Source organism: Bradyrhizobium sp. SZCCHNR1098 (assembly GCF_032489375.1).
Lineage (GTDB): Bacteria > Pseudomonadota > Alphaproteobacteria > Rhizobiales > Xanthobacteraceae > Bradyrhizobium.
Genome location: NZ_JAUEXY010000016.1, coordinates 114,247 through 170,191, shown reverse-complemented (window position 1 = coordinate 170,191; position 55,945 = coordinate 114,247). Strand labels below are relative to the sequence as shown.

Below are 55,945 nucleotides of genomic sequence, written 5' to 3'. Positions count from 1 at the left end.
CGCATCGAGCTGAAGCTGACGGAGCGGTGAGTTGAGACGACACGCCTCTCACCACGTCATGGCCAGGCTTGTCCCGGCCATCCAAGCCGTCGGAGGTCTCCAGGCTGGAAAGGCGTGGATGCCCGGCACGAGGCCGGGCATGACGACCTCATCTTGACCGTGCCCTTCACTCTTCGCCCCTATCGCGCCGCCGACGAGGACGCTGCGATCGCGCTGTGGCAGGAGACGTGGCAGCTCGCTTATCCCGCCATCGACTTTGCCGCGCGGGTGCCGTGGTGGCGCGAGCGCTGGCGCAGCGAGCTGGTACCGAAGGCTGAGGTGATCGTGGCCGAGACGGAGGGCACCCTCGCCGGCTTCGTCACCATCGATGCTACCGGCTATCTCGATCAGCTCGTGGTGTCGCCCCAGCATTGGGGCTCGCCGCTGGCGACGCAGCTCGTCGACGTGGCCAAGCAGCGTTCGCCCGGCGGCATCACGCTGTTGGTCAACAAGGACAACGCCCGCGCCATTCGCTTCTACAAGCGCTGCGGCTTCGCGGAGGCCGGCGAGGACGTCAACCCGACGTCGGGCCGTCCGGTGCTGCGAATGGCGTGGACGCCTTAGAAGCGATTGGATTGCACTGCGGCGACACACACCACTGTCGTCCCGGACGACCGAGCGCAGCGAGGGCAGATCCGGGACCCATACGCCGCGGCAGAGGTTTTGCGACGAGTGGGTGTCCCTGGCATTCGGGCGCCAAACATCGGTCTGTGGTTATGGGCCCCTGCGTTCGCAGGGGCGACACCGAGGGTGCAGCGATCAGCAACTACACGCCGCGAAACAGCACACCGATCGTCAACACCACGAACGCAATCGCCAGCGCATCGAAGGCGTGCGCGGCCGACAGCAGCGGCACCGAAGCGTGCATGTAGTGCGCGAGCATCGCGACGAGGGCGAGCACCAGCGCGATTGCGAAGATCACGAACGAGGGCGGCGTGAGGGCAAAACTGCCACGACGATAAGGCATGTCCGTTGCTCCTGTTAGGACCAGGCACGCCTGCTACGAGCGGCGCGCCATCTGTTCCGGCAGGGAACGTACAAGGCGGGAGAAAGGTTGCAGGGTCGGGAACGAGAATTCGAGGGTGTTGCCGGCCGTCCACGGTGTTGCAGGAACTACACGCCCTCGAACTGCAGCCGGGCCAGCCGCGCATAGAGACCGTTGGCCGCAACCAGCGACGTGTGGGTGCCCTGCTCGACGATGCGGCCGCGGTCCATGACCAGGATGCGGTCGCAGGACAGCACCGTGGCGAGTCGATGCGCGATCACCAGGGTGGTGCGGTCCTTCATCAGCCCCTCGAGCGCAGTCTGTACCAGCGTCTCGCTCTCGGCGTCGAGCGCCGAGGTCGCCTCGTCGAGCAGCAGCAGCGGCGCATCGCGCAGGATGGCGCGCGCGATGGCGATGCGCTGGCGCTGGCCGCCCGAGAGCGTGACGCCGCGCTCGCCGAGCGAGGTGTCGAAGCCGTTCGGCAAGCGGCGGATGAATTCGCTGGCATGAGCGAGATCGGCGGCGCGCTCGACCTCGGCGTCGGTCGCCTCGGGCCGGCCGAAGCGGATGTTCTCGCGCGCACTGGCGGCGAACACCACGGATTCCTGCGGCACCAGCGCGATGCGCTCGCGCATCTTGCGCGGGTCAGCCGCGCGCACCGGCACACCGTCGAATGAGATCGAGCCGGACGCGGGATCGTAGAAGCGCAGAAGCAGATGGAACAGCGTGCTCTTGCCGGCGCCGGAGGGGCCGACGATTGCGACCTTCTCACCGGCGCGGATCACAAACGAGACATCGTCGAGAACGCAGACGTCTGGGCGACCCGGATAGGCGAAGCTGACCCGCTCGAAGCCGAGGTCGCCACGCGCCGGCTCCGGCATCGGGCGCGGTTGCGCGGGCGCCGTGATTTCCGGCTGCACGTGCAACAGCTCGAACAGCCGCTCGGCCGCGCCGGACGCCGCCGACACTTCGCCCCAGACCTCCGAGAGCTGGCCGAGCCCGGCGGCCGCGAAGGCCGCGTAGAGCACGAACTGACCGAGCCGTCCGGCGCTGATCGCACCGGTCAGCACGTCGTGCGAGCCGACCCAGAGGATCGCGACGACGCTGGAGAACACGATGAAGATGATGATCGCGGTGAGCACGCCGCGCGCCTGGGTCGAGACCCGCGCCGCCTCATAGGCCTGCTCGACCTCTCCGCCGAAGCGCGCCGCCGCGAGCCTCTCGCTGGTATAGGCCTGCACCGTCCTGATCGAACCGATCAGCTCGGACGCATAGGCCGAGGCGTCGGCGAGCGTGTCCTGGGCGTTGCGCGACAGCCGCCGGACCCAGCGCCCGAACGCCACCAGCGGCAGCACGATCAGCGGGATCGCCAGCAGCACGAAGCCGGACAGCTTCGGGCTCGTGATCACCATCATTGCGGTGGCCCCGATGAACAGCAGCAGATTGCGCAGCGCGATGGACACGGAGGCGCCCGCCGCCGATTTGATCTGGGTGGTGTCGGCGGTGAGCCGCGACACCAGCTCGCCGGAGCGCGCGGAATCGAAGAACGACGGCGACAGCGACATCAGATGCGCGAACACGTCGCGCCGGAGATCGGCGACGATGCGCTCGCCGATCGTCATGACGAGGTAGTAGCGGGCCGCGCTTGCCAGCGCGAGCACCGCCACCACGGCGATCATGACGCTGAAATAGCTGTTGATCAGTTCGATGCCTTTCGGCGTGAAGCCGAAATCGATCATGCGGCGGACCGCGATCGGGACCAGCAGCGTGGTCAGCGCCGCGACCGTGAGCGCGATCAGCGCCAGGAGGGCACGGCCGCGATAGCGCAGGACATAGGGAGACAGCGCCAGCAGCGGGCGCAGCTTCGAGCGCCGCACAGGGCTTGCCGGCTCGGCCAATGCCTCGACGGCCGCAACGGCATCTCCGACCGGATCCTGCCCTGGGGCAGCGCCCTGCCGCTCGTCAAGCCGTTCCACTACGCTCATGGGCCACCTGAGAATTGTTCCAAATACCGATCTGCCGTCCTGATAGGCCTGCCGGGCCGGGCTTGGCAAATCCGGAAACGTACCAAGGTGTTCATCCGCGACCTTGGCTTGTTTTGGGCAGAACCTTGGGCTATAGAGCCCGGCAATTGTCCCCCTTCAGTGACGACAGGATCAGGCGCGGCCGCGCCGCATCATGTCTTCGCATCGTGCCGTAGGATCAGCCATGAAAGCCGACATTCACCCGAATTATCATACGATTACGGTCGTGATGACCGATGGCACCGAGTACCAGACCCGCTCGACCTGGGGCAAAGAGGGCGACAAGCTCAACCTCGACATCGACCCCAAGTCGCACCCGGCGTGGACCGGCGGCACCCAGCAGCTGATGGATCGCGGCGGCCGCGTCTCCCGCTTCCAGAAGAAGTTCCAGGGCTTCCTCAAGAAGGATTGATGCCTTCTTGCCCCCGGTACCGGCCTTCCAGGCCTGCGCCTGATGGACAGCTCACAGCAAAACGCCCCCGGAGACGGGGGCGTTTTTGTTTCTGGGCTGGTCGCAACGAGACCTTCGGCTGGGGGAGCGGCCCGGCGGGGCCGCCCGATGCCGGGGCCTACTGCTCGAACGCGGCCTTCAGCCGGTTGAGATGCGGCACCAGAGGATTGCCGATCGCGCTCTGGTCCGGCGGCGGGGAATGAATGGTCGAGTCGAGCCGGCGGACCCGCACCTGCAGGCTCATCGAGCGGGAGATCAGGCTCTGCAGCTGCTGCGGCAGCTTCTCCAGCAGATCATCCGGCCCGGGGTCTGCAGCGGTCAGCTTGACCTTGGTCTTCTCGCGGTTGGCCTGGCTCAGGGTCATCTCGCCCTCCTTCACCGCGCGGTGCAGGAGCAGCCAGGACGCCAGTTGCATCAGGCGGGTGGTGAGACGCATGCTCTCGGTCGCGTAGGTCAGGCTGACGGCGCGGTCGAGCGCCTTGGCCTCGTTGCGGCCGTCGCCATCGAGATAGGCGGCGGTCTCCTCGACCAGATCCATGCCTTCCCGGAACAGCGCGCCGAATGCAGCAGAATTGGTGAGCCGCTCGTTGAACTGAACCAGAGCGCCATCGCCCAGCAAACGGTCCGACATGGTTAACGCCTCTTAAACGCGACTGTTTACGCAACCCGGCAACGACGCCGGTATGATGAACAAATCATTGCGCGGCCGGTTTCGAGAGTCCAGCAGCAACGCCTTTTATGGTTTCCACGGCGTGGGCCATGCCGTGCCCTCGTACCATTTGCGACTGCAACACGGCCGATCGCGGCCGAGTCGCACGATCAGCTCAACTAGCAACCATGATCACGGCAATAGTTTGCAGTCGTCGAACGAGGATCGTCACGCCTGCCGCGGCACACAGGATTTTCGCGCGCGACCTGCTGGCGACCGAAGACCGGCGCGGGCGCAATGAGCAGGCACGACGTTCGTTCCACGATCGCCGCCTGCGCATGGGGGGCACGCCAAGGACGACCGCCCGGCTCGGCGCGGGCGCAAAAAAAGAGCCGCCGTTTCCGGCGGCTTTGAAGTTGATAACAGGGAGGCGTCAAACAGAGTGGACAGGAGCCACTCGGTGTCCAAACGAGGACGGTTTCGGTTGTAAACGCGAAAGCTTAATCAACCGTAAATGGCGAAAATTTTTCAATCTTCGTTAGCCATGTCGGCCACTGGCCGACCGTGTTTCTACGGCCGCGAGGTTCACGACTTGAAGATGCTGGCGGCGGCATCACGCGAGGCGCGCTTTTTCGCCACCGCCTGCTCGATGCGCTCGATCTCGGCGCGGAGCAGCGCCACTCGGCTGGTCAGCTCCTCGACCGACAGCATCGACAGATCCTGCCCGATCTCGTGCGAAACGGCCTTGCGCGGCCGGTCGTCGTCCTCGTTTGCCATCTCACCCTCCTCCCGGTTGCCAGCCATGCCCCGGCTGGCTTAAGCACGCGGCAGCACCCGCTTTCAGCCCTCGCCGAAGGATTTCTCATGGAACAGCTGCCCGCGCAAATGACCGTGGTCGCCATCAGCCAGCCGGGCGGACCCGAGGTGCTCAAGCCGGAAACCCGGCCCGTCCCCAAGCCCGGCCCCGGCGAGATCCTGATCAAGGTGAAGGCCGCCGGCGTTAACCGTCCCGACGTCGCCCAGCGCTCCGGGAGCTATCCGCCGCCGCCCGGCGCCAGCGACCTGCCGGGGCTGGAAGTGGCCGGGGAGGTCGTGGCGCTCGGCGAGGGCGCCGTCCGGCACAAGCTCGGCGACACCGTGATGTCCCTGGTCGCCGGCGGCGGCTATGCGCAATATTGCATCGCACAAGATGCGCAGGCGATGGCGGTCCCCTCCGCGCTCTCAATTCTGGAAGCCGGCGCCCTGCCCGAGACCCTGATGACGGTCTGGCACAACGTGTTCGAGCGCGGCGGCCTCAAGCAGGGCGAGACCCTGCTGGTGCATGGCGGCTCTTCCGGCATCGGCACCATGGCGATCCAGCTCGCCAAGGCGTTCGGCGCCAAGGTGCTGGTCACCGTCGGCTCGCAGGACAAGGCCGACGCCTGCGTTAAGCTCGGCGCCATCAGAGCCATCAACTACAAGACCGAGGATTTCGTCGCCGTGGTCAAGGAGGCGACCGGCGGCAAGGGCGCCAACGTCATCCTCGACATGGTCGGCGGCGACTACATCGAGCGCAACTACGACGCCGCGGCCACCGATGGCCGCATCGTCCAGATCGCCTTCCTGGGTAGCCCGAAGGCGACCGTCAATTTCGTCAAGCTGATGGTCAAGCGCCTGACCCATACCGGATCCACGCTGCGCCCGCGCAGCAACGCCGACAAGGCGGCGATGGTGGCGGCGATCGAGGCCAGGGTGATGCCGTTCCTGCGCGAGGGCCGCATCAAGCCGCTGATGGACTCGACCTTTCCCCTCGTGGATGCAGCGAAAGCGCATGCACGCATGGAGACGAGCCAACATATTGGCAAAATTGTGTTGGAAATCTAGGTGCAGTCTAAACAGAGCGTGTTTGGAAACTCTTTGATTCTCCTCGCTTTCGTGCCAATGATCGCGCACATCTGAACCGTGCCTGGAACGGCTCCAATTAGCCCGGCGACGACCTCTTTCGATTTGGCTTGTTTCGCTTTGGATTGGTGTCGAACGCGGAGATTTGACATTGCGTCTGATCAGGTGCCTCGCGTCGTTGGCGGCGCTGGGCCTCGTGATGTGTGGTGCCGCTGCCCCCGCTCAGGCCGTTGACGCCGTCAGCGTTCGCAGCGACGCGCCTGCGATCGACCTCACGGGCATCCTCGATCATCAGCGCAGCGAGAACGACCGCATCCAGGTCTCGACCGCGCCCGGCACCGACGGCATCGTCCGCCGCATCGAGGTGCGGGCCCGCGAGGGCGGCCAGAACTGGATCGTGTTCGCACTGGCCAACAACACCGACGACCAGCTCGACCGCCTGATCGTGGCACCGCACTACCGCGTGGTCGGCTCCGGCGTGCTCTGGCCCGATCTCGGCCTGTCGCGCATCGCCACCATCACGCCCTCGGTCGGCGACCTGCCGGAGCGGCAGGAGAGCCCGACCGCCGACGTCTTCCGCGTCACCCTCGATCCGGGCTCGGTCGTTACCTTCGTGGCCGAGCTGCGCACCGACAAGCTGCCGCAGCTCTATCTGTGGGAGCCCGAGGCCTACAAGGACAAGGTCAACTCGTTCACGCTGTACCAGGGCATCGTGATCGGCATCTCCGGGCTTCTCGCCCTCGTGCTCACGATCCTGTTCGTGGTCAAGGGCAGCATCATGTTCCCGGCGGCCGCGGCGCTGGCCTGGGCGGTGCTGGTCTATATCGGCGTCGACTTCGGCTTCTGGGGCAAGGTCCTGGACATGTCGAACAATGCCGAGCGCGTCTGGCGCGCGGCGGGCGAGGCGATCCTGGCGGCGACCCTGCTGGTGTTCCTGTTCGCCTATCTCAATCTGTCGCGCTGGCACGTCCGCTATTCGCACATCACGCTGGGCTGGCTGTTCTTCCTGGGCTCGCTGGTCGCGGTGGCGCTGTTCGATCCGGCGGTGGCCTCAGGCATCGCACGCATGTCGCTGCTGCTGATCGCGGTCCTTGGCTTCGCACTGATCGTCTATCTCTCCAGCCACGGCTTCGACCGCGCGGTGCTGCTGATCCCGACCTGGTTCCTGCTCACGGTGTGGGTCGCCGCCGCCGGCATGACGGTCGCGGGCCAAGTCACCAACGACATCGTCGGCCCGGCCCTGCTCGGCGGCCTCGTGCTGATCGTGATGCTGATCGGCTTCACGGTGATGCAGCACGCCTTCGCCGGCGGCGGCGCCACCACCGGCATCGTCTCCGACGTCGAGCGCCGCGCGCTGGCCCTGGCCGGCTCCGGCGACCTGATCTGGGACTGGGACGTCTCCGCCGACAAGGTGTTCACCAGCCCGGAGACCGAGAGCCTGCTCGGCCTGAAGCGCGGCACGCTGGAAGGCCCGGCCGCGAAATGGCTCGAGGTGCTGCATCCGCTCGATCAGGACCGCTTCCGCGCCGCGCTCGACAGTGTCCTCGACCAACGCCGCGGCCGCCTGGTGCAGGACTTCCGGCTGCGCACGCCCGACGGCCATTTCATGTGGTTCGCGCTCAAGGCGCGCCCCGTGGTCGGCTCGGACGGCGAGGTCTCGCGCGTGGTCGGCACGCTCACCGACGTGACCGAGTTCAAGAATGCCGAGGAGCGCCTGCTCCACGATTCCGTGCACGACAATCTGACCGGCCTGCCCAACCGCAAGCTGTTCATCGACCGTCTCGCCGCCGTCGCCAATTTCGCCAAGTCGATGCCGGCCATGCGGCCCACCCTGATGGTGATCGATCTCGACCGCTTCAAGCAGGTCAACGATTCCGTCGGTATCGCGGTCGGCGATTCCATCCTGCTGACCCTGGCGCGGCGGCTGTCGCGCATCCTGAAACCCCAGGACACGCTGGCGCGGCTCGCCGGCGATCAGTTCGGCCTGATCCTGCTGTCCGAGCAGGACCCCGCCCGCATCACCGCGTTTGCCGAGACCATCCGCAAGACCATCCGCGCGCCGATCGCCTTCAACGAGCGCGAGATCTTCCTGACCGCCTCGATCGGCCTTGCTCTGTCCGACCCGCAGACGCAGCTGTCGGAGGACATCATCAAGGATGCGGAGCTTGCGATGTATCACTCCAAGCGCATCGGCGGCGACCGCATCGACGTCTACAAGCCGGCGATGCGGGCGCGCAAGAACGACCGCCTGACCTTGGAGAGCGAGCTGCGCCGCTCGATCGAGCGCCAGGAGATCACGATCCTGTACCAGCCGATCGTGCGGCTGGAGGATCGCTCGATCGCCGGCTTCGAGGCCTTGGCGCGCTGGGATCATCCGAAGCTCGGGCGGATGTCACCGATCGAGTTCATCACCATCGCCGAGGAGATCGGCCTGATCGTCGATCTCGGCACCTTCGTACTCGACCAGACCGCGCGCCAGCTCGCGGTGTGGCAGCGCGCGACGCGGCTGCGCGAGCCGATCTTCGCCAGCGTCAACGTCTCCTCGCGCCAGCTCCTGCGCCACGACCTGATCCACGACATCCGCTCGGTGCTGGCCCGCTCCTCGGTCGCGCGCGGCTCGCTCAAGATCGAGCTGACGGAATCGCTGGTGATGGAGAACCCGGAGCACGCCGCGCAGATGCTGACGCGCATCCGCGAGCTCGGCGTCGGCCTGTCGATCGACGATTTCGGCACCGGCCATTCCTCGCTCGCCTATCTTCAGCGCTTCCCGTTCGACACCTTGAAGATCGACCAGTCGTTCGTGCGCACCACCGCGCGCGGCACGCGGCCGGTGATCCTCAAATCGATCATCGCGCTGGCGCACGACCTCGGCATGGACGTGGTGGCGGAAGGCGCGGAGACCGACTCCGATGCCGTCGAGCTCTATCAGCTCGGCTGCGAATACGCCCAGGGCTACGCCTTCGGCGAGCCGATGGACGCCGACGCCGCGATGCGGCTTCTCACGGAAGAGCGGCTGGAAGCGGCGAGCTGAGGACTGCAATGCATCCAGCATGGCAACAGCCTCAGGATGCATCTTTCATTTTGCTTCGTTTGAGGTAGAGTTACCGCGGTACCGCGTAGAGGGTGCCGTGTGAGTGATGACCAATGCGTGCTTGCGGGGCAGAAGGCTCGCGACATGGCCCGTTCGCGACGAGCCTAGTCCGTCTCGAACTGCGACAGCGCCGTGAGCGCGCGGCGATAATTGTCGCCCCCGAGCCGGCGTGCCACCCGCTTCTCGTGCGCGGCGACCAGTGCATTGGCCTTCTTGAGAATCAGGCGACCACGCGGCGTCAGGCCGAGCGCATGGGCCCTGCGGTCGTGCTCGGAGCGTTCGCGCACGATCAGCCCGGCCTGCTGCAGGTCGTCGAGCAGCGCGACCATGCGCGCGCGCTCGATGCCCAGCGCGCCCGCGATCGCGATCTGCGCGGCGCCGGGATTGGCCGCGATCGTCTCCAGGATCGAATAGAGGATGACGTCGAGGTCGACGGCCGCGAGCGCGGCGTTGACGTCGCGGAAGATCCAGTGCTGCAGGCGGCGGACGAAATAGCCGAGATGGCTCTCGAGCTCACCGAGACCGATCCCGGAAACCCGGCTGGCTGCGTCTCGCTGCGCTCCGGCGCTCGCGCTCTTGGGCATGCTGGCTCGCTGACATGAAGCATCCCTGCCTAGACCGATGCCGTCGCAAGGGCAAGCCGCCGCAATTGGTCACATCCACAATAATTGCAAAATACAACCATTCTGTTAGTCTCGCGATCAACGACTACAATATGGGAGGGAGACGCATGCCGTCATTCATGGCGACGGCTGCCTGCATTGCGACCGCAATGCGGCGGCACATTGCACCCGATCGCAGCGCCTGTTGCGCAGCATTCTCCTTCCCCACTCCCTCCCGCATTGCATCGTCCGCGATCACCTCCCGCAGCGCGGAGACGCGCCATGGTTGATGCAGAACGCCGCCCATCCGGGCCTGCGATGTTCGCCGAGCCGTCGATCGAGGCCGTCAGGCGTGACGACGGCGCGATCATCCTGCGCTCGCGCATGCCGTTGCAGCCGGCCGCGCGATGCACCGGCGAATGGCTGGAGCATTGGGGCCACCATTTCCCGGATCGCACGTTCCTGGCCGAACGCCGTGGCGACAACTGGACCTGGCTGACCTACGGCGAAACATTGATGCAGGTCCGCGCCGCCGCGGCCTGGATGCTCGCGCAGGGCCTTGGTCCGGAGCGTCCGCTCGCGATCCTGTCCGACAACAGCATCGCCCATGCCGTGCTGGCGCTCGCAGCGCAGCATGTCGGCATCCCCGTCTGCGCGATCTCGCCGGCCTATTCGCTGATGTCGACGGATCACGAGAAGCTGCGCGCGATGATCCGTCTGCTCGATCCAGGCGCCATCTTCGTCGCGCAGCGCGAGCCGTTCGCGCGCGCGCTCGCGGCCGTCGACGGCCTGCATCGGGCAACGATCATTGCCGGCGACGGCGATGGAACGAGCGCGGTGCCGCTGCAGACCCTGCTCGCGACGAAGCCCGGCGCCGAGGTCGACCGCGCCTTCGCCGCGGTCACGCCGGACACGGTGGCCAAGCTGCTGTTCACCTCCGGCTCGACCGGGCAGCCGAAAGCGGTGATCAACACGCACCGGATGCTGACCATGAGCCAGCAGGCCAAGGCGCAGCTCTGGACCTTCCTGCGCGAGGTCGAGGGCGGCCCCGTCATCGTCGACTGGCTGCCATGGAGTCACACCTTCGGCGCCAACCACAATTTCAACCTGGTGCTGAGCCACGGCGGGTCGATCTACATCGACGGCGGCAAGCCGGCGCCCGGCCTGTTCGAGACCTCGCTCGCCAATTTGCGCAGCCTGGTGCCGACGATCTATTTCAACGTGCCGCGCGGCTTCGACATGCTGGTCGCGGCACTCAGGGCCGATGACGATCTGCGCCGCAGATTTTTCTCCGGCGTCAGGTGCATCCTCTATGCGGCCGCGGCCCTGCCGCAAAATCTGTGGGATGCGCTCAACGAGATGAGCCGGGCCACGATCGGCCGTCCTGCACCGCTGGTGTCGGCGTGGGGCGCCACCGAGACATCGCCGCTCGCGACCGACTGCCACTTCTTCGCCGAGCGCGCCGGCAACATCGGCGTGCCGATCCCCGGCACCGAGCTCAAGCTGGTGCCGACCGGCGAGAAGCTCGAGGTCCGCGTGCGCGGGCCGAACGTGATGCCGGGCTATTGGAAGGCGCCCGAGCTCACGGCCGCGGCTTTCGACGAGGAGGGCTTCTACAAGATCGGCGACGCCGTGAAGCTCGCAGATCCCGAGCATCCGGAGCGCGGCCTGTTCTTCGACGGCCGCATCACCGAGGATTTCAAGCTCAGCTCCGGGACATGGGTGAACGTCGGCGCGCTGCGCATTGCCGGCATCGCGGCGCTGGCGCCGTTGGCGCAGGATATCGTGATCGCAGGCCACGGCACCGACGAGGTGCACTTTCTCATCGTGCCCAACATCGCAGCGTGCCGCGGCGCCGCTGGGCTGACCGAGACGGCCGCGGCCAGCGACGTTCTGGCGCATCCATCGGTGCGCACTGCCATCGCGCGAGGATTGGCCAAGCTTCGCACTGAGGCGGTCGGCTCGTCGCGCTATGCGACCCGTGCGCTATTGATGGCCGAGCCGCCCTTGCTCGATGCCGGCGAGATCACTGACAAGGGCTATGTCAACCAACGCGCGGTGCTCACCCGCCGCGCCGATCTGGTCGCACGACTGAAGGATGAAACCGCGACCGAGCTGATCAGGCCTGACATGTCCTGACCCAGAACTACGCAACTACTCAACACTCACAAAATGGCGTCCGTACAACTACGGAAGCGCCCCCCGCGCGTGCGGCAACTAGTTTCCATCCGCACTTGACCGGGCATCAACTGCGAATCCTTAAAATGGCTCGCATCTAGATTCCTCCCGGCATGGTGTCCGATCTGCCGGGGACCGTGACCCACGTCGGCGATCGCACCGCGTTGGTCCAGTTCGCACTGAACCCGGAGCAATCGGTGCGACTGACGGCGCTGGTCTCGGACCGTCAGGCGGCGTGACGCGCCGACCTCCGCCCTCAACGGAAATGGCAGGCGACGAGATGCCCCTCGGCGCTTGCCTTCAACGGCGGCACTTCCTTGCTGCAGACGTCCTTGGCGATCGGGCAGCGGGTGTGGAAGTGGCAACCCGATGGTGGATTGATCGGGCTCGGCACCTCGCCCTTGAGCCGCACGCGCTTGCGCTTGACGCTCGCATCCGGGATCGGCACAGCCGACAGCAGCGCCTCGGTGTAGGGATGCTTCGGCGTCGAATAGAGCTGGCGTGACGGCGCGGTCTCGACGATGCGGCCAAGATACATCACCGCGACGCGGCGGCTGATGTGCTCGACGACCGAGAGGTCGTGGGCGACGAACAGATAGGCGATGCCGAACTTCTGCTGCAGATCCTCGAGCAGGTTGATGACCTGGGCCTGGATCGACACGTCGAGCGCCGATACCGGCTCGTCGCAGATGATCAGCTTGGGCTCGACCGCGATGGCACGCGCAATGCCGATGCGCTGGCGCTGGCCGCCGGAGAATTCATGCGGATAGCGGGTCATGTGGTCGGCCTGCAGGCCGACGGTCTCCAAGAGATGAACGATGCGCGCCTCATATTGCTGGCGTGAGGTCGCCAGCCCATGGATCGTCAGCGCCTCGCCGATGATGGCGCCGATGGTCATGCGCGGGTTGAGCGAAGCATAGGGATCCTGGAAGATGATCTGGATGTCGCGGCGCAACGCGCGCAGCCTGTCGCCGGACAGCGCGATGACGTCCTTGCCCTCGAAGCTCAGCTCGCCCGAGCTCGGCTCGATCAGCCTGAGCACGCAGCGCCCGGTGGTCGACTTGCCGCAGCCGGACTCGCCGACGAGGCCGAAGGTCTCGCTCGGCTCGATGTGGAAGTTGACGCCGTCGACCGCGCGCACACTGCCGATCTGGCGCTTCAATAGTCCACCGCGGATCGGAAACGCCTTGGTCAGGTTGCGCACGCTGAGCAGCGGCGCGGGTGCGGCGGGCGTGGCAATCGCAGCTTCGGTCATCACAGCAATGTCTCTTCGGCGCGGATGCACGCCACCTTGTGGCCGGGCTCGATCTCGCGCAGCTCCGGCTGCGCGAGCTTGCAATCGGGAATGGCGAAGCGGCAGCGGGAAGCGAAGCGGCAGCCCTCCGGCGGATTGACCAGCTTCGGCACGCTGCCGGGGATGCTCTCCAGCCGGCTCTTCCTGACCGCCGCGAGATCGATACGCGGGATCGAGCGGATCAGGCCCTGCGTATAGGGATGGCGCGGATTGGCAAACAACCGCTCGACCGGCGCCTCCTCCGCTACCCGGCCGGCATACATCACCACGACCCGCTGCGCGACCTCGGCCACCACGCCCATCGCGTGGGTGATCAGCATGATCGACATGCCGAGCCGCTCCTTCATATCGAGCAGCAGATCGAGGATCTGCGCCTGGATCGTGACGTCGAGCGCGGTGGTCGGCTCGTCGGCGATCAGGAGCTTGGGATTGCACGACAGCGCCATCGCGATCATCACCCGCTGGCGCATGCCGCCGGAGAAATGATGCGGATAGTCGTTCACGCGGGCTTTCGGATTGGGGATCTGCACCAGCGCCAGCATCTCGGCCGCCCGATCCATCGCCGCCTTTTTCGACAGGCCCTGATGCAGCCGGATCACCTCGGCGATCTGGTCGCCGACGGTGTAGACCGGGTTGAGCGAGGTCATCGGCTCCTGGAACACGATCGCGATCTCGCTGGCGCGGATCTTGTTCATCTCGGACGAGCCGAGCGGTACCAGGTCACGGCCCCGCCACAGGATCTGGCCGCCGGCGATGCGACCGGGCGGCATCGCGATCAGCTTCAGCACCGACATGGCCGTCACGGTCTTGCCGGAGCCGGACTCGCCGACCACGCACAGGGTCTCGCCGCTGCCGATCGAGATGTCGACGCCGTCGACGGCCTGGACCTCGCCCTCGTCGCTGTTGAAATAGGTCTTCAGCCCCTTGATTTCGAGGAGCGGAGCTACGCGGGCATCCATCACATCACCTTCCGCGGATCGAGCGCGTCACGCAGGCCATCGCCGATGAAGTTGATCGCGATCACGGTAAGGAAGATCGCGCCGCCGGCGAACAGCGCCCAATGCGGCGCGATGTCGAGATAGTCCTTGGCGTCGAACAGCAGCCGGCCCCAGGTCGGAATGTCCGGCGGGAAGCCGAGACCGAGGAACGACAGCGTCGATTCCGCGATGATCGCGGCCGCGACGTCGATGGTGCCGGCGACGATCACCGGCCCCAGCGCGTTCGGCAGGATGTGGCGGACGACGAGACGGGAGTTGGAGGCGCCGAGCGCGCGCGCGGCCTCGACGAATTCCTTCTCGCGCAGCGACAGGAACTGCGCGCGGACCAGACGCGCCACATGCATCCAGCGAAAGCCGCCGATCACGAGCACGATGAGCACGAACACGCCGCCTTCCGGGCCGAGCCAGCCCTTCAGGAAATCGCGGAACAAATAGATGATCAGGAGCAGCAGCGGCAGCTGCGGCAGCGACAGGAACAGATCGGTCAGCCACATCAGCGCGGCATCCACCGGTCCCTTGGCCGAGCCGGCGATCGCACCGACGAGAATGCCGACGAACAGCGCCACGCCCATCGCGGCAAAGCCGACCGCAAGCGAGATGCGGCCGCCATAGATCATGCGCGCCAGCAGATCCTGGCCGAGATCGTCCGTGCCGAACGGATGCTCCCAGGACGGCGGCGCGAGGCGTGCCGTGAAGTCGATCTCGTTGATCGGAATCCGCCACAGCCACGGGCCGAGCAGGATCGAGAGCGCGAGCAGCAGCAGCACGACGATGCTGGCGGCCGCGAGGCGGTGACGGAGGAAGCGGCGGAGCGCGTCGCGGCCCGGCGAGAAACGCCGTTTGGGCGATGCGGCGACCGGCGCCGTCTCAACGGAAGGAGATGCGTGGGTCAAGCCAGCCATACAGAATGTCTGCGATGAGGTTGAAGAGGACGACGAGGCAGGCGAACACGAAAGTCACCGCCATGATGACCGGCGTATCGTTGGCGAGGATCGCGCTGATCAGGAGCGAGCCGATGCCGGGAATGCGGAAGATCTGCTCGGTGACGATGGCGCCGCCGAACACGGTCGGCATCTGCAGCGCCACCAGCGTAACCACCGGGATCAGCGCGTTGCGCACGACGTGCTTGACGATCACCTTGCGCTCGTCGAGGCCCTTGGAACGCGCGGTCGTGACGTAGTCGAGCTTGATGACGTCGAGCACGGCCGAACGAACATAGCGGGTGTAGGACGCCGCCTGATAGAGGCCGAGCACCATGACCGGCATGATCGCCTGCTTGATGCTCTCCCACCACCATTGCCAGCCGGTGGCCTGCAGGTCGGCGCGATAGACGAACGGCAGCCAGCCGAGATTGACGCTGAAGATCAGGATCAGCAACAGGCCGGTGAAGAAGGTGGGCAGCGAGAAGCCGATGAAGGCGAAGGTGTTGGCGATCTGGTCGAAGATCGAATAGGGCCGCCGCGCCGCGAGCACGCCCACCGGCAGCGCCACCGCCAGCGCCAGGATCTGCGCGGTGCCGACCACGTAGAGCGTGGTCGGTATCCGCTGCAGGATCAGCGTGTCGACGTTGACGCGGCTGGCGAAGGAGAAGCCCCAGTCGCCCTGGAACATGGCGACCAGCCAGTGGACATAGCGCAACAGCACGGGATCGTTCATCCCGAACTTGATGCGCAGCGCCTCGCGCACCTCGGGCGGCACGTTCGGGTTGCTCGCGAGCTCGCCGAATGGATCGCCCGGTGCCAGCGCGAGCAGCACGAACAGAATGAGACTGATGCCGAGCAGGCTCGGCACAGCGACGATGAGGCGCCTGAGAAGATAGTTTCCCATCGCTCCACCCCTACGATGTCTGGCTGGTCATGCTGGCCGCGCGTCAGCTCGCCCGATACCAGGTGGCGATGAACGCCAGATCGTTGTCCCAGCCGCTCTTGTAAAGCACCATGCCGTTCTTCACGCCGATCGCGTTGAGCCGGTTGATCTCCGGCAGGACGTAGTTGTCGCGCACGACGAGATCGTTGAGCTTGATGAATAGCGCGGCGCGCTTGACCGGATCGAGCTCGCTCTGGGCCAGCTTGTAGGTCTCGTCATACTCCTTGTTCTGCCAGCGGCAGATGTTGCGGCCCTGCCACTTGTTCTCCTTGGTCGCGGCCTCGGTGGACACGAACTGGTTCATGAAGAACTGCGGATCCGCCTGCGGCATCGTGGTCTGATACATCTGCATGTCGCAGTAGAAATGCGAGTAGGTGTCGGGGTTCGCGACGTCCGAGGAGAAGAACACCGACGCGACCACCGACTTCAGCTCGACCTCGATGCCGGCCTTCTGGAACGCCTGCTTGATGATCGCCTGGTTCTTCTGGCGCGGGCCGTTGATCGAGGTCTGGAATACGAATTTGAGCGGCTTGCCGTCCTTCTCGCGGATGCCGGAGGCGCCCTTCTTCCAGCCGGCCGCATCGAGGATCTGGCTGGCCTTTTCGATCGAGAACTCGAAGCTGTTGTTCTTCGAACGGAAGCGTTCGGGATTGTTGAGGAAGTTCGGCGTCGCGACGCCGGCGCGTCCATAGATGAACTTCTGCACCGACGCACGGTCGATCAGCAGATTGATCGCCTTGCGCACCTCGGGATCGGAGAACAGCGGGTGCTTGGTCTTCAGGCTGGCGCGCTCGCCGTCGACCTCGACATTGGGATCGGTGACGTTGAGGCCGATATATTCGATGTGGCCGGTCAGCGTCAGCTCGGTCTTGCCCTGGCCGCCCGCCTCGAGCTTGGTCAGGATCTCGTCCTCGACCTGCAGATTGTAGGCGTAATCGTATTCACCGGTCTGCAGCACCGCGCGCGCAGCGGAGACGGCATCGCCGCCGCCCTTGATCTCGACCGTGTCGAAATAGGGCTGCGTCGGCACGTGATAGTCCGGGAAGCGCTTGCCGGCGACGGTGTCGCCCGGCTTGAAGTCCACGAACATGTAGGGACCGGTACCGACCGGCTTCAGGTTCGCCGGCGCCTCGCGCGACTTCGCGCCGATATAATCCGCAAAGTGATGCTTGGGGATGATGCAGCCGAACGAGGCGACGAAGGCATCGGCCCAGAACGGCGTCGGCTGCGGAAAGATCAGCTTCACGGTCAGATCGTCGATCTTCTCGATCGACTTGACGTTCTTGTAGCTGCCGATCGAGACCGCCGAGGTCTCGGGGTTGTTGGCGTATTCCCAATTGAAGATGACGTCGTCGGCGGTGAACGGCTTGCCGTCGTGCCATTTGACGCCCTTCTTCAGCTTCCAGGTCACCGACAAACCGTCGGCCGCAAGACCGCCATTCTCCTTGCTCGGAATCTCCGCGGCGAGAATCGGCACCAGATTGCCGTCCTTGTCCCATCCGGCCAGCGGTTCGTAGAACAGGCGGCTGGCCTCCTGGTCCTTGGTGCCGATGGCGAAATGCGGATTGAGCAGCGTCGGCGCCTGCCAGAGCAGCAGCTTGAGCGGACCGCCGCCACCGGCCTTGGTCGGCTTGTAGGCGATGGCTTGGGCGGCCACGGCGACGCCGGAATGGGCGAGCATCGCGCCGGCCATCGGCGCGGTCAGCCCCACGGCAATCATCCGCTGCACAAATTCGCGCCGTGACAGGCGTCCTGCTTTGACATCAGCGATCTGGCTACGGAGATCACGCTCGTTCATCAATCGACTCCAAAGGTGGTGCTGAATGCCAAAAAACGCGTCCCCGTCTTGCATCGATCGGGAACTGCATAAAATTGGATCAGCCTTCGAAGCGACTGTCAAAGCAGAATCCGGGCCAATTCCGCAATAAAGAACGGATCGATTGTCGCACTTCGCAGATGCGGAAAGATTGACTGCGAGTCATATCCCGGAAAATGGAACTACGTCGCTGGCGACGGTCGCCACACACCGGAATGTTCTGCTTCGGCATGAACGCTCTCGATGTGCGCTCAGCTCTCGCGACACCAGTTCGGCAACTGCCAGAGGTCGTTGTCCCATTCCGAGGAACGGCTCTACAAACCTTTGCGGATGCCGCTGACGCGCGTACCCGGCGACGCCATCGTGATCATCAGCATCTCCATGTCGCAGTAGACGTGCGTGTAGGTGTCGGAATTGGCGACGTCGCTGGAGAAGAACGCCGAGCCACCACCGACTTCGGCTCGAGCTCGATGGCCGCCTTCTGGCAGGCCTGCGTGACGATGACATGGTTCTTCGGCCGCGGGACGTTGGTGGAGGTCTGGACTACGAGCTCGAGCGGCTTGCCGCCCTTCTCGCGAATGCCGCTCGCGCCCTCCTTCCAGCCGGCGTTCTCCAAAATCTCGATCGCCTCGTCGACGTTGAACTCGAAGCGCGTCACCGCCTGGAAAGCAGGATGCAGGCCAATTGCCACGGGCACGGATGCTCAGCGCTCCGGCTTCAGCTTGCGGAAGCGGACACCCTTGCCATCCGGCAGCCGGGTCGCGACATAGCCTGCCGCCAGGCAGGCCTCGCGCTGCGGCATTTTCTCCTGCGGGCTCCGCAGGCTGTCCCACCACGAGGCGCGCTGCGCGGCGCGCGGCAGGCTGTCGCCGATCAACTCCTCGATCTCGTCGAGGCTGAGCACCAGCTCGGGGCGGGTCTGCCGCTTGAGGTAATCTCGAAGCGCATCATAGTCCGGCAAGTCTCGACTCCATCGTACCAGCGCGTGTGCGGCCGCCTTGACGACAGGCACCGCGAACGCAACGACTCGTTAACCTAACATGCGTTACTTCGGCTTTATCCGTCAGTCTACGGATGGGACTCCACGGGGACGGGACGATCCGATGCGCTGGAAACGCCGAACGGGCCGGGCGACGCAGCCCTGGCGGGTCTCGGCGCGCACGCTGATCACCTGCTCCATCTCGACCATCATCGGTTTCTCCGCCATCTGCGCCAGCGTCATGATCGACCTGCGCCGGAGCGAGGAGGTCCGCGCCCGGCAGGCGCTGGAGAACATGGCCGCCAGCATCGGCGCCGACATCAGCCGCAACGTCGAGCTCTACGATCTCTCGCTGCGGGCGGTGGCCAGCAACATGTTGCTGCCCGAAATCAACGAGGTCAGCAAGCCGGTCCGCCAACTGATCCTGTTCGACCGTTCGTCCACCGCGAAGAATTTCGGCACCATCCAGGTGTTCGATGCCCGCGGACGGCTGTCGCTCGAGTCGTCGACGCTCGACCCGCTGCCGGAGGACCGCAGCGACGCCGATTTTTTCCAGGTGCATCGCGACCGGCCCGACACCGGACTCTATGTCGGGCGGCCCGCCCAGCATCATGGCCAATATTCCATCGTTCTCAGCCGCCGCATCTCGACGCCGGACGGGCGCTTCGCCGGCGTCGTCGCCGGCTCGATCCGCCTCGGCTATTTCCGCGACCTGTTCGCACGGCTCACGCTCGGGTCGGGCGACAACATCACGGTGCTCCGGCGCGACGGCACCGTCGTCGTCGGCGCGCCGTTCGATTCCGCCGCGATCGGCCGCAATCTGGCGCGGGCGCCGGCCGTGACCCGCGCGCTCACCGAGCCGTCCGGCTGGTCGAGCAGCTATGGCGCACTGGACGATCTGCCGCGGCTCCTGGTCTGGCGCAACGGCAATGAGCCGCTGGTCGTGATCGCCAGCAAGTCGTGGGACAGCGTCTACGCATACTGGCGCAACGAGGCTGCAGAGATCGGGGCAATGATGCTGGCGCTGATCGTGTTCGTCCTGGCCGCGACGCAGGTCGCCGCGCGCGAGATCCAGCTCCGGGCGAAGATCGAATCCAGGCTGGAGCAGCTCGCGACCACGGATCCGCTGACGGGCCTGAAGAATCGGCGCAAGTTCGACGAGACGATCGAGCTCGAATGGTGGCGGGCGCAGCGCACCGGCGCGCCGCTGGGGCTGCTGATGATCGATGCCGATCACTTTAAGAGCTACAACGACACCCATGGGCACCAGGCCGGCGATCAGGTGCTGGTCGGCATTGCCGTGTGCATCTCCGATTCGGTGCGGCGCGCCGGCGACTGCGCCGCGCGTTATGGCGGCGAGGAGTTCGCGGTGCTGCTGCCGGGGACCTCGGAAGCGGATGCGCTGCGCGTCGCGGAGACGATCCGCAGCAAGGTCAAGCTGTGGGCGGGAGAAGCGTGCACCACCTCGATCAGCATCGGCGCCGCCAGCGTCACGCCGTCGCGCGACACCGATTGGACCGGCCTGCTGAACGCCGCCGACCGCGCCCTCTACATGGCCAAGGCCGCCGGCCGTAACCGCTGCGCCAGCGCAGCGGTGCGTCACCCGTCACCCGCGGCCTCGCTGGCGGCGTGATGCCGCCAACCGCCTCGAAGGCGCGGCATTTATCGCCGGCTTGGCCTCAGCCCTTGCCTTCGAGATAGCGCTTCATGTCCTCGCGCAGGCCATCGCGCAGGTCGGCCCGCGCCATGCCGAAGGCGATGTTGGCGCGCAGGAAGCCGGACTTCGAGCCGCAATCGTGCCGCTCGCCGTCGAAATCCACGCCATAGAATTTCTGTGTCTTCGACAATCCGATCATCGCGTCGGTGAGTTGGATCTCGCCGCCGGCGCCGCGCTCCTGCGTCGCCAGGATCTGGAAGATCTCAGGCTGCAAGATGTAGCGCCCGGTGATCGAGAAGTTCGACGGCGCGGTGCCCTTGGCCGGCTTCTCGACCATGCCGTCGACCTCGAAGATCTTGCCGTCGCGCTTGCCGACGCCGCAGATGCCGTATTGATGGGTCTGGTCGGCGGGCACTTCCTGCACCGCCAGCACGTTGCTCTTCTCCGGAAGCTTGCTCGCCGCCGCGATCATCTGCGCCAGGCACCCCGGCGAGTTCAGCACCAGCTCGTCCGGCAGCACCACCGCGAACGGCTCGTCACCGACGATGTCGCGCGCGCACCACACGGCATGGCCGAGGCCGAGCGGCGCCTGCTGACGGGTGAAGCTGACCGCGCCGGCCTCCGGCTGGTCGCGCGCCAGGATCTCGATCTCGGTCTTCTTGCCGCGCGCCGCGAGCGTCGCGTCGAGCTCGTACATGCGGTCGAAATGATCCTCGATCGCGGTCTTGTTGCGCCCGGTCACGAACACGAAATGCTCGATGCCCGCCTCCTTGGCTTCGTCGAACACGTATTGAATGAGAGGCCTGTCGACGATCGTCAGCATTTCCTTCGGCATCGCCTTGGTGGCGGGAAGGACGCGGGTGCCGAGACCGGCGACCGGAAAAACGGCTTTGCGGATCTTCATGGGGATGACTAGACCTTGTGGCGATATGAATGCGAAATCGATCGCATTTTAGGTAGCTCGTTTGCAGCCGAGAACAAAGGCGGATGTTGGGTCCAGTGTTCCGCTCGACACGAACCGAACGGCTAAATTTCGCTGCGGAAATCGTTAACCTTGTTAATCTCCCGTTAAGCAGGACCGGGCCTCGTGGAGCCCGATCTTCCATGCGATCTGGATCGAGACATGATGCGACGGAACGTGATGCTGACAGCTCTGAAGGCCGGTGCTGGCGCGGCGGTTCTGGTCACGGCGTTGACGGTGGTGTCTGGTTCCGCTGTCGCGCAATCCGGCGGCGGGCCGCTGAACTTTCTCGACGGCCTGTTCACGGGCACCCCGACCAAGGGCAACCCCGCCCCCAACCAGCCCCCCGCCGCCGGCGGGCCGCAGCCGTGGAGCGGCGAGGACGGCGCCTCCGGCCATCCGCTGATGACGGCGGCCGCAATCCGCGAAGCCGCCGGCAATTTCGACAATTGCGTCGCCGGCATGTGGCCAGATGCCGCACGGCGCAACATCACGCAGGACAATTTCCAGCGCTTCACCGCCGGCCTGTCGCCGGACCTGCGCATCATGGACCTGCTCGACGCGCAGCCCGAATTCACCAAGTCGATCTGGGACTATCTCGACATCCTGGTGAACGACAACCGGCTGGCGAAAGGCCGCGAGGTGCTGGCGACGTACAAGCCGCAGTTCGATGCGGCCGAGCGCGCCTATGGCGTCGACCGTTACATTATCGCTTCGATCTGGGGCATCGAGTCCAACTACTCGACCCAGATCGGCGACCGCAGCGTGCTTCAGTCGACCGCGACGCTCGCCTGCATCGGCCGCCGCCAGGCCTATTTCAAGGATGAGTTCCTCTCCGCCCTGGAGATCCTCAATCACGGTGATTTGCGCCCCGAGCAGTTGCGCGGCTCGTGGGCAGGCGCCTTCGGCCCGACCCAGTTCATGCCGACCGCGTTCAAGCGCTTCGCCGTCGATGCCGACGGCGATGGCCGCCGCGACGTCGTCGACAATCCGGCCGACCTGATCGCCTCGACCGCCAACAATCTGAAGAAGGACGGCTGGCAGAGCGGCCAGAGCTGGGGCTACGAGGTCGTGGTGCCCCAGGGCTTCAACTACATGCTCGCTGACCGCGCCAAGAGCATGAGCTTCGGCCAGTGGGAACAGCTCGGCCTGCGGCGAGCCAACGGTCAGCCGTTCCCGGCCAGCGCCGAAAAGGCCTATCTGCTGGCGCCGGCCGGCGCCCAGGGCCCCGGCTTCCTGATGCTGCAGAACTTCCGCGTCATCATGAAATACAACCCGGCGGAAGCCTATGCGCTGGCGATCGGCCACTTCGCCGACCGTCTGCGGGGCGGGCCACCGTTCGTTCAGGCCTGGCCGCGCGAGGAGCGGACGCTGTCGCGCGGCGAGCGGCTCGAGCTGCAGCAATTGCTCGCCGAGCGCGGATTTTACCGCGGAACGCCGGACGGCCAGTTCGGTGGCCAGACGCGCGAGGCGCTGCGGAACTTCCAGGCCTCGATCGGGGCGCCGGCGGACGGATTTGCCACCTCGGATGTGCTCGAACGGCTGCGGGTGCGCTGATTACAGCCCAATCTGCCCTGCCGGTAACCGTGTGGGGCGATTACCGATGCCATCAACACCATCCGGTGAATGCCCGTTTGCGGCCTGATTCGCGTCCTATTATATGGATCGTCACGATCTCGCCGCGCGACGGGTGCGCATGTCAAAGCTGAAGTCCATCCTCAAGCTGTTGAACGAGCCCGGCCCGCTGGTCGTGCTGGCGGTCGTCATCGCCATGCTCGTCGGCATCGCCGGCCCCGCCTCGGCCCAGTTCTTCAACTTCAACCCGTTCGCCTCGCCCCGCCCGGCGCCGCGCGGCGGTGGAGGTGGCGGAGGTTGGTTCGGCGGCGACTTCTTTACTCCGTTCCCGCAGCAACAGCCGAAGAGGGTGATCCAGGACTATTCCAAGGCGCCGCCGCCGGAGAAGCATGACGGCGCGCCGGACCGCTATGTGCTGGTGCTCGGCGACGCCATGGCCGACTGGCTCGCCTATGGCCTGGAAGAGGCCTATTCCGAGCAGCCCGACATGGGCGTGACCCGCAAGATCAGGACCACTTCGGGCCTCATCAAGTACCAGCCCAAGGGCGAGCCGGCCGACTGGGCCGCCGCCGCCAAGGGCATCCTGGCGACCGAGCGCGCCGACGCCATCGTCATCATGCTCGGCCTCAACGACCGCATCTCGCTGCGCGAGCCCGCGATGGAGAAGACCGAGAAGCCCGACGACAAGAAGGGCGACAAGGCCAAGAAGGATGCCAAGGCCAAGCCTGGTGAGACAAAGCCCGGTGAGGCCAAGCCGGATGGCAAGGCCGACACGGCGGCCAAGCCCGACGACAAGGCTGCCGATACCGATCTGCCGCAGGACGAGGCCGACAACGACACGCCTGCGGTCGCGGCACCGGAGAAGGCCGCCCGCTCGCCAGGCGGCCTCTATGAGTTCCGGGACGAGCGCTGGGTCGAGCTCTACACGAAGAAGATCGAGGAGATGATCGCGATCGCCAAGAGCAAGGGGGTGCCCGTACTCTGGGTCGGCCTGCCTGCGGTTCGCGGTCCCAAGGGCACGGCGGACACGCTGTTCCTCGACTCGCTGTATCGCGATGCGGCCGGCAAGGCCGGCATCACCTATGTCGACGTCTGGGACGGCTTTGTCGACGAGTCCGGCCGCTTCCTGCAGAAGGGGCCGGACTTCGAAGGCCAGATCCGGCAGCTGCGCTCCTATGACGGCGTGTATTTCACCAAGCCGGGCGCACGCAAGCTCGCCCACTATGCCGAGCGTGAGATCAACCGGCTGCTCGCGGCCCGTTCAGCGCCGCTCGAATTGCCGAACGAGCCGGCGACGCCGGACGCCAATGCCGTGCCCGGCCAGCCGGCGCCGCGGCCGGTCGCCGGCCCGATCCTGCCGCTGGTGGCGTCATCCGTCGGCACCGACCAGCTGCTGGGCGGCCCCGGCTCCCGACCCGCGGCGGTCGATGCGCTGGCGGCCCGGACCCTGGTCAAGGGCGAGGCGTTGAGCCCGCCCGCCGGCCGCGCCGACGATTTCGCCTGGCCCCGCCGCGAGGTTGGGCGCGAGCAGGCCAAGGAGCCGCCGAAGGAGTTCACCCGGCCCGAGGCGCCGATGGCCGCGACCTCGCCGGCGGAAGCAACTCCGGCCGCGCAGGGACCGGTGCCGCCGCAGCCGAGGCAGAAGCGGCTGACCACGCCGGCGGCGCCCGCTCAGCAGCCGCCAGCCCAAACGCAGCAGCCGAATCAGGGCGTCCGCGACTTCTTTGGCTTCGGCGCGCCTCAGCAGCAACAGCAGCCGGCGCGGCCGCCCGCCGCGCGCAATCCGAACGCGCCGCCGCGGCCGCCAGGATTGGTCGGCCGCTCGGCAGCAGCGCTGGAGACCCAGGGCCGCTGATCGTGACCGCATTTCGGCGCTGGGGGCGATCGACGCGGATCATTCCGGAACAAGATGACCATGACAAATCGGCCCGCATTCGAGAACGAATGCGGGCCGATTTTCATCTGATCGTCCGTCAGCGGGGCTGTTGCAGCCTCAGTAGCGCCAGCGCTGCGGCGGCTGCGGCCGGCTCGGCGAGCGCATCAGCATCGCCAGCAGGAAGCCGATGCCGCCGGCGACCAGGAGTGCACCCATCGGATTGTCGTGAACCCGCTTGGTCAGCGCCTGTGTGCCATCACGCAGCGTTTCGGAGCCGTTGCCGAACGTATCCTTGGCGAAATCCATTGCCGCATCGCCGGCCTCGCGCGCCGCGTCCTTGGCCTGGCCATACATGTTCTGAACGACGCCCGAAGCCTCGCGTGCACGGCCCGACGCCTGCGTGCTCTTGTCGCCCAACATCTCGCCGACGCCGCCTTCGATCTTGCCTGCGACATCCTTGGCCGTACCGGTCAGCCGATCCTGATCCATTGCCGCTCTCCTTCTCTGCATTGTGCGGGATTGCTGGCCTGCTAACCGGCCAGCACGGCGCAGGTTCCGGACCACTACAAAATCAGGCCGCCGTCGACGACGAGGGTCTGGCCGATGATGTAGGACGACAGCGGCGAGGCCAGGAACAGCGCGGCACCGGCCATGTCCTGCGGCGTGCCCAACCGCCGCAGCGGGATGCGCTGCAGCGCGCTCTCGAGACGCTTCGGATTGGCGGTCGTCACCTTGGTCATCTTGGTGTCGACGAGACCGGGCGCGATCCCGTTGACGCGGATGCCGTCCTCCGCCCACGCCTCCGCCAGGGTTCGCGTCAATCCCATCGCACCGGTCTTCGAGGCGTTGTAGGCCGGGTTGCCCATGGTGGAATGATAGGCCGCGGTCGACGAGACGATGATGAGCGCGCCCTTGGCATCGCGCAGCCGGCCGTGAAATTTCGTCGCACAGGCCATCAGGCTGATGAGGTTGACCTCGACCACCTTGCGGAAGCCGTCCATGGCGAACTCGCCGCGCCGGTAGAGCACCGCGCCTTGCGCCAGCACGAGCACGTCGAGACGATCGAGTTGCGGTGCGAAGCTCTCGATCGCGCCGGGATCGCTCACATCGAGCTGATGGTAGTTCAACCCCACGAGATCGGAGCCCTCGTCTGCGGCATAATCGGCAGCACTCGGCCGCGTGCCGCTGATATCGACGCGCGCGCCCTGCGCGCGAAACGCCTGCGCAATGCCGTTGCCGATGCCGCTCGAGCCGCCGATCACCAGCACCGAGCGTCCCGTGAAATCGAGCGCGTTCATCTCCCCACTCCTTCTATTGTTATTTGTCGGATGGTGTGGGGATCGGCGCAGGCCCTGTCAACGGCATCGCGGCTGTGGCGACACCGGCATCGGCGCCTTCGCATCAATGCTGCTGCGCAGCTACTTCATCGGTGTCAGCCGCAGCAGGCGGCCGGGCGAGTCGTCCTCGATCACCCAGACGGCGCCGTCCGGCGCCACGGCGACATCGCGGATGCGCTCGCCCATGTCCCAGCGCTCGGCCTCGTCAGGCTGACCATCGGGCCGGAAGGCGACGCGGACCAGCGCTTGAACCCGCAAGCCCCCGATCAGCGCCGATCCCTTCCATTGCGGAAACATCGGACCATCATAGAAGACCAGGCCGGCCGGCGCGATCACAGGATCCCAATAGAGCGGCGGCGACGTGAGGTCCGGCCGCGTCGCATGACGCGGGATCGGCGTGCCGTCGTAGTTGTCGCCGTTCGACACCAGTGGCCAGCCGTAGTTCTTGCCAGGCTCGATCAGGTTCAGTTCGTCGCCGCCACGCGGTCCCATCTCGTGCAGCCAGAGCCTGCCATCGGGCGCGAAGGCGAGCCCGTAGGGATTGCGGTGGCCGGTGGTCCATGTCTGCGCCGGCACGCCCTTGTCCTCGGCCATGGGATTGTCCGACGGCGTCGCGCCGTCGAGATTGAGCCTGAGCACCTTGCCGCGCGCCTGCCGCGGATCCTGGGCGCTGTTCGGCTGCATGCGGTCGCCGACGGTCAGGAACAGATGCGTTCCCGAGGGATCGAACGCGACGATGCCGCCGGGCTGCCCGCCGCCGCCGGCCGGCGTCTGGCGCCAGATCACAGTGGGGTCGGTCAGCGTGGCGTTGTCATTCGAAACCGACAACACGGCACGGGTCAGTACGAGCCGGCTGCCCTCGCCGCTCGGCTCGGTGTAGGTGAGATAGATCTGCGACGTCGTCGCGAAGCTCGGCGACACCGCAATGTCCAAGAGACCGTTCTGTCCGCGCGCAGCGACCGCGGGCACGTTGCCGATCTGGATCTTCTTCCCACCTTGCGTGACCAGAAAGATCCGGCCCGGCTTCTCCGTGACCAGCATCCGCCCATCGGGCAGGAAGGCGATGGCCCAGGGCGTATCGAACTCGGCAACGCTCCGCGCGTCGAACGGCCGCAACGCGCTGGCCCTGCGGCCGCCGGCATTGATGCCGTCGGCATGCGCTGCCGTGGTTGCGATCAGTCCCACCACCAACGCCAAGCGCATGAAGATCTTGGAGAGCGCCATGATCACTCCGGTTTGTTGATCCCTGTCGTAGGCAACGCAAATTCGGCCACGCCGGATGAGTGCCTACCGAATGCGTCCGATCAGTGTTAATCCCGACGGCGCGCACGCGATGCGCATTTTTCCGTGAGCCGCAAATATGCACCAGCACAGGCAACTCAGCCGCTCGGTCAAGGGATTGACCGTCCTGATCACCGGCGCGGCGTCGGGGATGGGGCGCGCGGCCGCGCGCGTGTTCGCCGATGAAGGCGCCAGCGTCGCAGTCACCGATATCGATGAGGACGGGGCCGGCGCCGTGGCGGCGGATATCCTGGCCTGCGGCGGAACAGCGCGTGCGTGGCGGCTCGACCTCGCCGACCGCGACGCCATCAGCGCCGTCGTCGGCGAGGCCGCGGAGCATTTCGGCGGGCTCGACATCCTCGTCAACAATGCCGGCATCTCGGTCCGTGTCGCGATCGACGACGAGGCTTACGACGAGGCCTGGGCGAGAGGGCTTGCGATCATGCTGACGGCGCAGCAGCGCGTCATCCGCGCCGCGCTTCCGCATCTGCGCCGCTCATCCAGCCCGCGCATCGTCAACATCGCCTCGACCGAGGCGCTCGGCGCAACGGCGCTGCACAGCGCCTATTCCGCGGCGAAAGCAGGCGTGACTGGATTGACGCGCTCGCTCGCCGTCGAGCTCGGCCGCGACGGCATCACCGTCAACTGCATCTGCCCGGGCCCGATCACGACCGCGATGACCGCGCGCATTCCAGACGAGCAGAAGGCGGTCTACGCGCGGCGCCGCACCGCGCTCGGTCGCTACGGCGATCCGGAGGAGGTCGCGCACATGACCTTGAGCCTGTGCCTGCCGGCCGCCTCGTTCCTCACCGGAGCGGTGATCCCGGTGGACGGCGGGCTGATGGCCCGCAACGCATGACGTCTGACGCGCCGGCATGACAGCCGTGCGGGCGGCGCTCCGTGCCTTGCGTTGACTTCGCGCATCGCCGGCGTAGCCTCTTGCTTCAGAAGAAGCGGACAGGAGGTCCGCCGTCATGAGGACGCGAGGAGGACACCATGGCGATCGCCATCCGGCAGCTGCATCCGCATTTCGTCGGCGAAGTGTCCGGTGTCGATCTGCGCAAGAGTCTCGCTCGGGACGAGGTCGCGCAGTTGCAGGCCGCGATCGATCACTACGCCGTTCTCGTATTTCACGATCAGGACGTCACCGACGAGCAGCAGCTCGCCTTCGCGCTCAGCTTCGGCGACCGCGAGCAGGCGCGCGGCGGCACCGTCACCAAGAAGGAGGATTACCGCCTCACCACCGGCCTCAACGACGTCTCCAATCTCGGCAAGGATGGCAAGCCGCTGCCATCAGACCATCGCACGCATCTGTTCAATCTCGGCAACTGCCTGTGGCACTCCGACAGCTCGTTCCGGCCGATCCCGGCGAAGTACTCGATCCTGTCGGCGCGAATCGTGAACCCGAAGGGCGGCAACACCGAATTCGCCGACATGCGCGCCGCCTATGACGCGCTCGACCAGGACACCAAGGACGAGATCGAGGATCTCGTCTGCGAACATTCGCTGATGTATTCGCGCGGCTCGCTCGGCTTCCTCGACTACACCGATGAGGAGAAGGAGATGTTCAAGCCGGTCAGGCAGCGGCTGGTCCGCACCCATCCGGCGCATGGCCGCAAGTCGCTGTATCTGTCGTCGCATGCCGGCGCCGTGCTCGGCATGAGCATGCCGGAAGGGCGGCTGCTGTTGCGCGACCTCACCGAGCATGCCACACAGCCCGAGTTCGTCTACGTCCACAAATGGACGCTGCACGATCTGATCATGTGGGACAACAGGCAGACCATGCACCGCGTGCGCCGCTACGATCAGTCGCAACCGCGCGACATGCGCCGCGCCACCGTGGCCGGCACCGAGCCGACGGTGGCGCAGCAGGCGGCGGAGTAGTTCTGACTTCAGCAGAGATGCGCGGCCTCATCCCTCTCCATGTCGTCATTGCGAGGAGCGAAGCGCAGAGGCAATCCAGACTGCATCCGCGGTGGACATTCTGGATTGCTTCGCTGCGCTCGCAATGACGACGGAGAGGCAGAGCGCCCCATTAAGCCTTCTCTGATCCCAGCGAGCGCGGGGGCTCCAACCGGACGATAAGGCCTATGCGTGCCCGGCGGCGTTGGACAGCATGCCCGGATCGATGCCGATCTTGCGCAGCGCGAGATCGTATTTGGCGTCGACATTGTCGCCGAAGATCAGCTCCGGATCGGCGTCGCAGTGCAGCCAGCCATTGTCCTGGATCTCTTCCTCCAGCTGGCCCGCGCGCCAGCCGGCATAGCCGAGGGCGAGGATGGCGTGCTTCGGACCGTCGCCCTTGGCGATCGCCTTGAGAATGTCGATCGTCGTCGTCAGGCAGACGCCGTCGTTGATCTTCAAGGTCGCGTTGGCGATGAAGTAGTCGCTCGAATGCAGCACGAAGCCGCGTCCGGTATCGACCGGGCCGCCGCTCAGCACCTTCATGGTCTCGGCGCTGTCGGGCAGGCTGATCTGATCGCTCTTCTCGATGATATTCAGTTGCATCAACAGCTGAGGGAAGTCGATGCTGCCCGCCGGCCGGTTCACCATGATACCCATGGCGCCCTCGGCCGAGTGCGCGCAGAGATAGATCACCGAGCGCTCGAAACGGGAATCGCCCATCACGGGCATGGCAACCAGCAGCTGGCCGTCGAGGTAACCACCGTGAGAGGTGTGATCCCCGATCCCTGTCACTTTGCGGCGAATGTCGCCCAGCCTTTTTGCCTCAGGATTCATCCGCAAGGACTCTCATGATCATTGATATCCTGATATTGGGATGCGCATCTGTCAATCAAGGTTCAGGTCCTCGCGAGGAAATCTGCTCACAAGCATTTCAATGGTTTGCGCCCGAACCGCACTCTAAAGACGTCTCATGTCCGCCTTGGTTCCTCACCACTCTGCCACACTGCTCGTCGCGACCGTCGTATCATCCTGCCTTGCGTTCGGTGCGCAGGCGCAGGATTCCTCGCCCTGGCAGCGCGACAGCCACTCCGCAGTGCGCCTGCTCGCGGGCTCGCGCAGCGGTCCGGTCATGCTGGGCGGCATCGCCCTTGCGCTGCAGCCGGGATGGAAGACCTATTGGCGAACGCCCGGCGATTCAGGCGTGCCGCCGCGGTTCGACTTTTCCAAGTCGGAGAACGTCGAAGCGGTGACGGTTCTGTGGCCCGCGCCGACAAAGTTCGACGACGGCGCCGGCGGACACTCGCTCGGCTATCATGATCAGGTCGTGCTGCCGCTGCGCATCGTCGCCAAGAACGCCGACAAGCCGATGACCCTGCGCGCCGACATCAGCTACGCGGTCTGCGAGAAGATCTGCATTCCCGTCGAAGCGAAGGCCGAGCTCGCCTTCACCAGCGTCGCCAGCACCGAGGATACGGCGCTCTCGGCGGCCCTCGACACTGTGCCGAAGCCGGCCACCGTCGGCGACGACAATCCCTTGACGATCCGCGACGTCAAGCGCGACGGCCAGAAGGACGTCATCATCGACGTGGCCGTCGCCGATCCGCGCAGTGTCCAGCTCTATGTCGAGGGGCCGACGCCGGACTGGGCGCTGCCGATCCCGACCGTGCGCGACAGCGGCATACCGGGCATCAAGCGCTTCGCCTTCGAGCTCGACGGCGTTCCGCCCGGCGTGAAGCCGGACGGCGCGGCCCTGAAATTCACGCTGGTCGGCCCCGACAGGGCCTACGAGTTCAACTTCAATCTGCCCTGACGGCGGCTGCGCCGGGCGAGCGACGCGGGGCCGGTCCAACTCAATCTTAACGTTGCGTTGATAAGGAAGCAGCATCGCCGCCATCCGCGCGGCCGTGGAGACGGACCCCGCCGTGGCCGTGATGGATGCCCGCAACGCCCCCGCATCGACCGGCCTCGCAGGCCGGCTGAAGGCGCGCTTGGCTGCGCTCGGCGGCAGCGGCGAGGCGTCGCTGACGCGCCGCCTGGCCGGCACCATCTTCCTGATCCGCGTGCTCAGCGCGGGCCTCGCCTATCTCAGCCAGATCCTGCTCGCGCGCTGGATGGGCGGCTCGGACTACGGCACCTACGTCTATGTCTGGACCTGGGTGCTGCTGCTCGGCAGCATGCTGGATGTCGGCATCGCCTCCTCGGCGCAGAAGATCATTCCGGACTACCGCACCGCGGGCCAGCAGGCGCTGCTGCGCGGCTTCCTCTCCGGCGGACGCTGGCTGACGCTGGCGACGTCCACTGCAGCGGCGCTGCTGCTTGCAGGCCTGATCGCGCTGCTGTCGCCTTGGATCGACGCCAGCGAGCGCGTGCCGCTCTATCTCGGCTGCCTGACCCTGCCCGCCTTCGTCGTTGCCAACACCCAGGACGGCATCGCCCGCTCGCACGACTGGATGACGCTCGGGCTGATGCCGCAATTCATCATCCGCCAGACGCTGATCATCGGCTTCACGGCGGGCGCCTTCGTGCTCGGCCTCGATCTCGGCGCCACCGCGGCGATGGCCGCGAGCGCGGCGGCAGTGTGGCTCGCGATGCTCGGCCAGATGCTGGTGCTGAACCATAGGCTCGGCCGCCACATCGAGCCGGGCCCCAGACAATATGATCTCCGCGGCTGGCTCGCGATCTCGCTGCCGATCCTCTTGGTCGAGAGCTTCTACCTGCTGCTGTCCTACACCGACGTGCTGGTGCTGCAGCAATTCCGCTCCTCGGAGGAGGTCGGGATCTATTTCGCCGTGGTGAAGACGCTCGCGCTGGTGTCGTTCATCCACTACGCGATGTCGGCGACGACGGCGCATCGCTTCGCCGAGTACCACGCGCTCGGCGACAAAGCGCGGCTGTCGGCCTATGTCGCGCATGCGATCAAGTGGACATTCTGGCCGTCGCTCGCGGCGACCTTGGTGCTGCTCGCGCTCGGCAAGCCGCTGCTGTTTCTGTTCGGCGCGCAGTTCACCGCCGGCTACGACATCATGTTCATCGCCGCGATCGGCCTCGTCGTGCGGTCGGCGATCGGTCCGGTGGAGCGACTGTTGAACATGCTGGGCCAGCAGCGCGCCTGCGCCATGGCCTATGCGGCGGCCTTCGTCATGAACCTCGTGCTCTGCATCCTGCTGGTTCCGCAGTTCGGCGGCTACGGCGCCGCGGCCGCGACCTCGCTGTCGCTGGCCTTCGAGACCGTGCTGCTGTTCCGCATCGTCAAGCAGCGGCTCGGGCTGCACGTCCTCGCCTTCGGCAAGGCATCTTGAGGGAACCATGTTGACGCATCTGTTGCGTCATCTTGGCCTCGCCTTGTCGGAACTGCGAGCGCAATGCCGCCCCACCTCGTCCCGCGCGGCGATCACGCAAGTGTTGGGTGCAACGCCTTGATATTGGCGCGATCCTCCGGGCAGGTGACTTGATCGCGCGCTGGGGGAGAATGAGATGTCGAGACTGGGGGTCGCACTCTCGCTGGCCGGAACCCTGATGCTGGCCGGCTGCATGGAAGCGACGCTGTCGCCATCGACCGATGCGGCGTTGACGCCGCGCGACCGCCAGTTGCTTGCGCACGCCCCCTATGCCGAGGCGCAGATTCCGCAACAGTTCCAGCGCCACATCGTCGAATACACCCGGCAGGAACAGCCGGGCACGATCGTCGTCGATACCGACGCGCGGTTCCTGTACTACGTGCTGCCCGACCGCAAGGCGGTCCGCTACGGCGTCGCCGTCGGCGAGGAGGCGATGGCCTTCTCCGGCGTCGCCACGGTCGGCAAGCTCGCCGAATGGCCGGACTGGGTTCCGACCGCCGACATCCAGGCGCGCCTCGGGCCGTATCCGAAGCGCGTCGCCGGCGGCCCGGCCAATCCGCTCGGCGCCCGCGCGATCTATCTCTACGAGGGCAACAAGGACACCCTGTACCGCATCCACGGCACCAACCAGCCCGAATATATCGGCCAGGCGATCTCGTCCGGCTGCATCCGCATGACCAACACCGACGTCGCCGACCTCTACAATCACGTCCAACTCGGATCGACCGTGGTCGTGCTGCCGCCGGGACAGAGCGTCGCGTCCACCACCGCGAGCGTGTTCGCGCGCCGCAGCTGATATCGCGACGTTCTGCGACGCGCGCGCGGGTTACGGCGCGGGGTCGACGCTCAGGTACTCCGGAGGCACGTGGTCGGTCAGCCAGACGCCGTTGTCCGCAACGAAGAACTTCAAGCGATCCCGATGCATCGCTGCGGCATCGACGCGCAGCACGATGGGCTCGCCGTGCCGGCGCCCGACATTGACGGCCGTCGCCTCATCCAAAGACAGATGCACCTGCTGGCGTGACTGCGGCCTCAAGCCTTCTGCCATGATCGCTTCGACGAAGCGCGTCGCCGTTCCGTGATACAGCACGGCGGGCGGCTCGCGCGGGGTCAAGCCAAGCTCCACCGCCACCGAATGTCCCTGCGCCGCCCGAATGCGCTGCCCGTCCTGCGAGACCGTGAAGCGCTTCTTGTCGCTGGTCGCAACCACCTGCTCCAGATCGGCCCGGCTGAGGACGGTCCCCGCCGCCGCCGCGCGCGCGATCAGATCATCGATGATCGCCCAGCCCTGCGCATCCAGCACCAAGCCGATTGCATCTGGCTGGTGGCGCAGCACGAGACTGAGGAACTTGCTCAAGCGGACCGGATCGAAGGCCATCGTCTGCATCCTAGCCGTAGCGCAGCTTCAGGCCGAGGATCGCGGCCACCAAGCCCAGCGTGATCGCGTTGGCGACGACCAGCGGCAGGTCGCTGATCAGCGCGCCGTAGAGCAGCCACATCGAGTTGCCGGTGGTCTGCAGCACGAACATGCCCATCGAGATGTCATGGGTCGAGCGCGACCGCCAGGCCTTGATGACCTGGGGCAGGAACGAGCTCGTGGTGCAGATGGCGGCGCCGAGGCCGATGATCGTGGTCAGCAAGGTCAGGGGTCCGTGCGCTGGTCGTGGAAACGCACGCTTGTAGAATGGACCGCGCCGAAGCGAAACCCGCCTCGGCGCGAAACTGGTGCCTCGTTCAGCGCTCTCTGCGATCGTTACGCCGCAGTCCAACCGCCGTCGATCGAGAGGTTGGTGCCGGTGATCTGCGCCGCATCGTCGCCGCACAGGAACAGCGCCAGCGCCGCGACCTGCTCGGAGGTCACGAACTCCTTGGTCGGCTGCGCCGCCAGCAGCACATCGTTGATGACCTGCTCCTTGGTGAGGTTGCGCGCCTTCATGGTGTCCGGAATCTGCTTCTCCACCAGCGGCGTCCAGACATAGCCCGGCGAGATGCAGTTGCAGGTGATCTTGAAGGTCGCGAGCTCGAGCGCCACGGTCTTGGTGAGGCCGGCGATGCCGTGCTTGGCCGAGACATAGGCCGACTTGAACGGAGATGCGACCAGCGAGTGTGCCGAGGCGGTGTTGATGATGCGGCCCCAGCCGCGCTTCTTCATGCCGGGCACCGCGGCACGGATGCCGTAGAACGCGGACGACAGATTGATCGCGATGATCTGCTCCCACTTCTCCGGCGGAAAGTCCTCGACCGGCGAGACGAACTGGATGCCGGCATTGTTGACGAGGATGTCGACCGAGCCGAACGTGGTCTCACCGAGCGCGATCATGCCGGCGATCTCGGCCGGCTTGCTCATGTCGGCCGGCGAGTGCACGGCCTTGACCTTGTAGTCGCTCTCGATCGCCGCGCGCTCCTTCTCGATGTCGGCGGGGGCGCCGAAGCCGTTGAGGACGATGTTGGCGCCGGCCGACGCGAAGGCGCGGGCATAAGCGAGCCCGATGCCGCTGGTGGAGCCGGTCACGACCGCGGTCTTGCCCTTGAGGTTCGTCGTCATTGCTTCACTCCTTCTTGGCGGCAGCGAGACTGCCGTCCTGCGTGAGATCGTAGGTGACCATGGTCTCGCCGGACTGCGGCCGCTCCAGCCAGTCCTTATGATGCATCGACTGGTGGACGTCGCGAACGCCCGCCTCCCAATGCTCGACCATCGCAACATGGGAGAAGTCGTAGTCCTTCGACGAGCTCTCGTAGCTCTTGCTGCGGTAGATCAGGTGCACCACCGTGACGGTGTTCTCCTGTGCTGCCTTGCACAGGATCTCGAGCGACGGATCGTTGCGCAGCTCGTCCGGCAGCCTGGCATAGAGCTCGCGCAGCGCTTTGCGCGTGTTGTGGATCATGCGGTTCTTGTCGGTGTTCATTCGCGTCCGGCTGGAATAGCGGATGTCCTTCTCGCGCTCGGCAGCCTCCAGCAGCGTCCTCGGCAGATCGCCGCGTGCAGAGAACAGATCGACCTGGAAGATCAGGAGATCACGATCGGTCTCGGTGTCGAGAACGTAGTCCAGCGGCGTATTGGAGGCGATGCCGCCGTCCCAATAATGCTCGCCGTCGATCTCGACCGGCGGGAAGCCCGGCGGCAGCGCGCCAGACGCCATGATGTGCTCGGGTCCGATCCGCTTGCCCTGCTTCTTGAGTTCGACATTGTCGAAATAGGTGAAATTGCCGGTGGTGACGCCGACGGCGCCGACGGAGAGGCGTGTCTTCAGATTGTTGATGCGGTCGAAATCGACCAGCCGCTCCAGGGTCCGCTTGAGCGGCGCGGTGTCGTAATAGCTGACCGATTGCGGCGTGCCGGACGGCCACAGCGGCGCCGGCGGAAAGCGCGGCGTGAAGAAGCCGGGCACGCCGAACGCTGCGATCAGCCCGGCGCTGACCTCATTGAAGGCCGAGCGGTGATGATCGCCATTGAGCAGCGGCTTCCACGGCACCGGCGACGACACCATCTCCCAGAATTCCTTGAGACGGCCGATGCGCTTGTCCCGGTCGTTGCCGGCGATGATCGCGGCGTTGATGGCGCCGATCGAGATACCGGCGACCCATTCCGGCTCGAAATCGAAATGACACAGCGCCTGATAGGCGCCGGCCTGATAGGAGCCGAGCGCGCCGCCGCCCTGCAGGACGAGGACACGTTGCGATTCGCTGGGGGTTGCAGGCAGCGGGGGAAATGGATGTTGCGTCATTACTGCGGTCATTAGCAAAGCAAGGCGCCAACGTGGCGTCACTTCGCGGTGACGTCAATCCGCCCCAAGGGCTACGTCGGCCCTGACTCGCGCGAGCGCCGCGCGCGCGGCCTGCGCAGGGCGGCGGCAGCCCTGCCTGTCAGGAGGGCTTCTTGCCGTCCGGCGCGGCTAGGATCATGGTCCAGAACACTTTGTACTTGGTATTCGGAGCATAGCTCGCTGCGATGCCTATTTTTGTGACACCATTCTTCAGCATGTTGGCGCGATGCGGCGGCGAGTCGCGCCAGCCGGAAAACGCTTCCGCCAGCGTGTGATAGCCGGCCGACACGTTCTCGACCGCGACGACAGCGTCATAGCCGGCACCGGTCAGGCGCTTCGCCAGCGGGGCGCGCACGTCATGATCCAGCTTGTTCTTGTCGGCCATGGCCTGCGACTGCGATTCCGCGAGCCGCATCAGCTCGGGATCGACCTCGACCATGCCGAGCCCGTTGTTCTGGCGGTATTGCGAGATCATCGTCGCGGCAGCGACAGCATCGAGCTTCGCGCCCGCGACCGCCATGTCGGCATACATGGTCGGCGCCTGCACCACCGGCGTCTCAGCCGCGCAGCCGGCGAGCAGGAATGCAACGGAGAGAGCGAGTGCCAGATGCTTCAATGAACCAGTCCCTATGCCGACGAGAGAGGCGGGTTGTTGCACATCAACCGTGGCTGAAAGGTGAATCGGAGGTAAGTTCCACCGCGACAATTGCGGCCATTCCTGCCGGCAACGGTTCGTCAACCATAACGTCCACGCGGTCAAGCGCTGTGGGGCGCGGACCCTCCGAGTGATCAAGCCAAGGACGGCGCCACAACTTTAGTGTCGCACCGGGACCCAGACGCCGCGGCGGTCGTGGCGAGACGCGATGCCGGTCGAGCGGGCTCAACAACGGACGTCACGGCGTATGGGTCCCGGATCGGCCGCCGCCAACGCTACGCGCTGTCGGGCTTGTCCGGGACGACACTGGTTTTTTTTGGTTGAGGTCTACGGCTCAGAGCTGCAAGTGCTCGGAGCTCGCGGCATATATCGCCGGATCGAGCTGGCCGCGGCCCACGCGGCCACGCGCCCTCACCCCGCAAAGATCCGATAATGCCGCGGCTTCAGTCCGACCCGCTCGCCGATCCTGAGCTCGCGGTCACGCGGGGCGTCGATCTCGATCGTCGCGACGCCCTCCGCCAGCGCGATTTCGGCGCGCTGCACCGGGCCGAAGCTGCGGACATGAGTGATGTCGCCGTCCAGCGTTCCGCTGCCGGCCGGACCGATCACCATGTCATGGCGGCGCACGAACAAGGTGGAGGCCCCGGCCGCCGCGCCCTCGGCCGCGAGATCGAGCGGGCGTCCCTTGAGATGCACCGCGCCGCCGGTGATCTCGACCGGCAGCATGATCGACTCGCCGATGAAGCCGTGGACAAACGCCGTCGCCGGCGCGTCGTAGACGTCGCTCGGCGAGCCGACCTGCTCGATCCGGCCCTTGTCCATCACCACCACGCGATGCGCGACCTCGAGCGCCTCCTCCTGGTCGTGGGTGACGAAGATCGAGGTGACGTTGATGGAGTGATGCAAGGTGCGCAGCCATTGCCGCAGCTCCTTGCGCACCTTGGCGTCGAGCGCGCCGAACGGCTCGTCGAGCAAGAGGATGCGCGGCTCGATGGCGAGCGCACGCGCCAGCGCGATGCGCTGGCGCTGGCCGCCGGAGAGCTGGCTCGGATAGCGATCGGCGAGCCAGTCGAGCTGGACGAGATCCAGCAGCTCCTTCACGCGCGCGCGGATCTCCGCCTCGCTCTTGCGGACGCGGCGCGGCTGCACGCGCAGGCCGAAGGCGACGTTCTCGAACACGTTCATGTGCCGGAACAGCGCGTAGTGCTGAAACACGAAGCCGACATGGCGCTCGCGCGCGCCGCGATCGAGCGCGCTCTCGCCGTCGAACAGGATCTCGCCGGCATCAGGCCAATCCAGCCCGGCGATGATCCGCAGCAAGGTCGTTTTTCCCGACCCGGACGGGCCCAGCAGCGCCAGCAATTCGCCGTCGGCGACCTTGAGATCGACGCCGTCGAGCGCCTTGAACGTGCCGAATGTCTTGACGACACCCCTGACTTCAATGGTCATGCTGACCTCCCTCATCGAGTTGCCGTTCGAGGACGGTTTTGACGACCAGCGTGATCAGCGCGAGCATCGCCAGCAGCGAGGCGATCGCGAACGAGGCGACCATCTGGTATTCGTTGTAGAGGATCTCGACCAGCAGTGGCATCGTATTGGTCTCGCCGCGGATATGGCCGGACACCACCGAGACGGCGCCGAACTCGCCCATCGCGCGCGCGTTGCAGAGCAGCACGCCATACAGCACGCCCCATTTGATGTTCGGCAAGGTGACGCGGAAGAACGTCTGCAGGCCGGACGCGCCGAGCGAAATCGCCGCCTCCTCCTCTTGCGTGCCCTGCTCCTGCATCAGCGGGATCAGCGCGCGCGCAACGAACGGGAAGGTCACGAACACGGTGGCCAGCGCGATGCCGGGAAAGGCGAACAGGATCTGCAGGCCATGGCTCTGCATCCACGGACCGAAGAACCCCTGCGCGCCGAACAGCAGCACGAACACGAGGCCCGATATCACCGGGCTCACCGAGAACGGCAGATCGATCAGGGTGATCAGGAACGTCTTGCCCGGAAAGTCAAACTTGGCGATCGACCAGGCGGCGCACAGGCCGAACACGAGATTGGTGCCGACCGAGACCAGCGCCACCAGCAGCGTCAGGCGGATTGCGTCCCACGCCTCGGCGTCGGCAAGCGCGATAAAATAGGCAGCGATGCCCTTGCCGAACGCTTCCACGAACACGACGATCAGCGGCAGCACCACGAACACCGACAGGAACGCCAATGCCAGCGTCGTGATGACGATGCGGACCAGGCGCGGCTCGGTGCGCGGATCGGGGCGGCCGGCCTGCGCCAGGCGCGGGCTGGTCGCGGACGATGCCACGGACGGCGCCTGCAGGGTCATCTCCACGCTCATGTCGGGTCCTAGTTCAAGGGCGCCCGGCTCTGCGCCCAGCGCTGCAACCGGTTCACGGCAAAGATGATCAGGAACGCCACGACGAGCATGACCACCGCGATCGCGGTGGCATCGGCGTAGCGGAATTCGGACAGCCGGATCACGATCAGCAGCGGCGCGATCTCGGAGACGTTCGGCAGATTGCCGGCAATGAAGATCACCGATCCGTACTCGCCGACCGCGCGTGCAAAGGCGAGTGCGAAGCCTGTGAGCAGCGCCGGCGTCAGGCTCGGCAGGATCACGCGGGTCACGATCTGCCAGCGCCCGGCGCCGAGGCTCGCCGCCGCCTCCTCGATCTCCGGATCGAGATCGATCAGCACCGGCTGCACCGTGCGGACGACGAAGGGGATGCCGATGAAGATCATCGCGACGAAGATGCCGAGCGGCGTGAACGCCACCTTGATCCCCATCGCGGCGAGCGGCGCGCCGAGCCAGCCCTTCTGGGTGAACAGCGCAGTCAGTGCCACGCCGGCCACTGCCGTCGGCAGCGCGAACGGAACGTCGACGATCGCGTCGAACAGTCGGCGCCCCGGAAAGCGGTAGCGCACCAGCGCCCACACGACGATGGTGCCCATCACGAGATTCACGCAGGCTGCGGCGAAGGCGAGGCCGAACGAGATCTTGAGTGCGCTCAACGTGCGCCGGCTGGTGACGATGTCCCAGAACTGGTCGAGGCTGAGATCGGTCGAGCGGACGAACAGCCCCGCAAGCGGAATCAGGACGATCAGAGACAGCCAGGTCAGCGTCAGTCCCATGGTGAGACCAAAGCCCGGCAAGGTGCTGCGACGTGGTGCAAGTACGTTCAAAAAAAGGCCTGGTCCGTTGATGATCGGTGTCGATGGGCTTGAATCGATTGTGGTGTCCGCCCGCCGCCCCCAGCCTCGTCTCGGCAAATCGAGACCGGGGACAGCGTCTCATGCGCAATGTCGCAGATCGCCGCAACGCCAGCTTGTTGCCTTACTGTCTCGAAGCCGTATCAGACCGGCTGCCACCAACTCGTTCCTTCCGATTCGATCAATTCTTGTAGATTTGATCGAAGATACCGCCTTCCGCAAAATGCTCCTTCTGGGCCTTGGTCCAGCCGCCGAACACCTCGTCGATGGTGAACAGCTCGACCTTGGCGAAGGCCGCCTCGTACTTCTTGGCGACCTCGGGATCCCGCGGACGGTAGGAGTTGCGTGCGGCAATTTCCTGACCTTCCTTTGTATACCAGTATTTCAGGTAGGATTCAGCCACACTCCGCGTGCCCTTCCTATCGGCCACCGAATCGACCACCGCAACTGGTGGTTCGGCCAGGATCGACAGCTGCGGGGCGACGATCTCGAACTTGTCCTTGCCAAACTCGCGCAGCGCCAGATAGGCCTCGTTCTCCCAGGCGAGCAGGACGTCGCCGACACCGCGCTCCACGAAGGTCACGGTGGCGCCGCGGGCGCCGGTGTCGAGCACAGGGACGTGCTGGTAGAGGTCGCCGACGAACTGCTTGGCCTTGTCGACCGAGCCGAACTTCTTCAGCGCATAGCCCCAGGCGGCGAGATAGTTCCAGCGCGCGCCGCCGGACGTCTTCGGATTGGGCGTGATCACCTCGACGCCCTTCTTGAGCAGATCGTCCCAATCCTTGATGCCCTTGGGATTGCCCTTCCGGACCAGGAAGACAATGGTCGACGTATAGGGCGAGGCATTCTGCGGCAGCCGCTTCTGCCACTCCTTGTCGAGCAGACCCTTGCCCGCGATCGCGTCGATGTCATAGGCGAGCGCCAGCGTCACGACATCGGCCTGCAGGCCGTCGATCACGCTGCGGGCCTGCGCACCGGAGCCGCCATGGGACTGCTTGACCTCGACGCTCTTGCCGGTCTCCTTCTGGTAGGCGGCTGAAAACGCCTTGTTGAACTCGACATAGAGTTCGCGGGTCGGGTCGTAGGACACGTTGAGCAGGTTTACGTCGGCAGCAACGGCCGACCCCGCCCATGCCAGGCCCGCGACAACAGCCAGAACACGCCGCATCATCCAAGCTCTCCATTCCCTTGACCAAAGCCCGCAATGCTGCAGGCGCGCACTGCAGATCGCCGGATGTGCGGTTCAGAGTCAACGAAACCGGATTCTCTTGTTTCCGGCCGGACATGGGCATTGTGCTACGAAGCGGGGCGCAATGGGATGGCTGTTCTTCGCCGCGACACATTGTCGTCGTGAGGGCGCGAAGCACAGCGAATGGGCGTGATCCAACTCGCATGACACCCGATCGCGCTTGACTTTGTTCATCGCTTGTTCTCACCACGGAATGCACCCCCTGAGTGGGAGCGTGTGGCGGTGTTGAAGACGCACGGCTGGAGTGCCGTCGGCGGAGGTGGTCCGGGCCTCATCCTTCGAGACACCCGCCTCGGGGCGGGCTCCTCAGGATGAGGGGTGGAAGCAGTCCGCGAGGCCAAGGACGTCGTTCGATATCCGCGCTGTCCTTCTCCACGAACACGATGTTCATGGCCGCATGCAGCCTACACCGACGACGTCGCCACCGTGTGGATGCCGCACTCCGTCTTGCCGCGGCCGCGCCATCGCCCGGCACGGTCGTCCTCGCCGGAGTCCGAACGGCTGGTGCAGGGCATGCAGCCGATCGAGCGGAAGCCGGAGGCGACCAGCGGATGCTGCGGCAGGTTGGCCGAGCGGTAGATTTCGGCGATGTCCTCTCGCGTCACGTTCGCAAACGGATTGAACTTCACGCGCGCGCCGTCCTGCTCGACGACCGGGATGGCCGCACGTAGTCCGCCCTGGAAACGCTTGCGGCCATTGATCCAGGCTGCGAACGGCGCCAGCGCGCGTGCCAGCGGCTCGACTTTGCGGATGCGGCAGCAGGCGTCGGGATCGGAGAACCACAACTCGTTGTCGGCATCCTCGCGCGCCAGCGCCGCGGCGTCGGGCTTGATCGAGCGCACGTCCCGCAGGCCGAGCACGTCGATGAGCTGGTCGCGATAGGCCAGCGTCTCCGCGAACATGTGCCCGGTGTCGAGGAAGATCACCGGGATCGCCGGATCAACGTCGGCCGTTACCTTCAGCAGCGCCGCCGACTCCGTTCCAAACGACGACACCACCGCCAGCCGCTCGCGACCGATCGCCTCGAGAGCAGCGGCAATGACCTCATGTGGTGCGGCCGTGCGCAGCGTGGCGTCGAGCGCCGCGACCGGGATCTCCGCAACCGAAGGCGATGCAGCCAGCGTGCTCACAGCCCGGCACTCTCCGAATGGCGCAGTTGCAGGCGCTGATGCAGCGCCGAGATACGGCCGTCGCCGGTCGGCTGGTAGAACACCGAATAGCGTTTCACGGTCTCGGTGAAGGCCTCGGCATCCGCCTGCTTCTTGACCTCGAAGGCATCGAAGCCGGCGCGCAGCATGAACACGAACTGGTCGCGCAGCACCTGCCCCGTCGCGCGCAGTTCGCCGCGATAGCCATAGCGCTCGCGCAGCAGGCGCGCCTGGGTGTAGGCGCGACCGTCGCGGAAGCTCGGAAACACCAGCGCGATCAGCGCGAGCCGATCGAGATAGGGCACGAGATCGTCGACGTCGCGATTGTTCGGCCAGATCACGCCGAGCTTGCCGCCGCTGCGGCTGACCAGCGCGTCCGGGCCGGCGAGAAAGCGCGTCTCCGAGACGAGGATCGCGCCCTGCGCCGGCAGCTCGGCATCGTCGGTGAGGCGGACGAACGCGTCCGCGATGATGTGTCCGCCCTTAACGAGTGGCATAAACCCGCTCCCTGAATGGTTCGACCCCGAGCCGCTTCACCGTATCGACGAACAGCTCCTCAGGGCTCGCGCGCAGCGCAAGATAAGCCTCGACGATGTCCTCGACGACGTCGGCGACCTCGGCATAGGGCACCGCGGGTCCGATCAGGGTGCCGAGCACGGCGCCCTCATCGGCGCGGCCGCCGATGGTGATCTGATAGAATTCCTCGTTGTTCTTCTCGACGCCGAGGATGCCGATGTGGCCGACATGGTGATGGCCGCAGGCATTGATGCAGCCGGAGATGTTGATGTGCAGCCGGCCGATCAAATTCGCCGTGTCGTGATTGGCGAAGCGGCGCGTGATCTCCTGCGCGATCGGGATCGAGCGCGCGTTCGCCAGCGAGCAGTAGTCGAGCCCCGGGCAGGCGATGATGTCGGAAACGAGATTGACGTTGGGGATGGCGAGGCCGATCGCCTCGAGCGCCTTCCACACCGCCGGCAGATCGCGCTTGCGCACGTGCGGCAACGCAAGGTTCTGCTCATGACCGACGCGGATCTCGCTGGACGAATATTTGTCGGCGATCTCGGCAAGCGCATCCATCTGGTCGGCGGTCGCATCGCCCGGCGGCTTGCCGACCGGCTTCAGCGACACGACCACGATCGCATAGCCCTGCGCCTTGTGCGGGAAGACCGCGTTCTTGCGCCAGGCCTCGAACTTCTGATCGTGCGCGGCCTGCTTCAGCTCCTCCGGCATGTGCGGCAGAGTCTCGTAGGCCGGATAGAAAAAGCGCGAGCGGATATCCTCGATGATCCCCTGATCGAGCTTGAGCACGCCGTCGCGGATCTGCTGCCACTCCTCCTCGACCTCGGACGCGAACTTCTCGATGCCGAGCTCGTGCACCAGGATCTTGATGCGCGCCTTGTAGATGTTGTCGCGGCGGCCGTACTGGTTGTAGACGCGCAGGATGGCCTCGACATAGCTGAGGATGTCGTGGCCATGGACGAACGACTTGATGGTCTTGGCGATGAACGGCGAGCGGCCGAGACCGCCGCCGACCAGCACCTCGAAGCCGGTCTCGCCCTGCGCGTTCTTGAGCAGACGCAGGCCGATGTCGTGGATCTTGATCGCAGCGCGGTCATGCTCGGACGCCGTGATCGCGATCTTGAACTTGCGCGGCAGGAACGAGAATTCCGGATGCAGGGTCGTGAACTGGCGCAAGAGCTCGGCCCAGATGCGCGGATCCTCGATCTCGCCCGGCGCCACGCCGGCCCACTGGTCGGAGGTGACGTTGCGCATGTTGTTGCCGGAGGTCTGCATCGACTGGATGCCCACTTCCGCAAGGTCGGCCATCGCGTCGGGCAGCTCGGCGAGCTTGATCCAGTTGAACTGGATGTTCTGCCGCGTCGTGAAGTGGCCGTAGCCGCGGTCATAGCGGCGCGCGACATGGGCCAGCCGGCGCAACTGGTTCGACGACAGCGTGCCGTAGGGAATGGCGATGCGGTACATGTAGGCGTGGAGCTGCAGATAGACGCCGTTCTGCAGCCGCAGCATCTTGAACTCGTCTTCGGAGAGCTCGCCCGACAGGCGCCGCTTCACCTGGTCGCGGAATTCGGCGACGCGCTCGTTGACCAGGGTCCGATCGATTTCGTCATAAGCGTACATGAGAGAGCCTTCAGGCTTGAGCCGGGAGCGCGATGGTGGCGCCCGTCAGCCGGATGTGTTCGCGCATATTGCCGGGCTTGACCGCACCGTCGGTGCCAACCTCGACCGGCGCGATATAGGGACCGATCGCGCCGAGATCGTCGGCCACCGCCTCCGACAACAGCGTACGTGCCTCGTCGGCGGTGCGCACGATCGCAGCATCGCTCAGCTCATCCGACCAGCTCTTGGTGCCGGTGCGGTAGATCACCGCGCCGTCCCAGGTCCGGTTCGCGGTGATGATCGAGGGACCGGTGATCTTGATCTTCTGTTGCAGCGGAGAGGTCATTCAGACGGGTTCCAGGAGTTTTGCGATCACGCCACTGAGGTTCTGCTGACGCCACGGCGCCGAATGCGCCACGACATCACCGATGATGAGAATGGCCGGACCGCCATCGATCTTGGCCACGAGGTCAGGCAGTTGATCCAAGGTGCCGACCACGGCCTGCGCGTCGGGGCGCGTGACCTTGGCGAACACACCGACCGGCGTCTGCGGCGAGCGGCCGGCGGCGAGGAGCCCGGTGCGCACGGCAGGCGCGGCCGTCATGCCCATGTAGACCACGACCGTCATCTTGATGTCCGTCAGCGCCGACCAGTCCACCGCCTCGGCATCGCGCTCCTTGTGCGCGGTGAGGAAGGTGATGCGCAGCGCCTTGCTGCGGAAGGTCAGCGGCACCTCGAACTGCGCGGCGGCACCGAGGCCGGCGGTGATGCCGGGCACGATCGTGTAGGACACGCCGGCGTTGCGCAGCGCGTCGACCTCCTCGCCGCCGCGGCCGAACACGTAGGCATCGCCACCCTTGAGACGCACCGCGCGCTTGCCGTCGCGCGCCGCCTCGATCAGCAGCCTGTTGACGGCATCCTGGCCGATGCCGGGCTTGCCGACGCGGCGGCCGACCGGCACGCGCGAAGCGTCGCGGCGAATGCGGTCGAGAATCTCGGGCGTGACCAGCTCGTCATAGAACACGACGTCGGCATCCTGCAGCGCGCGCAGCGCCTTGATCGTCAGCAGGTCCGGATCACCGGGGCCCGCACCGACCAGGGTCACATGGCCTTCGCTGCGGCCCGCATGATCCGCGCCCGCGAACGCGGTCGGATCGGCGATGCCATGCAGCGCCGCCGCGGCCTCGTGCTTGCGCCCCGCCAGCACCAGCGCGCCGATCGGGCCGTCGACGATGCGCTCCCAGAAGCGGCGGCGCAGCGGCATCTCGGTGATCAGCGGATTGATGGTCCTGCGGAAGTCGCCGATGAAGCTCGCGAGCTCGCCGATCCGCGCCGGCAGCAGCGCCTCGATGCGCTCGCGCACGCGGCGTGCCACCACGGGCGAGGAGCCGCCGGTGCCGATCGCCACCACGACGTCGCCGCGATCGACGATCGCCGGAAAGATGAAGCTGGAATGCGCGAGATCGTCCATCACGTTGACGGGCAGACCAACGCTGCGTGCCCGCGCCGACATCGCAACGCCGATGTCGCCGGCGCCCGCGCACAGCACGGCGATGACGCCAGTGAGATCGGCGCTCAGCGGGTCGCCTTCGGCGCGCTCGATCTGGCCGTGCTCATCGCGCAGACCCGCGAGATCGAAGTCGCCGTCGGTGGCGAACCAGCGGATGCGCGCGCCCGCGGACAGCAACACGCGAAGCTTGGCGCGCACGAGCTCGCCCGCGCCAATCAGCAGCACGGGGCCGGTCTTCAGATCGAGAAACACCGGCAGATATTGCATCGCGCTCTTCGGTTTCGACTCTTCGGGGTTGACTGGAATTATTTTCTATATAAGTGTCACGCCGCACACGTAAAGAGAAAATTATTCCTTGGCTTCGCCATAGAATTTTCTCCCAAGCAGGCGATGGCTGATAGCATGCACATTCTTACCAACGACGTTTCCAGAGATCGGTTGCCCTCCTCCGAGATCGAGCAAGCATCTTCCATGCCGCGCGTCCTCAGCGCCGCGCCGACCATGGATCATCTCGATCAGCTCGAGGCGCAGAGCATTTACATTCTCCGCGAGGCCTTTGCACGGCTGAAGAAGCTCGCGCTGCTCTGGTCGCTCGGAAAAGATTCCAACGTCATGATCTGGCTGGCGCGCAAGGCGTTCTTCGGCCGTGTGCCGTTTCCGGCCATGCATGTCGACACGGCCAAGAAGTTTCCGGAGATGTACGCCTTCCGCGACACCTACGCGAAGGAATGGGGCCTCGATCTCAAGGTCGAGCCGTGCCCGCCGATCGACGCGGTGGATCCGACCCTGCCCCCCGCGGCCCGCTCGGCTGCGCGCAAGACCGAAGGCCTGAAGATGGCGCTCGCCAAGCACGGCTTCGACGGCCTGATCGCCGGCATCCGCCGCGACGAGGAAGCGACGCGCGCCAAGGAGCGCGTGTTCTCGCCGCGCGGCGCCGAAGGCCATTGGGACGTGCGCGATCAGCCACCTGAGTTCTGGGATCATTTCAACGCCTCGCCGCCGCAGGGCGCTCACTTGCGCATCCATCCGATCCTGCATTGGACCGAGGCCGACATCTGGGCCTACACCGCGCGCGAGAACATCCCGATCATTCCGCTCTATCTGTCCAGGAACGGCAAGCGCTACCGCTCGCTCGGCGATCAGGACATCACCTTCCCGGTGGCGTCCAACGCCTCCAACATCCCCGAGATTCTCGCCGAGCTCGAAAGCACCAAGGTGCCGGAGCGCGCCGGCCGCGCGCTCGACCACGAGACCGAGGACGCCTTCGAGCGGCTTCGCGTCGCCGGCTATCTGTGAGCGGGGACGAGGCGATGAACATGCGAGTCCCGTCAGCCGCCCCCGCCACGCCGAACGGCACCACCCGTCCGCAGGTCCGCATCGTGATCGTCGGCCATGTCGACCACGGCAAGTCGACCCTGGTCGGCCGCCTGCTGCATGAGACCGGCAGCCTGCCCGAGGGCAAGCTCGAAATGCTGCAGGCCGTCTCGGCCCGCCGCGGCATGCCGTTCGAATGGTCGTTCCTGCTCGATGCGCTGCAGACCGAGCGCGACCAGGGCATCACCATCGACACCACCCAGATCCGCTTCCGCACCAATGCGCGCGAGGTCGTGCTGATCGACGCGCCGGGACACGCCGAATTCCTGCGCAACATGATCACCGGCGCCTCGCAGGCCGACGGCGCGGTGCTGATCATCGACGCGCTCGAAGGCGTGCGCGACCAGACCCGGCGCCACGGCTATCTGCTGCATCTGCTCGGCGTGAAGCAGGTGGCGGTCGTCGTCAACAAGATGGACCGCGTCGATTTCAGCGAGGAGCGCTTCGACACGATCAAGGCCGAGATCTCCGCGCATCTCGAGGGCCTCGGCGTCGAGCCGGTCGCGATCATTCCGATCTCGGCGCGCGACGGCGACGGCGTCGCCCAGCTGACCTCGCGGATCGGCTGGTATGGCGGCCCGACCGTGGTCGAGGCGCTCGATGGCCTGGAGCCGGCAAAGCCGCTGTCGAGCCTGCCGCTGCGCCTGCCGGTGCAGGCGATCTACAAGTTCGACGACCGTCGCATCGTCGCCGGCCGCGTCGAGGCTGGCGAGCTCAAGACCGGCGACGAGATCGTGATCATGCCGGCCGGCAAGATCGCCAAGATCAAGACCGTCGAGGGCTGGCCGCAGACGCCGGTGACGGCGCCGCAGGGCGCCGGCCGCTCGGTCGGCATCACGCTCGACCGCGAGCTGTTCATCGAGCGCGGCGACGTCATCGCCCATGTCGGCCGCGAGCCGCAGGCGGCTCGACGCCTGCACGCGCGCATCTTCTGGCTGCACGACCAGCCGCTCGCCAAGGGGGACAGCATCCTGGTGCGGCTCGGCACCCGCGAGGCGCGCGGCAGCGTGGTCGCGATCGAGAAGGCGGTCGATCCAGGCTCGCTGTCCAACGAGCAGAATGCCGCGATCGCGCGCAACCATGTCGGCGAGATCGAGATCGCACTGACACAACCGGTCGCCATCGATCCCTACGCCGAGAACGCCCGCACCGGCCGCCTCGTCATCGAGGTCCAGGGCCGCATCGCCGGCGGCGGTCTGGTGCTCACGGTCGACGCCGGCAAGCGCGCCGCGCCGGTCGACATCATGCCGGTGGAATCGGCGCTGCAGCCACAGGAGCGCGCCGACCGCTACCGCCACAAGGGCGCGGTGGTGTGGATGACCGGCCTGCCCGGCGCCGGCAAGTCGACGCTGGCGCGTGCGCTGGAGCGGCGGCTGTTCGGCCGCGGCGGCGCGCCCGTGCTGCTCGACGGCGACACCGTCCGCGCCGGCCTCAACAAGGATCTCGGCTTCACGCCGGAGGACCGCGCCGAGAACATCCGTCGCCTCGCCGAGGTCGCGACCCATCTCGCTCGCAACGGCCACATCGCGATCGTGGCCGCCGTGTCGCCCGCGCGCGAGGACCGCGCGGCCGCCCGTCGCGTCGCCGGCGACCTGTTCCGTGAGGTCTATGTCGCGACGGCCGCCGAGATCTGCGAGAGCCGCGACCCCAAGGGCCACTACGCCAAGGCCCGCGCCGGCAATCTGCAGAACTTCACCGGCATCGGCACCGACTACGAGCCGCCGCTCGATGCGGAGCTGGTGATCGACACCGCGACGCGCGGGATTGCGGACGCCACCGACGAGCTCGAGGCGCTGCTGTCGCGGACATCAGTGCTGTTCGACGACATCGCCGATCTCGGTGCCAACATCTGATTGCGTCGTCACTGCATGATCATGGACCGCGCACACACGGTCCATGACAGGGTTGGCAGATAATCAAGCCTCTCACGTTTGCCTGTCAGGCTCGTGATACGCACTGTCATTCCGGGGCAAGGCCGCAGGCCTTGAACCCGGAATCTCGACATTGTCTTGCGTCCATTCTTAACAAGCTCGAGATTCCGGGTTCGATCGTCAATGCGAAGCCGCTTCGCGCCTTCGCATTGCCAATCGCCCGGAATGACTGTGAAGACGCGACCGTCAGCTTCTTGTCAGTGCCACGCTACAGCGCGCCGACATAGGCGGTGAGATCGTCGAGCTCGGCGTCGGTCGGCAGCCGCGAATCCATCTTCTTGGCATAGACCTCCCACATCAGCTTGACCGCGTCGCGCAGCGAGGCGGTGCGGCCGTCGTGGAAATACGGCGCCGTCGACGCCACCGCGTGCAGGGTCGGCACCTTGAACTTGCCGCCGGTGCCGATGTCGTCGCGGCTCTTCTTGTCGAAGCTCGGCAGCACGTGGCAGGTGCCGCAGCCGCCATCGCCGACATAGAGCTCATAGCCGCGCTTCACGGCCGCGCTGGCATCGTCCCTCGGCGTGCCGTCGTCCTTGACCTGCCAGTTCACCGGATAGTTCAGCGTCCGCACATAGGCGACCAGCGCCGCCAGCGTCTCCTTCGACGGCTCCGGCCCCTTCATGCGGTTGACGATGATGCCGCGAATGCTGTCTTCCAAGGTCGCCGCCTGCCCGGCCCAGCCGAACACCGAGCGCTCGCCGACGCCCCACAGGGTCGGCGTATTCCTGCCGTTGGGGTCGCCGTCGGCGACGACGTCGAGCCCGACATAGGTCTTGTTGTTGGTATGCCCGGTCGAGAAGTGGCAGGTGGCGCAGGACGCCTTGCCACCGTCCGACAGGCCCACGTCGTTGAACAGCGCTAGCCCCTTCGCGGCGGGGTCCGCCTCGGAGAGGGGTGCAGGTGGAGTCGCGGCGGCGCCGACCGTGGTGGGCGGCGCCACGGCCGGCTCCATCGCTGCAGCGGCGGGCGGGGCCTTCGGCCTCCTTGCTGTGGTTGCAGCGTGCCTGACCCTGGGCTTGTGGGCGGGCTCGGCCGCGTGGACGGATCTCGGCTTCAACGCGGCCACCAGCATCTGCAGCAGGGTCGGCTTGTACGGAGCCGCGTTTCTCTCAGCCGCGTGCAGGTACGGTGCTGTCGACTTGTCGGCTGCTAGGGCGGGCAAGGCGAGCAGACCGAGACACAGGACGACCGACCGCAGCCCAGTGAACGACATGATGCGCCTCCCCCACCCCGCTAGATGCAAGTAGTTATCGATAGCTTTTACGTCCGAAGTGGGACTGTGCGGGGGCAATGAATCGGCGCGGGCGGGATCGAGCGACAGCATCGTGCCGGCCTGACCACGTCTCATGGCGAGCAGGTCCCGCCATCTTGCGCGAGAGGGACATCGACCCCGGCTTGATCGACATCGTCGACCGCACACACCTCACCCGAGGTGCCGCCCGCAGCCTGGCTCAAATTCGGCCTCGTGACGTCACGCGCGACATCGGCGAGCAGAGCGACAGCCGCAGCCAAGCGTGGTCACCTTCTCCCCGAAGAACTACGGAGGAGTGCGCCGGTTCGCTCTTGGACCCTAAGCCTGCCCATGGGGCCGCCGTACGATCTGCAAGCAGAAATTAGCACTTGATCCGCACAGTTCACGGCACGCGCAGCAACGCTGTCGAGGCGCAGGATGGAGCATCTGGCGGCCTATTGGTCGAGGGCAGAACTGGAGACGAACGGGATTCTGCTGCTGCACCTGATGGGTGCAGCAGCCGTCGGCCTGCTGCTGGGCTACGAGCGCACCTATCACGGACGCGCGGCCGGCATGCGGACCTACGCGCTGGTTTGCGTCGCATCGACCTTGCTGACGGCGATCAACGGCTTTCCCGGCAGCTGGTATGGCGGCATGGCGGTGTCGCCGACCGTCTCCGATCCGACGCGCGTGATCCAGGGCCTGATGACCGGCATCGGCTTCCTCGGCGCCGGCGTCATCATCAAGGACGGCTTCACCATCCGCGGCGTGTCGACGGCCGCCTCGATCTGGATGACATCGGCGATCGGCATCATCATCGGCATCGGCTTCTACGGCACCGCGCTTTGCGCCACGGCACTGTCCCTGGCCGCGATGACCCTGCTCGGCAAGGTCGAACAATGGCTGCCGCATCAGACCACGCTGTCGCTGTCGGTCGTCTATCGCCATGGCCTGCAACCGAGCGAGGCCGAACTGCGCGAATGCATGCGGGCCTATGGCTTCGACGTGCTGGACTGGTGCTACGAATACAGCGAGGCGAAGCGGCAATTCCATTTCGAGCTCGTGCTGCAGGCCGCCGGCCGGTTCGAGACCGCAACGATGGCGCGCGACCTCTCGGGCGCCGAAGACGTCGTCGAATTCCGCTTGGCGCCATCAAGAGCGTGAGGGTCGCGCGTAGCCGGGATGAGCTCGGCGAGATCCGGGACCGGTCCTGCCGTATCGCGGCACGCTCAAGCAACACGCCTGCGTCACATTCGACAACGCGATCCCTCGAAGCCGATTTCTGGTCCCATCGGGCCGCCACTTTTTCGGCTTCGATGTTCAGTGCTATGTTTCCATCATGACAACCGCCGAAGAGATCGAAAAGGCCGTCCAACAGCTCAATCCAGACGAACTCGCGCGCTTTCGCGCGTGGTTCGAACGGTTCGATGCTGCGTCATTCGATGCTGCGATCGAGCGTGATGCTCATACCGGGAAACTCGACGCCTTGGCGGACGAAGCTCTTGCGGCGCACTGGGCTGGCCGCTCCCGGCCATTGTGACCCATTTCGCATCTCCAAAATCTTGGGCGGCCTACGAGTTGCTGCCTGAAGCCATCAAAAGGCTCGCCGATCAGAATTTCGAGCCTCTGAAACGCGATCCACGTCACCCTTCACTCCAGTTCAAGAAGGTCGGACGGTTCTGGTCCGCTCGGGTCGGACTACGCCACCGAGCCCTCGCGACCGAGATCGATGACGGCTACTTATGGTTCTGGATCGGCTCCCATGCCGACTACGACAAGCTCGTTGGATAGCCTTCGCGCGGACGAAGGAAAGATGGCTTGCCATTCATTCAGCGAAACACCTGCGATCTCTTGCGTCCGTAGGGCGGACAACGCGGTGCGGGCAGGCGGCGCGTGCCCACCATCTCAAACCGGCGAAACATGGTGGGCACTCATGCTATATTGAAGGGTGCTTGGCCTACCTTGCATGCGGAGCGGATCGATGTGGAAAACGCTATGGCGGAGATGGACGATCGACAAGCCTGCCCTCCTCGGCGACTGGTTGTGGGACGTTTTCGTTGTCCAGCTGGCCGCCTTCCTGGACCGGCTGACGCTGAGGCGGATTATCGCCTTCCTGCCGGTCATCATCCTCGGTCTGGCCTATTATCACAGCATTCCGATCCCGCCCGAATTGATGCTGGTCGGCGATATCCTGGCCTATATCGATGTCTTCTCCGTCCTGCTCCTGGTCGGCATCCTCAGCCGCCTCACGACGATCCTGTTTCTCATCAAGCAGGCGACCGCGTCGATCGGACGCCTGGCGAACAGCCTGGCGACAGCGGCGCGCCGCTTGGATGGCCGGCATCGGCGCGAGCGCGGCACAAGCGTCCGGAGGCCCGTGACCAAGGGATCCAACAAGGAAAGCGACGGTCCGGCCATCGTGATTGGGATGGCGTGGGCATAGATCCATTGTTGCGTAGGAGGGCAAAAGCGACTTTGGCAGTCGGCGCGTGGCAGCATGCAGAGTCAGGCACGAGATGATGCAACAGACAACAGACCTGCTCCGTCAATCCGTCCTGCAGTTCGTCGCGGCGCAGACGACGACGCGCAGGCCGCTCTTCGACGAGACCGACGTCGCCCGCGACCTCGGCGTGGACGGCGAGGATGCGCGCGAATTCCTGCTTGCATTTCAACGGCAGTTCGAAGTCGACCTGCCCGACTTCGCGTTCGACCGTCATTTTGGACCGGAGGGCTTCACGTTGACCGGGTTTGTCCTACGGCTTCTCAGCTTGCGCCACCTACGGCAGCCCTTGACGATCGGAATGCCGGTCGAGGCGGCACGGCTTAGGCGGTGGCCTCACAACGGCGCGTAGCCGGGATGAACGGGGCGACATCCAGTGCCTGACGATGATGCGCTACTGGTATCTTCGCTTCTTAAACGCCGCTACGTCCGCGTTAGTCAGCTTAAACCACTCACCGTTCGCTCGCTTGTCTACGAAGCGACGATGCCAATATGCCTCGATGCCTGCGGGATCATCGGTGCGGATCGAGTGAACAAGCGTTGCGGCTTCGGGAAGAGCGATACGAATTTCTTTGACTCGGCGTTCCAATTCATCGCTGCGGCCAATTTTGTAGTGGGTACCGGATTTTATGAGATAAACTAGACCTTCCCTCGAGTTGGTCGGAGTTTCGGCCTCCACTTTCTGGCCGAGCATCTGGACGATATCGTCGTATCCCGGCCTGCCCTCCAACCATGCCCTGAGGTTCGAGATCAATCCCTCTTTTGATCCAAAATAAGAGTGGATTGTCTTCTCGTTCGGGAAGTCCTCGCGCTGCCGCCTGAACATCCGAATTTCCATAATGGTCGGCAGCCGCTTATAGTATCGGGCCGCTTCCACGAAGCTCGCCAGAATATGATCGGCCTCAGACTTACCTTGAAACTTGTTCGCCGCGTAGCCAGCCTCGGCTAGGGCATCACTCCAACGAGCCCAATACAGGCCGCGCCAAGTCCCCTCGGTAATGCCGGTTGCGCTCTCGAACGCGCGAACACCTGGAGCCTGACCGCCGTTAGCCTCCGCAAGTCTCTTTATTTCACTCGAGATTCTGGCGCGCATTGTCAATTTCTACGATTTATCGAGTCTGCTGCGAGAATACTCTATTTGAGGCCCGCTTGAGTAAGCAAGATTGCGCTGCAAACTCCACAGACCGTAGAGCCGGCGAGACGACGCGCGCCGATCATTTCAGTCGCCAATCACTTCGAGCAGGCACCGCGTGTCGCGAGAGCTCACGCGGGCTCCCCTTCACGAACCATCCTTCGTATGGGATCATCAACTCGATGTCCTCAGGCACGACGTCATAAAGCCCGGCATGCTCTCCGTCAGAAAAGAACTCGACCAGATATGCCGGCGGCCTGGAACGATGATCGATCACGATGGTACCTTGCGCGCCGATCGGAAGAGGTATGGTTGGCACCAACCTCCGAAGACGAACGACGTCGTACTCCCTGAACAGCCGCTTCCGCCGCCGGAGGCTCGCAAGGCAGGCTCGGAAAGTGCGGAACACGTGTAGCTCCGTATCAGCAACAGCGATACCGAAGGCCAGACCTATATATCGCCCCGTTCACGCTGGTTTAGCCGCCCGCCACGAGGTACTGACTGCATCAGGCGAGGATCTTCAACCCGTGCTTCTGGACGATTGTCAGCAGCTTGAGCGCCATGCCGCTCGGCCGCTTGGCTCCAGTCTCCCATTTCTCGATGGTGCTTTCGCTCGTATTGAGATATCGGGCGAACACCGGCTGACTGACATTGTTGGCCTCACGGAGCCGCTTGATCTGAGCAGGCTTCATTTCACTGGCGACGGCTAGATGACGGGAATCGAAGTCCCGCATCGTCGCCTTGTCGAGCGCGCCGACTTTGTGAAGCATCGTGGCGGACGAATGAAGCGCTTCCGAGAGGTCGCTCTTGAACCTATTTTTTTTCGTCATGACAGATCTCCACCAAGTCTTCGTCCGCCAGGAGTTGCGCGAGTTGTGCGCTATTCAATGCGGCATAGCTCTTTGCGAGAGTTCGGAAGTCTTCCAGCTCATCATCGTCGATGTTCGCTCTATCCTTCTTGGCGAATAGATATTCGTAGATCCAGTATCGACCGCTCTTGGCGAGGATGATGCTCCGGTGCATGTTCTTGTTCAGACGCTTCTTGAAGACCCCACCTCCCAGATCGTCAGCCTGGCCCTTGATGACTGCCTCGACGGCCTCGCAGAGCTCGATGTCCCTGATACGAGCCTTGCGTGCCGCCTTCGAGAACCATGCGGTTTTGAAAACTCGCTTGAATTGGCCAGCCATGGTTTTATATAGCACCAGGCGCTACAGATTTCAACGCGTACCTCTCGCACGGAAAAGCCTGTTTCCCTCGTCCGGCCAAGCTGATTTGCCCTATCCAGTCCTCGGCCCAAAAATATTCCTCTTTCCTTTTTTCCGAATTCATG

56 protein-coding genes and 1 pseudogene (1 of these 57 cut by a window edge) are annotated in these 55,945 nt (G+C 65.5%); 21 read left to right on the top strand and 36 right to left on the bottom strand.

Annotated features, from left to right (window positions below):
- Nucleotides 1-30, top strand: partial view of a peptidoglycan -binding protein gene (locus tag QX135_RS28670; protein ID WP_315753304.1) — the 3' portion only. The gene continues 999 nt to the left of window position 1, outside the view; only the last 30 of its 1,029 coding nucleotides appear in the window; its start codon lies beyond the left edge, outside the window; it ends in the stop codon at nt 28-30.
- A gap of 123 nt (nt 31-153) precedes the next feature.
- Nucleotides 154-603, top strand: coding sequence for a GNAT family N-acetyltransferase (locus tag QX135_RS28665; RefSeq protein WP_315775430.1), 450 nt, complete (start codon nt 154-156; stop codon nt 601-603).
- A 202-nt stretch (nt 604-805) separates the two neighbouring features.
- On the opposite strand, the gene QX135_RS28660 is transcribed toward QX135_RS28665, so the two are convergent.
- Nucleotides 806-1,006 (bottom strand): hypothetical protein, encoded by a 201-nt coding sequence (locus tag QX135_RS28660; protein WP_006614616.1) that lies wholly within the window; start codon nt 1,004-1,006, stop codon nt 806-808.
- Between the two features lie 146 nt (nt 1,007-1,152).
- Complete coding sequence (locus QX135_RS28655) at nt 1,153-3,009, bottom strand: ABC transporter ATP-binding protein/permease (protein ID WP_315813647.1); 1,857 nt, start codon at nt 3,007-3,009, stop codon at nt 1,153-1,155.
- Nucleotides 3,010-3,232: 223 nt separating this feature from the next.
- Between QX135_RS28655 and rpmE the strand changes: the two genes are divergently transcribed.
- Nucleotides 3,233-3,460, top strand: coding sequence for a 50S ribosomal protein L31 (gene rpmE, locus QX135_RS28650; RefSeq protein ID WP_015664357.1), 228 nt, complete (start codon nt 3,233-3,235; stop codon nt 3,458-3,460).
- Nucleotides 3,461-3,617: 157 nt separating this feature from the next.
- On the opposite strand, the gene QX135_RS28645 is transcribed toward rpmE, so the two are convergent.
- Both QX135_RS28645 and QX135_RS28640 read right to left on the bottom strand, forming a co-directional pair.
- Nucleotides 3,618-4,130, bottom strand: coding sequence for a DUF1465 family protein (locus tag QX135_RS28645; protein WP_315713893.1), 513 nt, complete (start codon nt 4,128-4,130; stop codon nt 3,618-3,620).
- 603 nt (nt 4,131-4,733) lie between these two features.
- On the bottom strand, nt 4,734-4,925 hold the full coding sequence (locus tag QX135_RS28640; protein ID WP_315713892.1) for a DUF1192 domain-containing protein: 192 nt from the start codon (nt 4,923-4,925) through the stop codon (nt 4,734-4,736).
- 87 nt (nt 4,926-5,012) lie between these two features.
- Between QX135_RS28640 and QX135_RS28635 the strand changes: the two genes are divergently transcribed.
- Together QX135_RS28635 and QX135_RS28630 are read left to right on the top strand one after the other, a co-directional pair.
- Nucleotides 5,013-6,011: an NAD(P)H-quinone oxidoreductase gene (locus QX135_RS28635; RefSeq protein WP_316234406.1), complete on the top strand. Its 999-nt coding sequence runs from the start codon at nt 5,013-5,015 to the stop codon at nt 6,009-6,011.
- 169 nt (nt 6,012-6,180) lie between these two features.
- Nucleotides 6,181-9,060 (top strand): EAL domain-containing protein, encoded by a 2,880-nt coding sequence (locus tag QX135_RS28630; RefSeq protein WP_315783597.1) that lies wholly within the window; start codon nt 6,181-6,183, stop codon nt 9,058-9,060.
- A 164-nt stretch (nt 9,061-9,224) separates the two neighbouring features.
- Here the strand turns inward: QX135_RS28630 and QX135_RS28625 are convergent, their stop codons facing one another.
- Complete coding sequence (locus tag QX135_RS28625; protein ID WP_315775434.1) at nt 9,225-9,704, bottom strand: MarR family winged helix-turn-helix transcriptional regulator; 480 nt, start codon at nt 9,702-9,704, stop codon at nt 9,225-9,227.
- Nucleotides 9,705-10,004: 300 nt separating this feature from the next.
- On the opposite strand from QX135_RS28625, the gene QX135_RS28620 reads away from it, so the two are divergent.
- Nucleotides 10,005-11,861 carry a feruloyl-CoA synthase gene (locus QX135_RS28620; protein WP_315813649.1) on the top strand — a complete coding sequence of 619 codons (1,857 nt, stop codon included), beginning with the start codon at nt 10,005-10,007 and terminating at the stop codon, nt 11,859-11,861.
- A gap of 152 nt (nt 11,862-12,013) precedes the next feature.
- Nucleotides 12,014-12,139, top strand: coding sequence for a hypothetical protein (locus QX135_RS28615; RefSeq protein WP_315813650.1), 126 nt, complete (start codon nt 12,014-12,016; stop codon nt 12,137-12,139).
- A 17-nt stretch (nt 12,140-12,156) separates the two neighbouring features.
- Here QX135_RS28615 and QX135_RS28610 read toward each other — a convergent pair whose 3' ends face one another.
- The 7 genes and pseudogenes from QX135_RS28610 to QX135_RS28580 all read right to left on the bottom strand — a co-directional run bounded on the left by QX135_RS28610 (nt 12,157) and on the right by QX135_RS28580 (nt 18,835).
- The gene (locus tag QX135_RS28610) at nt 12,157-13,155 is read right to left on the bottom strand and encodes a dipeptide ABC transporter ATP-binding protein (RefSeq protein ID WP_315813651.1); all 999 of its coding nucleotides are present in this window, start codon (nt 13,153-13,155) and stop codon (nt 12,157-12,159) included.
- A complete protein-coding gene (locus QX135_RS28605) occupies nt 13,155-14,153 on the bottom strand; it encodes an ABC transporter ATP-binding protein (RefSeq protein WP_315813652.1) in 999 nt (332 codons plus the stop codon). Before QX135_RS28605 ends, QX135_RS28610 begins: the two co-directional genes overlap by 1 nt.
- Complete coding sequence (locus QX135_RS28600; RefSeq protein WP_315813653.1) at nt 14,153-15,094, bottom strand: ABC transporter permease; 942 nt, start codon at nt 15,092-15,094, stop codon at nt 14,153-14,155. The genes QX135_RS28605 and QX135_RS28600 overlap by 1 nt, the downstream gene beginning before the upstream one ends.
- Complete coding sequence (locus QX135_RS28595) at nt 15,060-16,019, bottom strand: ABC transporter permease (protein WP_315713883.1); 960 nt, start codon at nt 16,017-16,019, stop codon at nt 15,060-15,062. Before QX135_RS28595 ends, QX135_RS28600 begins: the two co-directional genes overlap by 35 nt.
- Before the next feature lie 43 nt (nt 16,020-16,062).
- Nucleotides 16,063-17,856: a peptide ABC transporter substrate-binding protein gene (locus QX135_RS28590; RefSeq protein ID WP_316234405.1), complete on the bottom strand. Its 1,794-nt coding sequence runs from the start codon at nt 17,854-17,856 to the stop codon at nt 16,063-16,065.
- A 269-nt stretch (nt 17,857-18,125) separates the two neighbouring features.
- A pseudogene (locus tag QX135_RS28585) lies at nt 18,126-18,526 on the bottom strand (peptide ABC transporter substrate-binding protein); the annotation flags it as partial.
- A 51-nt stretch (nt 18,527-18,577) separates the two neighbouring features.
- On the bottom strand, nt 18,578-18,835 hold the full coding sequence (locus QX135_RS28580) for a hypothetical protein (RefSeq protein ID WP_315734477.1): 258 nt from the start codon (nt 18,833-18,835) through the stop codon (nt 18,578-18,580).
- Between the two features lie 142 nt (nt 18,836-18,977).
- On the opposite strand from QX135_RS28580, the gene QX135_RS28575 reads away from it, so the two are divergent.
- The gene (locus QX135_RS28575; protein WP_315775439.1) at nt 18,978-20,486 is read left to right on the top strand and encodes a diguanylate cyclase; all 1,509 of its coding nucleotides are present in this window, start codon (nt 18,978-18,980) and stop codon (nt 20,484-20,486) included.
- A gap of 46 nt (nt 20,487-20,532) precedes the next feature.
- On the opposite strand, the gene QX135_RS28570 is transcribed toward QX135_RS28575, so the two are convergent.
- Nucleotides 20,533-21,414, bottom strand: a complete 882-nt coding sequence (locus tag QX135_RS28570) for a UTP--glucose-1-phosphate uridylyltransferase (RefSeq protein WP_315734482.1) — start codon at nt 21,412-21,414, stop codon at nt 20,533-20,535.
- 219 nt (nt 21,415-21,633) lie between these two features.
- Between QX135_RS28570 and QX135_RS28565 the strand changes: the two genes are divergently transcribed.
- Entirely contained in the window at nt 21,634-23,028 is a 1,395-nt protein-coding gene (locus tag QX135_RS28565; RefSeq protein WP_316234404.1) for a lytic murein transglycosylase, read from the top strand.
- Between the two features lie 139 nt (nt 23,029-23,167).
- The gene (locus tag QX135_RS28560; protein ID WP_316234403.1) at nt 23,168-24,901 is read left to right on the top strand and encodes a DUF459 domain-containing protein; all 1,734 of its coding nucleotides are present in this window, start codon (nt 23,168-23,170) and stop codon (nt 24,899-24,901) included.
- A gap of 138 nt (nt 24,902-25,039) precedes the next feature.
- Here QX135_RS28560 and QX135_RS28555 read toward each other — a convergent pair whose 3' ends face one another.
- From QX135_RS28555 to QX135_RS28545, 3 genes are all read right to left on the bottom strand, one after another.
- On the bottom strand, nt 25,040-25,411 hold the full coding sequence (locus QX135_RS28555) for a CsbD family protein (RefSeq protein WP_316234402.1): 372 nt from the start codon (nt 25,409-25,411) through the stop codon (nt 25,040-25,042).
- Nucleotides 25,412-25,485: 74 nt separating this feature from the next.
- A complete protein-coding gene (locus tag QX135_RS28550) occupies nt 25,486-26,220 on the bottom strand; it encodes an SDR family oxidoreductase (protein WP_315734491.1) in 735 nt (244 codons plus the stop codon).
- A gap of 120 nt (nt 26,221-26,340) precedes the next feature.
- On the bottom strand, nt 26,341-27,483 hold the full coding sequence (locus QX135_RS28545; RefSeq protein WP_316234401.1) for a PQQ-dependent sugar dehydrogenase: 1,143 nt from the start codon (nt 27,481-27,483) through the stop codon (nt 26,341-26,343).
- A 136-nt stretch (nt 27,484-27,619) separates the two neighbouring features.
- Here QX135_RS28545 and QX135_RS28540 point away from each other — a divergent pair, with 136 nt between their 5' ends.
- A complete protein-coding gene (locus tag QX135_RS28540; RefSeq protein WP_316234400.1) occupies nt 27,620-28,399 on the top strand; it encodes an SDR family NAD(P)-dependent oxidoreductase in 780 nt (259 codons plus the stop codon).
- A 137-nt stretch (nt 28,400-28,536) separates the two neighbouring features.
- Nucleotides 28,537-29,424 (top strand): TauD/TfdA family dioxygenase, encoded by an 888-nt coding sequence (locus QX135_RS28535; RefSeq protein ID WP_315797043.1) that lies wholly within the window; start codon nt 28,537-28,539, stop codon nt 29,422-29,424.
- A gap of 204 nt (nt 29,425-29,628) precedes the next feature.
- On the opposite strand, the gene QX135_RS28530 is transcribed toward QX135_RS28535, so the two are convergent.
- Complete coding sequence (locus QX135_RS28530; RefSeq protein ID WP_315713870.1) at nt 29,629-30,279, bottom strand: YqgE/AlgH family protein; 651 nt, start codon at nt 30,277-30,279, stop codon at nt 29,629-29,631.
- 136 nt (nt 30,280-30,415) lie between these two features.
- Between QX135_RS28530 and QX135_RS28525 the strand changes: the two genes are divergently transcribed.
- The 3 genes from QX135_RS28525 (at nt 30,416) to QX135_RS28515 (ending at nt 33,579) form a co-directional block, all read left to right on the top strand.
- Complete coding sequence (locus QX135_RS28525; RefSeq protein WP_316234399.1) at nt 30,416-31,255, top strand: protein-disulfide reductase DsbD domain-containing protein; 840 nt, start codon at nt 30,416-30,418, stop codon at nt 31,253-31,255.
- Between the two features lie 112 nt (nt 31,256-31,367).
- Nucleotides 31,368-32,744, top strand: coding sequence for a lipopolysaccharide biosynthesis protein (locus QX135_RS28520; protein WP_316181602.1), 1,377 nt, complete (start codon nt 31,368-31,370; stop codon nt 32,742-32,744).
- A gap of 175 nt (nt 32,745-32,919) precedes the next feature.
- Entirely contained in the window at nt 32,920-33,579 is a 660-nt protein-coding gene (locus QX135_RS28515) for a L,D-transpeptidase (protein ID WP_315734502.1), read from the top strand.
- 30 nt (nt 33,580-33,609) lie between these two features.
- On the opposite strand, the gene QX135_RS28510 is transcribed toward QX135_RS28515, so the two are convergent.
- The 14 genes from QX135_RS28510 to cysG form a co-directional block, all read right to left on the bottom strand.
- Nucleotides 33,610-34,161 (bottom strand): RNA 2'-phosphotransferase, encoded by a 552-nt coding sequence (locus QX135_RS28510; RefSeq protein WP_315772582.1) that lies wholly within the window; start codon nt 34,159-34,161, stop codon nt 33,610-33,612.
- 10 nt (nt 34,162-34,171) lie between these two features.
- Nucleotides 34,172-34,423, bottom strand: coding sequence for a SemiSWEET transporter (locus QX135_RS28505; RefSeq protein WP_315713865.1), 252 nt, complete (start codon nt 34,421-34,423; stop codon nt 34,172-34,174).
- Nucleotides 34,424-34,536: 113 nt separating this feature from the next.
- Entirely contained in the window at nt 34,537-35,328 is a 792-nt protein-coding gene (locus QX135_RS28500; RefSeq protein WP_315772584.1) for a 3-hydroxybutyrate dehydrogenase, read from the bottom strand.
- Between the two features lie 4 nt (nt 35,329-35,332).
- A complete protein-coding gene (locus QX135_RS28495; RefSeq protein ID WP_316181605.1) occupies nt 35,333-36,508 on the bottom strand; it encodes a patatin-like phospholipase family protein in 1,176 nt (391 codons plus the stop codon).
- Between the two features lie 139 nt (nt 36,509-36,647).
- Complete coding sequence (locus tag QX135_RS28490; protein ID WP_315734510.1) at nt 36,648-37,163, bottom strand: CAP domain-containing protein; 516 nt, start codon at nt 37,161-37,163, stop codon at nt 36,648-36,650.
- A gap of 450 nt (nt 37,164-37,613) precedes the next feature.
- Entirely contained in the window at nt 37,614-38,651 is a 1,038-nt protein-coding gene (locus QX135_RS28485; protein WP_315734512.1) for a sulfate ABC transporter ATP-binding protein, read from the bottom strand.
- A complete protein-coding gene (gene cysW / locus QX135_RS28480; protein ID WP_315772589.1) occupies nt 38,641-39,549 on the bottom strand; it encodes a sulfate ABC transporter permease subunit CysW in 909 nt (302 codons plus the stop codon). The genes QX135_RS28485 and cysW overlap by 11 nt, the downstream gene beginning before the upstream one ends.
- Nucleotides 39,550-39,557: 8 nt before the next feature.
- On the bottom strand, nt 39,558-40,394 hold the full coding sequence (gene cysT, locus QX135_RS28475) for a sulfate ABC transporter permease subunit CysT (protein WP_315734516.1): 837 nt from the start codon (nt 40,392-40,394) through the stop codon (nt 39,558-39,560).
- Nucleotides 40,395-40,602: 208 nt separating this feature from the next.
- Complete coding sequence (locus QX135_RS28470) at nt 40,603-41,592, bottom strand: sulfate ABC transporter substrate-binding protein (protein WP_315734518.1); 990 nt, start codon at nt 41,590-41,592, stop codon at nt 40,603-40,605.
- A gap of 482 nt (nt 41,593-42,074) precedes the next feature.
- Nucleotides 42,075-42,800, bottom strand: coding sequence for a phosphoadenylyl-sulfate reductase (locus QX135_RS28465; protein WP_316181608.1), 726 nt, complete (start codon nt 42,798-42,800; stop codon nt 42,075-42,077).
- Nucleotides 42,797-43,315, bottom strand: a complete 519-nt coding sequence (locus tag QX135_RS28460; RefSeq protein ID WP_315753367.1) for a DUF934 domain-containing protein — start codon at nt 43,313-43,315, stop codon at nt 42,797-42,799. Before QX135_RS28460 ends, QX135_RS28465 begins: the two co-directional genes overlap by 4 nt.
- Complete coding sequence (locus tag QX135_RS28455; RefSeq protein ID WP_316181610.1) at nt 43,302-44,957, bottom strand: nitrite/sulfite reductase; 1,656 nt, start codon at nt 44,955-44,957, stop codon at nt 43,302-43,304. The genes QX135_RS28460 and QX135_RS28455 overlap by 14 nt, the downstream gene beginning before the upstream one ends.
- A gap of 10 nt (nt 44,958-44,967) precedes the next feature.
- Nucleotides 44,968-45,282, bottom strand: a complete 315-nt coding sequence (locus QX135_RS28450) for a DUF2849 domain-containing protein (protein WP_315734528.1) — start codon at nt 45,280-45,282, stop codon at nt 44,968-44,970.
- On the bottom strand, nt 45,283-46,713 hold the full coding sequence (cysG, locus tag QX135_RS28445) for a siroheme synthase CysG (RefSeq protein ID WP_315797049.1): 1,431 nt from the start codon (nt 46,711-46,713) through the stop codon (nt 45,283-45,285). It abuts the gene before it with no gap.
- Between the two features lie 234 nt (nt 46,714-46,947).
- Between cysG and cysD the strand changes: the two genes are divergently transcribed.
- A complete protein-coding gene (gene cysD / locus QX135_RS28440; RefSeq protein ID WP_315735681.1) occupies nt 46,948-47,742 on the top strand; it encodes a sulfate adenylyltransferase subunit CysD in 795 nt (264 codons plus the stop codon).
- A 14-nt stretch (nt 47,743-47,756) separates the two neighbouring features.
- Nucleotides 47,757-49,673, top strand: a complete 1,917-nt coding sequence (gene cysC / locus QX135_RS28435) for an adenylyl-sulfate kinase (RefSeq protein WP_315775458.1) — start codon at nt 47,757-47,759, stop codon at nt 49,671-49,673.
- A gap of 286 nt (nt 49,674-49,959) precedes the next feature.
- On the opposite strand, the gene QX135_RS28430 is transcribed toward cysC, so the two are convergent.
- Nucleotides 49,960-50,964 (bottom strand): cytochrome-c peroxidase, encoded by a 1,005-nt coding sequence (locus tag QX135_RS28430; RefSeq protein ID WP_316181612.1) that lies wholly within the window; start codon nt 50,962-50,964, stop codon nt 49,960-49,962.
- A 456-nt stretch (nt 50,965-51,420) separates the two neighbouring features.
- Between QX135_RS28430 and QX135_RS28425 the strand changes: the two genes are divergently transcribed.
- From QX135_RS28425 to QX135_RS28405, 4 genes are all read left to right on the top strand, one after another.
- Nucleotides 51,421-52,146, top strand: a complete 726-nt coding sequence (locus QX135_RS28425) for an MgtC/SapB family protein (RefSeq protein WP_316181614.1) — start codon at nt 51,421-51,423, stop codon at nt 52,144-52,146.
- Nucleotides 52,147-52,321: 175 nt separating this feature from the next.
- The gene (locus QX135_RS28420) at nt 52,322-52,522 is read left to right on the top strand and encodes a hypothetical protein (RefSeq protein WP_316181616.1); all 201 of its coding nucleotides are present in this window, start codon (nt 52,322-52,324) and stop codon (nt 52,520-52,522) included.
- 441 nt (nt 52,523-52,963) lie between these two features.
- On the top strand, nt 52,964-53,425 hold the full coding sequence (locus tag QX135_RS28410; protein ID WP_316234398.1) for a hypothetical protein: 462 nt from the start codon (nt 52,964-52,966) through the stop codon (nt 53,423-53,425).
- A gap of 73 nt (nt 53,426-53,498) precedes the next feature.
- Nucleotides 53,499-53,834 (top strand): DUF1493 family protein, encoded by a 336-nt coding sequence (locus QX135_RS28405; RefSeq protein WP_315775460.1) that lies wholly within the window; start codon nt 53,499-53,501, stop codon nt 53,832-53,834.
- 42 nt (nt 53,835-53,876) lie between these two features.
- Here QX135_RS28405 and QX135_RS28400 read toward each other — a convergent pair whose 3' ends face one another.
- From QX135_RS28400 to QX135_RS28390, 4 genes are all read right to left on the bottom strand, one after another.
- Complete coding sequence (locus tag QX135_RS28400) at nt 53,877-54,575, bottom strand: GIY-YIG nuclease family protein (RefSeq protein WP_316181622.1); 699 nt, start codon at nt 54,573-54,575, stop codon at nt 53,877-53,879.
- Between the two features lie 121 nt (nt 54,576-54,696).
- Nucleotides 54,697-55,023 (bottom strand): DUF4926 domain-containing protein, encoded by a 327-nt coding sequence (locus QX135_RS32470; RefSeq protein WP_409997682.1) that lies wholly within the window; start codon nt 55,021-55,023, stop codon nt 54,697-54,699.
- 97 nt (nt 55,024-55,120) lie between these two features.
- On the bottom strand, nt 55,121-55,444 hold the full coding sequence (locus tag QX135_RS28395) for a DNA-binding transcriptional regulator (RefSeq protein WP_315734545.1): 324 nt from the start codon (nt 55,442-55,444) through the stop codon (nt 55,121-55,123).
- Entirely contained in the window at nt 55,428-55,802 is a 375-nt protein-coding gene (locus tag QX135_RS28390; protein ID WP_315734547.1) for a type II toxin-antitoxin system RelE/ParE family toxin, read from the bottom strand. The genes QX135_RS28395 and QX135_RS28390 overlap by 17 nt, the downstream gene beginning before the upstream one ends.
- Between the last annotated feature and the right edge of the window lie 143 nt (nt 55,803-55,945).

Coding starts and splice junctions, on each gene's coding strand:
- QX135_RS28660 (WP_006614616.1), bottom strand. CDS start 1,006: ATGCCTTATCGTCGTGGCAGTTTTGCCCTCACGCCGCCCTCGTTCGTG.
- QX135_RS28655 (WP_315813647.1), bottom strand. CDS start 3,009: ATGAGCGTAGTGGAACGGCTTGACGAGCGGCAGGGCGCTGCCCCAGGG.
- rpmE (WP_015664357.1), top strand. CDS start 3,233: ATGAAAGCCGACATTCACCCGAATTATCATACGATTACGGTCGTGATG.
- QX135_RS28645 (WP_315713893.1), bottom strand. CDS start 4,130: ATGTCGGACCGTTTGCTGGGCGATGGCGCTCTGGTTCAGTTCAACGAG.
- QX135_RS28640 (WP_315713892.1), bottom strand. CDS start 4,925: ATGGCAAACGAGGACGACGACCGGCCGCGCAAGGCCGTTTCGCACGAG.
- QX135_RS28635 (WP_316234406.1), top strand. CDS start 5,013: ATGGAACAGCTGCCCGCGCAAATGACCGTGGTCGCCATCAGCCAGCCG.
- QX135_RS28625 (WP_315775434.1), bottom strand. CDS start 9,704: ATGCCCAAGAGCGCGAGCGCCGGAGCGCAGCGAGACGCAGCCAGCCGG.
- QX135_RS28620 (WP_315813649.1), top strand. CDS start 10,005: ATGGTTGATGCAGAACGCCGCCCATCCGGGCCTGCGATGTTCGCCGAG.
- QX135_RS28615 (WP_315813650.1), top strand. CDS start 12,014: ATGGTGTCCGATCTGCCGGGGACCGTGACCCACGTCGGCGATCGCACC.
- QX135_RS28610 (WP_315813651.1), bottom strand. CDS start 13,155: ATGACCGAAGCTGCGATTGCCACGCCCGCCGCACCCGCGCCGCTGCTC.
- QX135_RS28605 (WP_315813652.1), bottom strand. CDS start 14,153: ATGGATGCCCGCGTAGCTCCGCTCCTCGAAATCAAGGGGCTGAAGACC.
- QX135_RS28600 (WP_315813653.1), bottom strand. CDS start 15,094: ATGGCTGGCTTGACCCACGCATCTCCTTCCGTTGAGACGGCGCCGGTC.
- QX135_RS28595 (WP_315713883.1), bottom strand. CDS start 16,019: ATGGGAAACTATCTTCTCAGGCGCCTCATCGTCGCTGTGCCGAGCCTG.
- QX135_RS28590 (WP_316234405.1), bottom strand. CDS start 17,856: ATGAACGAGCGTGATCTCCGTAGCCAGATCGCTGATGTCAAAGCAGGA.
- QX135_RS28575 (WP_315775439.1), top strand. CDS start 18,978: ATGCGCTGGAAACGCCGAACGGGCCGGGCGACGCAGCCCTGGCGGGTC.
- QX135_RS28570 (WP_315734482.1), bottom strand. CDS start 21,414: ATGAAGATCCGCAAAGCCGTTTTTCCGGTCGCCGGTCTCGGCACCCGC.
- QX135_RS28565 (WP_316234404.1), top strand. CDS start 21,634: ATGATGCGACGGAACGTGATGCTGACAGCTCTGAAGGCCGGTGCTGGC.
- QX135_RS28560 (WP_316234403.1), top strand. CDS start 23,168: ATGTCAAAGCTGAAGTCCATCCTCAAGCTGTTGAACGAGCCCGGCCCG.
- QX135_RS28555 (WP_316234402.1), bottom strand. CDS start 25,411: ATGGATCAGGATCGGCTGACCGGTACGGCCAAGGATGTCGCAGGCAAG.
- QX135_RS28550 (WP_315734491.1), bottom strand. CDS start 26,220: ATGAACGCGCTCGATTTCACGGGACGCTCGGTGCTGGTGATCGGCGGC.
- QX135_RS28545 (WP_316234401.1), bottom strand. CDS start 27,483: ATGGCGCTCTCCAAGATCTTCATGCGCTTGGCGTTGGTGGTGGGACTG.
- QX135_RS28540 (WP_316234400.1), top strand. CDS start 27,620: ATGCACCAGCACAGGCAACTCAGCCGCTCGGTCAAGGGATTGACCGTC.
- QX135_RS28535 (WP_315797043.1), top strand. CDS start 28,537: ATGGCGATCGCCATCCGGCAGCTGCATCCGCATTTCGTCGGCGAAGTG.
- QX135_RS28530 (WP_315713870.1), bottom strand. CDS start 30,279: ATGAATCCTGAGGCAAAAAGGCTGGGCGACATTCGCCGCAAAGTGACA.
- QX135_RS28525 (WP_316234399.1), top strand. CDS start 30,416: ATGTCCGCCTTGGTTCCTCACCACTCTGCCACACTGCTCGTCGCGACC.
- QX135_RS28515 (WP_315734502.1), top strand. CDS start 32,920: ATGTCGAGACTGGGGGTCGCACTCTCGCTGGCCGGAACCCTGATGCTG.
- QX135_RS28510 (WP_315772582.1), bottom strand. CDS start 34,161: ATGGCCTTCGATCCGGTCCGCTTGAGCAAGTTCCTCAGTCTCGTGCTG.
- QX135_RS28500 (WP_315772584.1), bottom strand. CDS start 35,328: ATGACGACGAACCTCAAGGGCAAGACCGCGGTCGTGACCGGCTCCACC.
- QX135_RS28495 (WP_316181605.1), bottom strand. CDS start 36,508: ATGACGCAACATCCATTTCCCCCGCTGCCTGCAACCCCCAGCGAATCG.
- QX135_RS28485 (WP_315734512.1), bottom strand. CDS start 38,651: ATGACCATTGAAGTCAGGGGTGTCGTCAAGACATTCGGCACGTTCAAG.
- cysW (WP_315772589.1), bottom strand. CDS start 39,549: ATGAGCGTGGAGATGACCCTGCAGGCGCCGTCCGTGGCATCGTCCGCG.
- QX135_RS28470 (WP_315734518.1), bottom strand. CDS start 41,592: ATGATGCGGCGTGTTCTGGCTGTTGTCGCGGGCCTGGCATGGGCGGGG.
- QX135_RS28460 (WP_315753367.1), bottom strand. CDS start 43,315: ATGCCACTCGTTAAGGGCGGACACATCATCGCGGACGCGTTCGTCCGC.
- QX135_RS28455 (WP_316181610.1), bottom strand. CDS start 44,957: ATGTACGCTTATGACGAAATCGATCGGACCCTGGTCAACGAGCGCGTC.
- QX135_RS28450 (WP_315734528.1), bottom strand. CDS start 45,282: ATGACCTCTCCGCTGCAACAGAAGATCAAGATCACCGGTCCCTCGATC.
- cysG (WP_315797049.1), bottom strand. CDS start 46,713: ATGCAATATCTGCCGGTGTTTCTCGATCTGAAGACCGGCCCCGTGCTG.
- cysD (WP_315735681.1), top strand. CDS start 46,948: ATGGATCATCTCGATCAGCTCGAGGCGCAGAGCATTTACATTCTCCGC.
- cysC (WP_315775458.1), top strand. CDS start 47,757: ATGAACATGCGAGTCCCGTCAGCCGCCCCCGCCACGCCGAACGGCACC.
- QX135_RS28430 (WP_316181612.1), bottom strand. CDS start 50,964: ATGTCGTTCACTGGGCTGCGGTCGGTCGTCCTGTGTCTCGGTCTGCTC.
- QX135_RS28425 (WP_316181614.1), top strand. CDS start 51,421: ATGGAGCATCTGGCGGCCTATTGGTCGAGGGCAGAACTGGAGACGAAC.
- QX135_RS28420 (WP_316181616.1), top strand. CDS start 52,322: ATGACAACCGCCGAAGAGATCGAAAAGGCCGTCCAACAGCTCAATCCA.
- QX135_RS28410 (WP_316234398.1), top strand. CDS start 52,964: ATGTGGAAAACGCTATGGCGGAGATGGACGATCGACAAGCCTGCCCTC.
- QX135_RS28405 (WP_315775460.1), top strand. CDS start 53,499: ATGATGCAACAGACAACAGACCTGCTCCGTCAATCCGTCCTGCAGTTC.
- QX135_RS28400 (WP_316181622.1), bottom strand. CDS start 54,575: ATGCGCGCCAGAATCTCGAGTGAAATAAAGAGACTTGCGGAGGCTAAC.
- QX135_RS28395 (WP_315734545.1), bottom strand. CDS start 55,444: ATGACGAAAAAAAATAGGTTCAAGAGCGACCTCTCGGAAGCGCTTCAT.
- QX135_RS28390 (WP_315734547.1), bottom strand. CDS start 55,802: ATGGCTGGCCAATTCAAGCGAGTTTTCAAAACCGCATGGTTCTCGAAG.